This window comes from Dentiradicibacter hellwigii, from assembly GCF_041770905.1.
GTDB lineage: Bacteria > Pseudomonadota > Gammaproteobacteria > Burkholderiales > Rhodocyclaceae > Propionivibrio > Propionivibrio hellwigii.
Window position 1 is genome coordinate 1 of the sequence record NZ_JBEUWX010000001.1, and the last position, 52,678, is coordinate 52,678.

At 60.5% G+C, this 52,678-nt stretch carries 72 protein-coding genes and 2 tRNA genes (1 of these 74 cut by a window edge); 21 read left to right on the plus strand and 53 right to left on the minus strand.

Annotated features, from left to right (window positions below):
* From ABCS64_RS00005 to ABCS64_RS00115, 23 genes are all read right to left on the minus strand, one after another.
* A partial coding sequence (locus ABCS64_RS00005; protein ID WP_418889897.1) for a PBECR2 nuclease fold domain-containing protein occupies positions 1-366 on the minus strand: 366 nt, incomplete at its 3' end.
* Positions 367-522: 156 nt separating this feature from the next.
* Positions 523-1,527 (minus strand): phage head morphogenesis protein, encoded by a 1,005-nt coding sequence (locus tag ABCS64_RS00010; RefSeq protein WP_418889898.1) that lies wholly within the window; start codon positions 1,525-1,527, stop codon positions 523-525.
* A 3-nt stretch (positions 1,528-1,530) separates the two neighbouring features.
* Entirely contained in the window at positions 1,531-3,033 is a 1,503-nt protein-coding gene (locus tag ABCS64_RS00015) for a phage portal protein family protein (RefSeq protein ID WP_418889899.1), read from the minus strand.
* Positions 3,005-3,253 carry a hypothetical protein gene (locus ABCS64_RS00020; RefSeq protein WP_418889900.1) on the minus strand — a complete coding sequence of 83 codons (249 nt, stop codon included), beginning with the start codon at positions 3,251-3,253 and terminating at the stop codon, positions 3,005-3,007. The genes ABCS64_RS00015 and ABCS64_RS00020 overlap by 29 nt, the downstream gene beginning before the upstream one ends.
* Before the next feature lie 29 nt (positions 3,254-3,282).
* Entirely contained in the window at positions 3,283-3,861 is a 579-nt protein-coding gene (gene terL, locus ABCS64_RS00025) for a phage terminase large subunit (RefSeq protein WP_418889901.1), read from the minus strand.
* A gap of 265 nt (positions 3,862-4,126) precedes the next feature.
* Positions 4,127-4,273, minus strand: a complete 147-nt coding sequence (locus ABCS64_RS00030) for a hypothetical protein (RefSeq protein WP_418889902.1) — start codon at positions 4,271-4,273, stop codon at positions 4,127-4,129.
* On the minus strand, positions 4,257-4,799 hold the full coding sequence (locus tag ABCS64_RS00035) for a hypothetical protein (RefSeq protein WP_418889903.1): 543 nt from the start codon (positions 4,797-4,799) through the stop codon (positions 4,257-4,259). The genes ABCS64_RS00030 and ABCS64_RS00035 overlap by 17 nt, the downstream gene beginning before the upstream one ends.
* A gap of 127 nt (positions 4,800-4,926) precedes the next feature.
* Entirely contained in the window at positions 4,927-5,154 is a 228-nt protein-coding gene (locus ABCS64_RS00040) for a hypothetical protein (protein ID WP_418889904.1), read from the minus strand.
* A 33-nt stretch (positions 5,155-5,187) separates the two neighbouring features.
* Positions 5,188-5,379 carry a hypothetical protein gene (locus ABCS64_RS00045; protein ID WP_418889905.1) on the minus strand — a complete coding sequence of 64 codons (192 nt, stop codon included), beginning with the start codon at positions 5,377-5,379 and terminating at the stop codon, positions 5,188-5,190.
* A 37-nt stretch (positions 5,380-5,416) separates the two neighbouring features.
* A complete protein-coding gene (locus ABCS64_RS00050) occupies positions 5,417-5,875 on the minus strand; it encodes a DUF1804 family protein (RefSeq protein WP_418889906.1) in 459 nt (152 codons plus the stop codon).
* 75 nt (positions 5,876-5,950) lie between these two features.
* Positions 5,951-6,130: a hypothetical protein gene (locus ABCS64_RS00055; RefSeq protein WP_418889907.1), complete on the minus strand. Its 180-nt coding sequence runs from the start codon at positions 6,128-6,130 to the stop codon at positions 5,951-5,953.
* Complete coding sequence (locus ABCS64_RS00060; RefSeq protein WP_418889908.1) at positions 6,130-6,339, minus strand: hypothetical protein; 210 nt, start codon at positions 6,337-6,339, stop codon at positions 6,130-6,132. Before ABCS64_RS00060 ends, ABCS64_RS00055 begins: the two co-directional genes overlap by 1 nt.
* A 135-nt stretch (positions 6,340-6,474) precedes the next feature.
* Complete coding sequence (locus tag ABCS64_RS00065; protein WP_418890282.1) at positions 6,475-6,651, minus strand: TraR/DksA C4-type zinc finger protein; 177 nt, start codon at positions 6,649-6,651, stop codon at positions 6,475-6,477.
* Positions 6,569-6,808, minus strand: a complete 240-nt coding sequence (locus ABCS64_RS00070; RefSeq protein ID WP_418890303.1) for a hypothetical protein — start codon at positions 6,806-6,808, stop codon at positions 6,569-6,571. Before ABCS64_RS00070 ends, ABCS64_RS00065 begins: the two co-directional genes overlap by 83 nt.
* The gene (locus tag ABCS64_RS00075) at positions 6,805-7,314 is read right to left on the minus strand and encodes a hypothetical protein (RefSeq protein WP_418889909.1); all 510 of its coding nucleotides are present in this window, start codon (positions 7,312-7,314) and stop codon (positions 6,805-6,807) included. The genes ABCS64_RS00070 and ABCS64_RS00075 overlap by 4 nt, the downstream gene beginning before the upstream one ends.
* Positions 7,311-7,529 carry a hypothetical protein gene (locus ABCS64_RS00080; protein ID WP_418889910.1) on the minus strand — a complete coding sequence of 73 codons (219 nt, stop codon included), beginning with the start codon at positions 7,527-7,529 and terminating at the stop codon, positions 7,311-7,313. Before ABCS64_RS00080 ends, ABCS64_RS00075 begins: the two co-directional genes overlap by 4 nt.
* Positions 7,526-8,041: a glycoside hydrolase family protein gene (locus ABCS64_RS00085; RefSeq protein WP_418889911.1), complete on the minus strand. Its 516-nt coding sequence runs from the start codon at positions 8,039-8,041 to the stop codon at positions 7,526-7,528. The genes ABCS64_RS00080 and ABCS64_RS00085 overlap by 4 nt, the downstream gene beginning before the upstream one ends.
* Positions 8,038-8,232 carry a hypothetical protein gene (locus tag ABCS64_RS00090; RefSeq protein ID WP_418889912.1) on the minus strand — a complete coding sequence of 65 codons (195 nt, stop codon included), beginning with the start codon at positions 8,230-8,232 and terminating at the stop codon, positions 8,038-8,040. Before ABCS64_RS00090 ends, ABCS64_RS00085 begins: the two co-directional genes overlap by 4 nt.
* Before the next feature lie 116 nt (positions 8,233-8,348).
* The gene (locus ABCS64_RS00095) at positions 8,349-8,789 is read right to left on the minus strand and encodes a Mor transcription activator family protein (RefSeq protein ID WP_418889913.1); all 441 of its coding nucleotides are present in this window, start codon (positions 8,787-8,789) and stop codon (positions 8,349-8,351) included.
* Complete coding sequence (locus ABCS64_RS00100) at positions 8,782-9,243, minus strand: phage protein GemA/Gp16 family protein (RefSeq protein WP_418889914.1); 462 nt, start codon at positions 9,241-9,243, stop codon at positions 8,782-8,784. The genes ABCS64_RS00095 and ABCS64_RS00100 overlap by 8 nt, the downstream gene beginning before the upstream one ends.
* Positions 9,244-9,245: 2 nt before the next feature.
* Positions 9,246-9,788 carry a hypothetical protein gene (locus ABCS64_RS00105; RefSeq protein ID WP_418889915.1) on the minus strand — a complete coding sequence of 181 codons (543 nt, stop codon included), beginning with the start codon at positions 9,786-9,788 and terminating at the stop codon, positions 9,246-9,248.
* Positions 9,789-9,792: 4 nt separating this feature from the next.
* Positions 9,793-10,047 (minus strand): hypothetical protein, encoded by a 255-nt coding sequence (locus ABCS64_RS00110; protein WP_418889916.1) that lies wholly within the window; start codon positions 10,045-10,047, stop codon positions 9,793-9,795.
* A gap of 1 nt (position 10,048) precedes the next feature.
* On the minus strand, positions 10,049-10,585 hold the full coding sequence (locus ABCS64_RS00115) for a TRM11 family methyltransferase (RefSeq protein WP_418889917.1): 537 nt from the start codon (positions 10,583-10,585) through the stop codon (positions 10,049-10,051).
* A gap of 129 nt (positions 10,586-10,714) precedes the next feature.
* Between ABCS64_RS00115 and ABCS64_RS00120 the strand changes: the two genes are divergently transcribed.
* Complete coding sequence (locus ABCS64_RS00120) at positions 10,715-10,894, plus strand: hypothetical protein (protein WP_418889918.1); 180 nt, start codon at positions 10,715-10,717, stop codon at positions 10,892-10,894.
* Here ABCS64_RS00120 and ABCS64_RS00125 read toward each other — a convergent pair.
* The 14 genes from ABCS64_RS00125 to ABCS64_RS00190 form a co-directional block, all read right to left on the minus strand.
* Entirely contained in the window at positions 10,888-11,202 is a 315-nt protein-coding gene (locus ABCS64_RS00125; RefSeq protein ID WP_418889919.1) for an HU family DNA-binding protein, read from the minus strand. The two genes, ABCS64_RS00120 and ABCS64_RS00125, sit on opposite strands and share 7 nt — an antisense overlap.
* Positions 11,203-11,232: 30 nt before the next feature.
* Positions 11,233-11,604 (minus strand): hypothetical protein, encoded by a 372-nt coding sequence (locus ABCS64_RS00130; protein WP_418889920.1) that lies wholly within the window; start codon positions 11,602-11,604, stop codon positions 11,233-11,235.
* On the minus strand, positions 11,604-11,819 hold the full coding sequence (locus ABCS64_RS00135) for a hypothetical protein (protein ID WP_418889921.1): 216 nt from the start codon (positions 11,817-11,819) through the stop codon (positions 11,604-11,606). Before ABCS64_RS00135 ends, ABCS64_RS00130 begins: the two co-directional genes overlap by 1 nt.
* Positions 11,820-12,332 carry a host-nuclease inhibitor Gam family protein gene (locus ABCS64_RS00140; RefSeq protein WP_418889922.1) on the minus strand — a complete coding sequence of 171 codons (513 nt, stop codon included), beginning with the start codon at positions 12,330-12,332 and terminating at the stop codon, positions 11,820-11,822.
* A 13-nt stretch (positions 12,333-12,345) separates the two neighbouring features.
* Positions 12,346-12,570: a hypothetical protein gene (locus ABCS64_RS00145; protein WP_418889923.1), complete on the minus strand. Its 225-nt coding sequence runs from the start codon at positions 12,568-12,570 to the stop codon at positions 12,346-12,348.
* A 9-nt stretch (positions 12,571-12,579) separates the two neighbouring features.
* Positions 12,580-12,834, minus strand: a complete 255-nt coding sequence (locus ABCS64_RS00150) for a hypothetical protein (protein ID WP_418889924.1) — start codon at positions 12,832-12,834, stop codon at positions 12,580-12,582.
* Positions 12,831-13,073 carry a hypothetical protein gene (locus tag ABCS64_RS00155; protein WP_418889925.1) on the minus strand — a complete coding sequence of 81 codons (243 nt, stop codon included), beginning with the start codon at positions 13,071-13,073 and terminating at the stop codon, positions 12,831-12,833. The genes ABCS64_RS00150 and ABCS64_RS00155 overlap by 4 nt, the downstream gene beginning before the upstream one ends.
* Positions 13,070-13,414: a hypothetical protein gene (locus ABCS64_RS00160; protein WP_418889926.1), complete on the minus strand. Its 345-nt coding sequence runs from the start codon at positions 13,412-13,414 to the stop codon at positions 13,070-13,072. Before ABCS64_RS00160 ends, ABCS64_RS00155 begins: the two co-directional genes overlap by 4 nt.
* Complete coding sequence (locus tag ABCS64_RS00165; RefSeq protein ID WP_418889927.1) at positions 13,411-13,857, minus strand: hypothetical protein; 447 nt, start codon at positions 13,855-13,857, stop codon at positions 13,411-13,413. The genes ABCS64_RS00160 and ABCS64_RS00165 overlap by 4 nt, the downstream gene beginning before the upstream one ends.
* Positions 13,858-13,859: 2 nt before the next feature.
* On the minus strand, positions 13,860-14,204 hold the full coding sequence (locus ABCS64_RS00170; RefSeq protein ID WP_418889928.1) for a hypothetical protein: 345 nt from the start codon (positions 14,202-14,204) through the stop codon (positions 13,860-13,862).
* The gene (locus ABCS64_RS00175; protein ID WP_418889929.1) at positions 14,197-14,823 is read right to left on the minus strand and encodes a helix-turn-helix domain-containing protein; all 627 of its coding nucleotides are present in this window, start codon (positions 14,821-14,823) and stop codon (positions 14,197-14,199) included. The genes ABCS64_RS00170 and ABCS64_RS00175 overlap by 8 nt, the downstream gene beginning before the upstream one ends.
* A gap of 2 nt (positions 14,824-14,825) precedes the next feature.
* Positions 14,826-15,539: an AAA family ATPase gene (locus ABCS64_RS00180; protein WP_418889930.1), complete on the minus strand. Its 714-nt coding sequence runs from the start codon at positions 15,537-15,539 to the stop codon at positions 14,826-14,828.
* Positions 15,540-15,621: 82 nt separating this feature from the next.
* Complete coding sequence (locus ABCS64_RS00185) at positions 15,622-17,598, minus strand: Mu transposase C-terminal domain-containing protein (protein WP_418889931.1); 1,977 nt, start codon at positions 17,596-17,598, stop codon at positions 15,622-15,624.
* Between the two features lie 134 nt (positions 17,599-17,732).
* Positions 17,733-18,011 carry a helix-turn-helix domain-containing protein gene (locus ABCS64_RS00190; RefSeq protein ID WP_418889932.1) on the minus strand — a complete coding sequence of 93 codons (279 nt, stop codon included), beginning with the start codon at positions 18,009-18,011 and terminating at the stop codon, positions 17,733-17,735.
* Positions 18,012-18,261: 250 nt separating this feature from the next.
* Here ABCS64_RS00190 and ABCS64_RS00195 point away from each other — a divergent pair, with 250 nt between their 5' ends.
* The 4 genes from ABCS64_RS00195 to ABCS64_RS00210 all read left to right on the plus strand — a co-directional run bounded on the left by ABCS64_RS00195 (position 18,262) and on the right by ABCS64_RS00210 (position 23,815).
* A complete protein-coding gene (locus tag ABCS64_RS00195) occupies positions 18,262-18,981 on the plus strand; it encodes a S24 family peptidase (protein WP_418889933.1) in 720 nt (239 codons plus the stop codon).
* A gap of 886 nt (positions 18,982-19,867) precedes the next feature.
* Positions 19,868-20,134 carry a helix-turn-helix domain-containing protein gene (locus ABCS64_RS00200; protein WP_418889934.1) on the plus strand — a complete coding sequence of 89 codons (267 nt, stop codon included), beginning with the start codon at positions 19,868-19,870 and terminating at the stop codon, positions 20,132-20,134.
* A 488-nt stretch (positions 20,135-20,622) separates the two neighbouring features.
* Entirely contained in the window at positions 20,623-21,627 is a 1,005-nt protein-coding gene (locus ABCS64_RS00205) for a lactonase family protein (RefSeq protein WP_418889935.1), read from the plus strand.
* 340 nt (positions 21,628-21,967) lie between these two features.
* The gene (locus ABCS64_RS00210; protein ID WP_418889936.1) at positions 21,968-23,815 is read left to right on the plus strand and encodes a GspE/PulE family protein; all 1,848 of its coding nucleotides are present in this window, start codon (positions 21,968-21,970) and stop codon (positions 23,813-23,815) included.
* Positions 23,816-23,988: 173 nt separating this feature from the next.
* On the opposite strand, the gene ABCS64_RS00215 is transcribed toward ABCS64_RS00210, so the two are convergent.
* From ABCS64_RS00215 to ABCS64_RS00235, 5 genes are all read right to left on the minus strand, one after another.
* Positions 23,989-25,023: an NYN domain-containing protein gene (locus tag ABCS64_RS00215; protein WP_418889937.1), complete on the minus strand. Its 1,035-nt coding sequence runs from the start codon at positions 25,021-25,023 to the stop codon at positions 23,989-23,991.
* A 74-nt stretch (positions 25,024-25,097) separates the two neighbouring features.
* Positions 25,098-25,712, minus strand: a complete 615-nt coding sequence (gene lptA, locus ABCS64_RS00220; RefSeq protein WP_418889938.1) for a lipopolysaccharide transport periplasmic protein LptA — start codon at positions 25,710-25,712, stop codon at positions 25,098-25,100.
* Positions 25,709-26,296: an LPS export ABC transporter periplasmic protein LptC gene (gene lptC / locus ABCS64_RS00225; RefSeq protein ID WP_418889939.1), complete on the minus strand. Its 588-nt coding sequence runs from the start codon at positions 26,294-26,296 to the stop codon at positions 25,709-25,711. Before lptC ends, lptA begins: the two co-directional genes overlap by 4 nt.
* Positions 26,293-26,838, minus strand: a complete 546-nt coding sequence (locus ABCS64_RS00230; protein ID WP_418889940.1) for a KdsC family phosphatase — start codon at positions 26,836-26,838, stop codon at positions 26,293-26,295. The genes lptC and ABCS64_RS00230 overlap by 4 nt, the downstream gene beginning before the upstream one ends.
* Complete coding sequence (locus tag ABCS64_RS00235) at positions 26,835-27,827, minus strand: KpsF/GutQ family sugar-phosphate isomerase (RefSeq protein WP_418889941.1); 993 nt, start codon at positions 27,825-27,827, stop codon at positions 26,835-26,837. Before ABCS64_RS00235 ends, ABCS64_RS00230 begins: the two co-directional genes overlap by 4 nt.
* A gap of 311 nt (positions 27,828-28,138) precedes the next feature.
* On the opposite strand from ABCS64_RS00235, the gene dacB reads away from it, so the two are divergent.
* The 5 genes from dacB (at position 28,139) to ruvB (ending at position 33,336) form a co-directional block, all read left to right on the plus strand.
* Complete coding sequence (gene dacB, locus ABCS64_RS00240; protein ID WP_418889942.1) at positions 28,139-29,593, plus strand: D-alanyl-D-alanine carboxypeptidase/D-alanyl-D-alanine endopeptidase; 1,455 nt, start codon at positions 28,139-28,141, stop codon at positions 29,591-29,593.
* A 369-nt stretch (positions 29,594-29,962) separates the two neighbouring features.
* Positions 29,963-30,583, plus strand: coding sequence for a crossover junction endodeoxyribonuclease RuvC (gene ruvC / locus ABCS64_RS00245; protein ID WP_418890283.1), 621 nt, complete (start codon positions 29,963-29,965; stop codon positions 30,581-30,583).
* 4 nt (positions 30,584-30,587) lie between these two features.
* Positions 30,588-31,163, plus strand: coding sequence for a Holliday junction branch migration protein RuvA (gene ruvA / locus ABCS64_RS00250; protein ID WP_418889943.1), 576 nt, complete (start codon positions 30,588-30,590; stop codon positions 31,161-31,163).
* Positions 31,164-31,165: 2 nt separating this feature from the next.
* Positions 31,166-32,269, plus strand: a complete 1,104-nt coding sequence (locus ABCS64_RS00255; protein WP_418889944.1) for an AI-2E family transporter — start codon at positions 31,166-31,168, stop codon at positions 32,267-32,269.
* A complete protein-coding gene (gene ruvB / locus ABCS64_RS00260; protein WP_418889945.1) occupies positions 32,266-33,336 on the plus strand; it encodes a Holliday junction branch migration DNA helicase RuvB in 1,071 nt (356 codons plus the stop codon). The genes ABCS64_RS00255 and ruvB overlap by 4 nt, the downstream gene beginning before the upstream one ends.
* A 452-nt stretch (positions 33,337-33,788) precedes the next feature.
* Here ruvB and ABCS64_RS00265 read toward each other — a convergent pair whose 3' ends face one another.
* From ABCS64_RS00265 to ABCS64_RS00275, 3 genes are read right to left on the minus strand one after another with little or no spacing between them, the layout of a single operon-like run.
* Positions 33,789-34,583: a gamma-glutamyl-gamma-aminobutyrate hydrolase family protein gene (locus tag ABCS64_RS00265; protein WP_418889946.1), complete on the minus strand. Its 795-nt coding sequence runs from the start codon at positions 34,581-34,583 to the stop codon at positions 33,789-33,791.
* A 2-nt stretch (positions 34,584-34,585) separates the two neighbouring features.
* Positions 34,586-35,722 carry a YbdK family carboxylate-amine ligase gene (locus ABCS64_RS00270; RefSeq protein WP_418889947.1) on the minus strand — a complete coding sequence of 379 codons (1,137 nt, stop codon included), beginning with the start codon at positions 35,720-35,722 and terminating at the stop codon, positions 34,586-34,588.
* Between the two features lies 1 nt (position 35,723).
* Positions 35,724-36,947 (minus strand): cation:proton antiporter, encoded by a 1,224-nt coding sequence (locus ABCS64_RS00275; protein ID WP_418889948.1) that lies wholly within the window; start codon positions 36,945-36,947, stop codon positions 35,724-35,726.
* Between the two features lie 277 nt (positions 36,948-37,224).
* Here ABCS64_RS00275 and ybgC point away from each other — a divergent pair, with 277 nt between their 5' ends.
* From ybgC to ABCS64_RS00330, 11 genes are all read left to right on the plus strand, one after another.
* Entirely contained in the window at positions 37,225-37,662 is a 438-nt protein-coding gene (gene ybgC, locus ABCS64_RS00280; RefSeq protein ID WP_418889949.1) for a tol-pal system-associated acyl-CoA thioesterase, read from the plus strand.
* Entirely contained in the window at positions 37,659-38,336 is a 678-nt protein-coding gene (gene tolQ, locus ABCS64_RS00285) for a protein TolQ (protein ID WP_418889950.1), read from the plus strand. Before ybgC ends, tolQ begins: the two co-directional genes overlap by 4 nt.
* Before the next feature lie 12 nt (positions 38,337-38,348).
* Positions 38,349-38,753, plus strand: coding sequence for a protein TolR (gene tolR, locus ABCS64_RS00290; protein WP_418889951.1), 405 nt, complete (start codon positions 38,349-38,351; stop codon positions 38,751-38,753).
* A 101-nt stretch (positions 38,754-38,854) separates the two neighbouring features.
* Positions 38,855-39,691 carry an energy transducer TonB gene (locus tag ABCS64_RS00295; protein WP_418889952.1) on the plus strand — a complete coding sequence of 279 codons (837 nt, stop codon included), beginning with the start codon at positions 38,855-38,857 and terminating at the stop codon, positions 39,689-39,691.
* A gap of 144 nt (positions 39,692-39,835) precedes the next feature.
* Positions 39,836-41,131, plus strand: coding sequence for a Tol-Pal system beta propeller repeat protein TolB (gene tolB / locus ABCS64_RS00300; RefSeq protein ID WP_418889953.1), 1,296 nt, complete (start codon positions 39,836-39,838; stop codon positions 41,129-41,131).
* 40 nt (positions 41,132-41,171) lie between these two features.
* Positions 41,172-41,690: a peptidoglycan-associated lipoprotein Pal gene (gene pal / locus ABCS64_RS00305; RefSeq protein ID WP_418889954.1), complete on the plus strand. Its 519-nt coding sequence runs from the start codon at positions 41,172-41,174 to the stop codon at positions 41,688-41,690.
* A 46-nt stretch (positions 41,691-41,736) separates the two neighbouring features.
* Complete coding sequence (gene ybgF, locus ABCS64_RS00310; RefSeq protein WP_418889955.1) at positions 41,737-42,540, plus strand: tol-pal system protein YbgF; 804 nt, start codon at positions 41,737-41,739, stop codon at positions 42,538-42,540.
* A gap of 14 nt (positions 42,541-42,554) precedes the next feature.
* A complete protein-coding gene (gene queE, locus ABCS64_RS00315) occupies positions 42,555-43,211 on the plus strand; it encodes a 7-carboxy-7-deazaguanine synthase QueE (RefSeq protein ID WP_418889956.1) in 657 nt (218 codons plus the stop codon).
* Positions 43,212-43,277: 66 nt separating this feature from the next.
* Positions 43,278-43,967, plus strand: coding sequence for a 7-cyano-7-deazaguanine synthase QueC (gene queC, locus ABCS64_RS00320; RefSeq protein ID WP_418889957.1), 690 nt, complete (start codon positions 43,278-43,280; stop codon positions 43,965-43,967).
* A gap of 147 nt (positions 43,968-44,114) precedes the next feature.
* A tRNA-Lys gene (locus ABCS64_RS00325) sits at positions 44,115-44,190 on the plus strand.
* A 57-nt stretch (positions 44,191-44,247) separates the two neighbouring features.
* Positions 44,248-44,323 (plus strand) — tRNA-Lys (locus ABCS64_RS00330).
* 115 nt (positions 44,324-44,438) lie between these two features.
* Here ABCS64_RS00330 and ABCS64_RS00335 read toward each other — a convergent pair.
* The 8 genes from ABCS64_RS00335 to ABCS64_RS00370 form a co-directional block, all read right to left on the minus strand.
* Complete coding sequence (locus ABCS64_RS00335; RefSeq protein WP_418889958.1) at positions 44,439-45,191, minus strand: ABC transporter ATP-binding protein; 753 nt, start codon at positions 45,189-45,191, stop codon at positions 44,439-44,441.
* A complete protein-coding gene (locus ABCS64_RS00340) occupies positions 45,188-46,186 on the minus strand; it encodes a FecCD family ABC transporter permease (protein ID WP_418889959.1) in 999 nt (332 codons plus the stop codon). Before ABCS64_RS00340 ends, ABCS64_RS00335 begins: the two co-directional genes overlap by 4 nt.
* Positions 46,179-47,201 (minus strand): ABC transporter substrate-binding protein, encoded by a 1,023-nt coding sequence (locus ABCS64_RS00345; protein ID WP_418889960.1) that lies wholly within the window; start codon positions 47,199-47,201, stop codon positions 46,179-46,181. The genes ABCS64_RS00340 and ABCS64_RS00345 overlap by 8 nt, the downstream gene beginning before the upstream one ends.
* Positions 47,202-49,364 (minus strand): TonB-dependent receptor, encoded by a 2,163-nt coding sequence (locus ABCS64_RS00350; RefSeq protein ID WP_418889961.1) that lies wholly within the window; start codon positions 49,362-49,364, stop codon positions 47,202-47,204.
* Positions 49,365-49,385: 21 nt separating this feature from the next.
* A complete protein-coding gene (locus ABCS64_RS00355; RefSeq protein ID WP_418889962.1) occupies positions 49,386-50,264 on the minus strand; it encodes a methyltransferase domain-containing protein in 879 nt (292 codons plus the stop codon).
* Positions 50,261-51,217, minus strand: coding sequence for a carbon-nitrogen hydrolase family protein (locus tag ABCS64_RS00360; RefSeq protein ID WP_418889963.1), 957 nt, complete (start codon positions 51,215-51,217; stop codon positions 50,261-50,263). Before ABCS64_RS00360 ends, ABCS64_RS00355 begins: the two co-directional genes overlap by 4 nt.
* A complete protein-coding gene (locus ABCS64_RS00365; protein ID WP_418889964.1) occupies positions 51,214-52,149 on the minus strand; it encodes an adenosylcobinamide amidohydrolase in 936 nt (311 codons plus the stop codon). Before ABCS64_RS00365 ends, ABCS64_RS00360 begins: the two co-directional genes overlap by 4 nt.
* Positions 52,150-52,587: 438 nt before the next feature.
* Positions 52,588-52,678, minus strand: the 3' end of a protein-coding gene (locus tag ABCS64_RS00370) for a TonB-dependent receptor (protein WP_418889965.1). It continues 2,093 nt past the right edge of the window; the window shows 91 of its 2,184 coding nt (coding positions 2,094-2,184); its start codon lies beyond the right edge, outside the window — the gene reads right to left on this strand; the stop codon is at positions 52,588-52,590.

Below are 52,678 nucleotides of genomic sequence, written 5' to 3' on the forward strand. Positions count from 1 at the left end.
GCGGTAACGTAATGGTTGCCAAACGTGGTTTCCTATGCTGTGGTTAAGCTGATTGCGGCCATACAATCGCTCCCGAACCTGCAGCGTCCAAAGGAGCCGCACAGTAAACCCCGGCGAGTCGGCGCTGGGGTTTTTTATTGCCCGGACACTTCTTCCGCTTTCGGGTCGACGCCGATAAAGCAAAAACCCCTCACGCTGATCCTCGATATATTTACGGCGCTGCTCGTGCAATCTATTGGGTTTTACGGCCATTACCGTCGATCCCGACCATTCGCCTTTACCTGCCTCAAACACTGACAGTCCATACTGTGTGTCGTCCCCCTCGCCAATTACCCAGCTTTTGATGTAACGGCGCTTGAGGAGCATTTGCCCGGTTCCATAAAGGACTCTTCCCAGTGCAACCAGATTGTCATTCCGGGGCTTTGATCGCGTCGGCAAGGCAAGCGCATATACGGGCCGCGGGCCGTTTTTACTTGGCCTTCCACTCTCCGGCAAAATTTTGGAACAAATCCTCATTGATCGTTAACGCCCCCTGCGCCACATCCCGATACACCACGCCCTGACCGATGTCGCGCCAAACTCGGCTAAAAACGCCTTGGCATATTCCGGGTCTGTGAGGCCGTCCGGTAACAGGCGCGAGGCCGGAACCGGCGTCGGCGGCAGCACATCGGGCAGCGCCATCCTCGCCGGAAACGTCGTCGGCAGGTTGTCGAGCGGGGTCGGCGTAAATGATTTGACCCAGCGCGCGCCCGGGTTGTAGTCCCAGCCCTGGTCGGGGATAAATGTTAGGCGCTTGCCCGGATTATCCGGATCGGGGATTGAGATGCCGCGCCGGATGAGCTTGTCGCGGTAAATCTCGCCGGTGCGCTTGTCGGTCGCTTTTTTGCTCGGCTCCTCGTACCCGACGATGCGCACATCACGCTCAACGTGCAGCCCTTTTTGGCGGATGTTGTACTCGGAGAGCGCCCGCACGGTGCAGCGGCAGTTAAAGCCGTTAGGCGGCGCGATCAGCCGCCAGGCGGTCGAGTCGACCGGGAAGACCTTGTTATGCAGCGCCGCATGAGCGCGGCGGGTGCGCCCGTCCATGATGGCGACGTATTGCAGGTACGGACGGTCGGCAGCGTTACTCATAAACGCGCGCCAGCGCCCAGCGGCGTAGGCGGTTTGCATGTTGGTCCGAAATATCGTCCGCAGTCGCTGCGGGCTGCCCTCGCGCACGACCTCGGCCTGACCGTCCTCGCCGACGACGATTTTTTTGCCCCACCATCCCTTTTGTTGCAGGACGGGGGTTAGCTGCTTGACAAACCAGTGCTCGCTTTTGCCCTCGGCGAGCGCCTGATCAAGCCCTGCGCGGATGTCCTGCAGGATGTCCAGGCGAGCGAGCTTGGCGACCGTAAATGCGCGGTCGTGAGCCTCGCGCCAGTTGTCAAACCAGTCCCATGTGATCCGGTACCCTTTGCTCCTAAAAAACGCGATAGCCTCCTCTGGCGGCAGGCCAAAGACGGCAGAGAGATCAATGGCGGCCATCGTTTAACGCGCCTCCTGTGGCGCAGGGAGATCATCCTCCTGCGCGGAGAGTTGCCCCCAGATGTCGGCAACAAAGAGGGCGCGGGCAAAGAGCTCCTCAAGCGCTTTGTCATCCATCTCCGGATACCAGCTCGCCATCTCGATGAGCGCCTCCTCCGGCGCCATGCCGTTTTGCAGTGCATCAAGGACGGGTTTGAGCAGCGGATCAACGATAGCATCCCAGTCGATACTCTCATCAATGGCGCGATCAAGCGAGTCGTCCAGACTCGTTTGCGCATTAATGAGGCCGTCAAACTCACCGGATTTGAGGTCGCGCTCAAGCTGCCGAGCGGTGGCCAGCGCCCGGCGATGGCACGATGCCCAGGCTTGATGCCAGTTGTACCAGCCGGGAGCGGACGCCATCTGCGCGGAGAGTTTTGCCGGATTGGCAGGGTCAGCCGATCCGGTCGGTTGCGGCGCGCCATTATCCTCACCCATACCCGTTTGCGCGCGTAAAACGACCTCGTCGTTGTTAGCGCGAGGGATGCGCAGCTTGTCATGCGCCCAGTCGGCCGGGATCTGCATGCCGATATTGACGAGCGCGGGCAATGCCTCGGCGTATTGCTTAATGTCCTCACTGCGGCCTGTGTCAAATACCAGGCGCGGGCAGCGGCGCAGTCCATCGACGCCGCCGCGATTTAACGCGAGCAGCGGATAGAGGAGATCGCGTGTAATTGTTGCTGCAATCTCGCGCGCATCGGCGGCAAGGATGTCCTCGCGCACCTCGCGGTGCAGTTGCGCATTGCCCGAGCCGATGCCGGTGGCCTTGGTCTCGGCGCTCATCGTCTGGCCAAGGATGGCTTTAGATTCGGATCGCTCGGCCCAATCGACCATCGCCATGTGCGGCGTCGCATCGCCGCCGCCTGAGATTTTGGCGATCTCGATCTGCATGTCGGCGGGCATGATCGCGCGCGCATCGTGCCCTAATGCGGTTACGGCGCGCAAGAGGCTCGCCTTGGCCTCCGGATCGGCGCCGGAATAGTATTTGCCGGTAATAATCGGCAGGCCAAAGGTTTCCAGGAGCTCGGCAAAATCCCCGACTGCGTAAGTTTTGTACACAAACGGCCAGGCGAGCACGCGATGCAGCCCCATCCGGGCGAGATACCCGGTTTTGGCTTTGCCGTGCGTGTGCACGATCCAGCCAAACGGGGCAAGCGGTGCGCCGTCGACGGAGAGATCGCACAGGCGCAGCTCGCGCCGCGTGGAGTTAAGGCAAAACCACTCCTGCGGGCGCGGATGCATGGCAGGCAGCCACTCGCCGTGGTCACTGCGCCACTCAAGCTCAACCGGCGCAAAGCCATGTCCCACCGCGTCCATTAACGCGAGTATCAGATCCTCAATCGGATCGACGGCGGACGATACTGTCTCGGTCAGCCATTCGGCGTTGGCTTTTTCCGCGGCGGTCGCGTTGCGCGGCGGCTCAATGCTCCACTCAAGGTCAAGCAGAGCTAATTTGCGCTTGGCCATCTCGGCGGCAAGGTGCGCGTCGCGCTCCTCTCATATCGGCAAAGATGCGGTGCTGGGCAAAGAGGTTGCCGGCATCGGCCTCACGCAATGCATCGGCCAGACGCGCCGGCGTGATACCCTCAAGCATGCCGGTTAAATACTCGTTATCCAGCGTGCTGATGCGGCTGGTCTGCGGCTCGCGCAGCATCCGCATATCAAACCGGGTTGCCGTACTGGTCAAGGATTTTTGTGGTAGTAGCCATCGTTAAATCATCCGTCTTGATGCGCGCGGGTAATCGTCATCAAGGGACGATGCCCGGCGCGGTATGCTGATAAATCCGCTCGTTTGCCCGGCGCCGCTTGAGGCGAGCTCCCAGAGCATGTGCAGCGCATCCGGCCGTCGTCGTGGTCGGCCTTAGGAAAATGCCGTAACTGCTCAATCAGCGTTGTTTGCGAGGGATGCAGGCGGATGAGGCCGTTTTTAATGTGCGGCTGGAGTGACTCGATACGCAGGATTTTGTCGGTGTGGGGCGTAACCGGCCTAGCCGGCACCGGCACGCCAAGAATGGCGGAGCGGCGCACGAGCTCCGAAAACAAAAACGCCTGAAACTGCACAGCCTCAACGGCCCAGACGAGGCAGCGATACTCGCGCTGCAGGGCAATCACATCCTCAATGATGCGGTCGGGCAGGCGCTTTTTAATTTGTGCCTCGACGACATCCAGGATGCCGGTGAGCCGATTAAAGCCGCCGACAAGCAGGGCCGAGGGGTCGCGGCTCGCCCCCGCTTTGCCCAGGGACGGGGTCGCACGCCCCGTAAAAGAGCCAGTCGTTAAGTGCGACTCACCCAAAACTGGATGCAGTTTGCAAAGGGCGCATTGTCGCCGGCGACCGGGTCGTTTTGATACTCGCTGTCAAACGTGTCATGCCCGTCACGGGGCGCGGATTTTCATAAGGACTTCGAGGGGGCGCGCGGCCCAGGAGACTAGAGCCCCCGCGTCCATCGCCTCGCGGTGGAGCGCGTAAAACGCTTCGGCCCCCGCCTCGCCCTCGTTGCGCAATCGCTCCTCCCAGGCGTCCCACAGGGCCATATTGTCCGGCCAGCGGATGAGCGCCTTAAACTTGGCGGTGCGCCACAATCGGATTACTCAGCGTGCGGTTTAGCACCGAGTCGTAGTGCAGGATGGTGCCGATGTAGACCACATCGTATTTGGCATCCGCGCCGCCTAATGGCAGCACGGTTTTTTTAAGCCAGCTCTCCAACTTGTCGCGCTGCTCGGGGTTGCGCACCTGCTCGTCGTTCTCGATTGTCATCAAGTACACAAATGGTCGGGACGATACGGGCCGTGGCGCAGACCGCGCATTTTTTTGCCCGAGCCCAAACACCTGCACCTTGGCATTGCCTGCGCGTGATGATCGTGCCGGCGTTCCAGATGCTCCCTCGACCGGTCGCGTCGGGGAAATCCATCATCAATCGCGGGTTAAACTCAAGCTCGGCCTTGATCGCCTCAAGCATCGGATAGGCCTGATCGATGCTATCCATGACAATGACCGGGTAGCGTTTGCGGCCAGTGACCAGACACCAGAGGACAAATAACTGAGAGACCAGCGTCGATTTAGCCTCTCCGCGTGGCGCGGCGATGGCATCGGCGGCGCTTTTGATTTGTCCCACGATCTCGGGCAGGAGCTTGTAGAGGTATTTGTGCAGCTCCGACTCCGCCGGGCTCCGCACATAATGCGGAAAATAGACGCGCGTAAAAAACCTAAAATCCTCGCGCGCCCTGAGCAATACGCCGCGCGCGCTCGGGCCGGGTCCGGCGAAAAACCCGAAACCTCGGCCTCAATCCGCTGGCGCAGTTGCGCCGCGTAGGCGGCAAGATCGTTGATCGCCTCGCGGGCGGATGTTTTTTGGCCTCTCATGGCCGTTTGCGCCCCCCGGTGCGACGCCATAGGCGACGCTGGCCAGCGCGACGCATCGCCTCGCGCACGTCCATTGAGGTAAGCGTTGCCCAGGCCATGACGTAGCCGCAGGCGCTTAACGCACGCGGGCGTGTGACATGCTCCGCAACATGCCGCGCAGCGCAAAAGATGCCGCGCAAGAGGCGCACAATCGCGCGATACAGGGCGATTAATACCGCGTCCATCTGGTCACACAGGCAAAGCAAAAAAAAAGCTCATCAGCGCGCTCCTTGTGCGTTGTCATCGATAATCTCAACGGTGCGGTAGCGCTTGCCGTAAGCCTTAAAGTACCCCTGACGCAGGGTCTGGTCGACGGCCGACTGCGCGCCACAAAGCACGCCTAAAAGTATCCCCACGCCAAACGCGACCAGGCATAACAGCCCGCTGACAAATCCGACAAACAGCTCCATCGCTCTCTCCTCTTAACGTTGCCCCGCCGCCCACGCTTCAAACCGCCGACAGGGCGGCCTCGGCCTGCGCCGGGTGTAGCCTGATAAACAGATCAACAAACCCCTTGATCGCGCCCGTCTCGACCGCCAGGCGGTCAGCCTCGGGCATCAGGTTTTTGGCGGCCGCACGCAGCTTAGCGATGGCGTCTCCCAAGGTCGCCACGGTCTGCACGACCTCGGCCGGATCGCTGATCTCGTCGATGCGCTCCAGCAGCGCCTCGCAACGGATGAGACCGGCGGAGACCACGCGCCCCATCGCCTGCTCAATGCCGCCGCCGGCGACGATGAGCGATGCCGCCCTAAATTTGTCCCAGTCATCGCCCTCACGCTTTGCCGCGTTAAACCAGTTACGCGCCGTGCCGTAGGGCACGCCGGTTTTATCGGCGGCCACCTCAAGCGGCAGTCCGCCTATGTAGGCGGCGCGCAGCTCCAGTCGTTTTTCCGGGGGGTGGGCCATGCTTACGCCCCCGGAAACTTGGCGCGTAGCGCCGCCACATCGCGCCCGCGCTCGGTAATCTGCGCGAGCTCGCCGTTAAAAACGGACGAGCCCCATCTCGACGAGCCAGTCAATATCCGCACGGATGAGATCCAGACTTGCCGCGATGCCGTGCACCACATCAAGCTCTGCGCGCAGGCGCGTTAAGCCGATGGCCGGCTCAAAAGCGATGGTGGCGAGCAGTGATTTACGGCGTCTTGCCTCGCTCTCGGTCATTACTGCATCCCCTTGGTAGTGATCTGGTTGAGGATGAGGCGCACGTTGTCGCCAACCGCGTGCGACTCGCCGCGCAGCTCGGAGAGGCCCTCGGCCACCTCGTTGATGCGGTCATAGATGTCGGAGAGATCACGCTGGCCGACGCCGTGCTTGACCTCAGACTCCACGCGCGACAAGCGTCCCTCCATCGCCGAGAGCGACTCGCGCATGTCAAACTCCATCTTATCGAGCCGCTCGGTATGCGCGCGCCCCATCGCAAGCTGCTCGTCGAGCGTCTTGCGCAGCCCTGCGATCCCTCAATGCGCGCGCGCTCCTGCGCCTCAAAGCGCGTATCCAAGCGCTTGTCAATCTGGGCAAGCAAGAGCTTGCCAAAGCCCGCCACGCAGCCAAAAAACCCTAAGAGCAGCGAGACGAGCTGCCAAATATCTACCGTAATCATCATTTGACCACCCCCCGTTTTGCGCGCTCTCCAAAATCTCCTGACAACGCACGCAGGTTGTCACGCCCGGCAGCGCACGCAGGCGCGAGCGCGGGATCATCTCCTCGCACAACCGGCAATAGCCCGGCGCGCCCTCGACCATCGTGCCGGTGACGGCATAGCGATCCCTTATGCGCCACCAATGCGGCGCGTCTAAACAACTCCTCGCGCTCGGATGCGCGATCAATGATGTCGCTCACTGCCGTCCCTCCTCGTAGTCAATCAGGGCGTCGAGCCGGGCGCGACAGAGCTCGTATTGCGATCCGACCTCGGCGGCCCACTGAGCGACGTCGGTATCGGAGGCAGCTGCTCCATGCGCTGCATCAGGTGCGCCGGCGGTTTTCGGCAGGGCATCATCTGCGCCGGCGTGACGATTGCCGGCGTTGTTGAGCAGGCGGACAGTGCGAGCATCAAGGCAAGCGCGACCGCGGGTTGAGCGGGTGATCTCATTGCGTAACTCCTCTCGGGTTTTGGTGAGGCGAGATTCGGCGGTGAGCAGCTCTTGCGAGAGTTTCTCGCCGCGCTCAGTCTCGGTTTTTAGCCGTGCGTTAATGGCCTCAAGGGCGGATGCGCGCGCCTCCTGCGCATCGCGCTCAATGCGCAGGATTTGCGCCTTGCACTCTTTTTGGGCCGATGTGTAGCCAGTCACTACGCCGACCACGCAGGAGAGGCAGATGCTCGCCAAGACAAGGACAAAACCGTTCATACAGCACCTCCGGGCCGTGTCTTTAACGCGCGCAGGCGCTCGGCATACTCATCACGCAGGCGATCTCTATCGCGTCCGATGAGATACGGGATGCGATTTTGCGCGGCTTTTCGTAATGCCTCCGGGCTATCGGCCTTGGCGATCTCGCGCGAGAGGCACCCGGCGTGCATGGCCGACAAGGTCGGGTTGCTGGCGATCCGTCTGGCTCCGCTCATCGCGCCGGCTCCTGCCCCAGACAGATGCGCGTCCATTTCAAACGGCTCGTCCAGACGCCGCCGCAAAAATCGTGGTTCCAGGGCAATGAGCAGTCGCGTTTTTGGACAAATCTAAAATCAAGGATGGTCTCGCAGGCGCCCTCATAGTCGCCGGCGGCCAGTTTGCGCGGGATGCTTGAGCGGCAAACTGCGGTCGCCCCCACGTTATACGAGAGATAGACATAGGCGTCATACTCGTACTGATGCAGAGGGACAGTGATGCAGTCTTTGAGGATCGCCTCTTTGACGGCCACATCGCGCACGGCAAGCTCTACCGCTGCCGTCGGCGTGATCGTCTCGCCTGCTTTAACCGGCGTGCCGTCAGCATGCCGCGTGCTGCCAAAACCAACGGTGGCCACATCCCCGGGCACAGGCGATCGCGCTGTGCCGATAAACCCCTCAGTCGCCACCAGCGCGGCAAAGCCAGCAGCCGAGAGCGAGAGCGCGGCCATAACAATGCGGTTGCGGCTCATTGCGCACCTCCTTGTTGTGCGGCGTCATGATGGGCGTGCGTGAGCGTGCAGGGCGTGTCATTGCGCCAGAGACGCGCGCGGGCCTCGCAGTCGGGCGCAACACGGCAATAGCCGTATCCGGCAAGCGTTGAGGCGTCGTAATGGCGGCACGTCCCGCAGCGCCGCCTGGTGTTTGGTGTGGTGGTGTCCATGCGCGAGAGATTACGCGCGCGCGCAAGGCCGGATAAGGCGGGCGGCCGTCAGGGGGATAGTATTATTTGGTGCGGGAGAGCGGGGAGCAGATGCGCCGGCAGACTCACCGGCGCGATCAGAACAAGGCCGCCTGGCGCGGCGCATCCTCGGCCGTGGATTGGGCGAGGATGGTCCAGATGGTGCGCTCGGTCATCTGGTAACGACGAGCGAGTGTACTACACGAGTCGCCGCGCGCGCGGTCGCGGCGGATGGCGCGGTTGCGCAGCTCACGGGTTAAGGATGCGGCCATAGGCACGTCAAAATGCTCCAGCCCCCCGTAATTGTCGATCAGCCGGATGGCGGCCTGGTGTCCCAGCAGTTTGACGAGCGGATGCTCAGGATCGTAACGACGCGGGACATACAGACGCCGCCCGCCATAGACGCGCGAGAGCGTCAATGCCGCCGGCAGGCCGATCAATTCGGCAATCTCGCGCAGCGCGCCGGGCAATAAGCCCAGATCGACGTTATCGACAGGATCGTCGTTGGCCGCAGCGTTAATGCACGCACGCTCAGTCATGGGCGGCACGCTCCTTATAGCGGATGGTGCGCTCAAGCGCGCTTGAGACCTTGCCAAGCTGTGCGAGGCTCAAAAACTCAAAGCGCGAGACCTGCGGATAGATGCGCCGGCCTACTGCGTAGGCATACGGCCAGCCCTGGCCGAGGGTTTTAAGTTGCACGGCGATTTTGGCCTCGATTGCCTCTTTGCTCTGCGCCAGCGGTCGGTGCCGTGTCGGCAGGCGCTTTGCGCCCGGATACGGATCGATGCCTGACGCTTTGAGGCACGAGGCCATATGATCAAGCAATTTTTTACGGCCCAGCGCGTCGAGGCTTGAGGCCGATTTAACGCCGCAGACCGACATGACGAGGTCGCGGTAGGCGGCATCATCCAGCTTAAGCTGTGCCTTGCAGATGTGGATTTTGGCGAGCTCGCTTTTGCGCAGCGCGTCAGCCGTGCGGATAGCAGATGCCATAGTCACACCCTCACAAACTCGATTACAAACACGTGCGGGTTTGCGGCCCACGATCCGGCGCCGTAGAGGGCCTCCCAAAAGCTGCGGTACTCGGCGACCGGGTCGTCGGTTGGCGCTACGCCCTCTGCCAGGCAGTCCGCCGCGCTAATGTCCTGTAGATGCTCGATACGCACGCCGGTGATTTCCAGACTGATCCGGCTAGCCCAGCGCGGCATGTGGATTGATGGCGTCCAGCGCCCCACTTCGTACGTCATAAATTGCGTACGCACCCGCCGATGTTCGCCGTCCGCACGATAAACAACGCGAGGGACATCCCAGTGATAGGAGTGGAACGCCTCACGCACCCATAGCCGGTCGCCTTTGCGACCAAGCGGGCAATTTACAGCACCCGTCCCCGCTTTTATTTCGCCGACAACCTCCTCAACAGATAACCACTCTCCATACGGGTGCTTCATTGGTTTGACTGGTCGCCTCGTCTGCGTCTTATGTCCGCCCAGGATGGCGCGCACCATCGGCGCCGAAAAAAGGATGGGTCGCTCTTGCATGTCATCAATCCTCGCGGGTACGGATGATCGGGGTTTTTAGGGGGGCGCTGACAAACAACGGCCAGGCCGGCTCATAATCCGGGTTGATGCAGCTGCAAAGCCAAAAACAAAGGCCGTAGATTGCATCGCTCACCGTCATCAGCCAGGCGAGCGACCAGTGCCGCGGATCGCAATAAGGCGCGGGAGAGTCAATCTCGGCAAGGTAGATCGGGCACAGCCCAAACCAACCCTTATGTGTGTAGATAATCGATTTACCCATGTCACTCCCCATCTCCATCCGTATCCATATGCCGCATAAATACGAGCCAATGCGTTAATCCCTTACGGCCGCTAATGTGTCCAAACAGCGGCTCAACCGGGCACAGCGCCAGCACATCTTTTACTTTTATCTGCGCCTCGCTCCACTTAAAAATCAGGATGCCGCCGTGCCCGAGCACGCGCAGGCACTCGGCAAACCCCTGTCTGATGTCATCACGCCAGTTATCCGATAGCTTGCCGTATTTGGCGGCCAGCCAGCTTTTTGCGCCGGCGCGGACAAGATGCGGCGGATCAAAAACCACTAGCCTAAATTGCCCGTCCGGATACGGCAGGCTCCTAAAATCCAGCAGTACATCCGGCTCGATCATCAGTATGCGCGTGCCGTCAGGATTGCCATGACTCCTATCCGTGACGGTAATTTTTTGGCGGCGGATGTCACCAAAAATTACCCGCGGATTTTTACGATCAAGCCACATCATGCGGCTGCCGCAACAGGGGTCGAGTATGGGCTGATGCGCACTGACAACCGATTTGTCCACGTTATTACTCCGACATCATCCAGCCGATCAGCGCGATGCACAGCGGCAGCGCGCACCACACCACAAAATCAATCAGATTTGCGTCTGTCATTGTTTGTCCTCCTCGTTAAACAGCCTGCCGGACGGCGCTTGGCGTTAATCCAAGCGCCGTCGAACCGGCTATCTGCCAGCCTGTTGCTCCAGGGCTTTGATGAGCGCCTCGCACTCGTCCTCGCTTACCCCGTGCTGGTTGGCAAAACCGACAAAACGGGACCAGTGCTCGCCCAAAAAATCGGCCAGTACGCCGTATTTAAAATCACCCATCATTGATCCTCCTCTTGCCCTGCGACCATCGCTTTTAACGTGGCGCTTGGCGTAAATTTGGGTTGTTTTTTGGCGGGGATGGTCATGGTTTCGCCCGTTGCGGGGTTGCGCCCGGTGCGCGCTGCACGCTCGCGCACCGAGAATTTGCCGAGCCCCGAAAACGGCACCTCACAGCCCTCACGCAGTGATTGGCTGATAACGTAAGATGCCGCGTTAATGACCTGCTTTGCAGTGACTTTTGAGGTGCTGCTCATCTCGGCAACAGCGCTGATAAAATCGTTTTGCGTCAGTTTTAAGTGTTTCTCATTTTTCATATTGCTCTCCTTTTTTGGGTTAAAAACGGGTTAGTTGAGGGTGTGGGTCTGCGCTGGGTCAGCGCTCTGTACGCCCTTATCACGCAGATAGTCACGTACCCGGTCGGTCTCGGCGTCAGTGAGGCCGAGGGCGCGCGCAGCCTCGGTCACGTTATAAAGCGGCCTGCCGTTGTCATCGCACCGCGTCGGCGCAGGCAGTTGTTTGATGACACGCCCGGCCAGCTCGGTGAGGATGCAAAACATGAGCGGCAGGCTAGTGGGCGAGGTGTCTTGCGTGGAGATAATCACCTCAATCATCGCGCCTGCCAGCGCCGCATCGTCAAGTTCGGGGCGATCTTTGAGCAACGCCCTTTTAACGGCTGTTGTGATAATGCGGCGGCGCATGTCGCGGGTGTCGTCCATCACTCGTCCTCCTTGGGCGCGACGCCAGCGCTGACAATCTTCCCCCCATCTTGATATACGAGATTGACCATGCGTAAGGCTGTCACATGCACCAGATGAGGGTCGTCGGGATCGCAGCGCGGTGTGCAGCGCAAGTTAATCCGGATGATGCCATCTGCGCCCTCAGTGATCGTGATCGTCGCCTTTGGCGCTTGTGTGTTTGGCTGGCTTGTCATTTATGCCTCCTGTATATCGACCTCAAAGGGCGCGATCGTAAAATCCTCAACGCCTGTAACAATGCTGATGCCTGCGATGCCCGCAACCGCGGCCGGCTCGGCCAGCATCGCCTCTTTATTTGGCGTTTCCGCCGTGCGGATAAACCGATGCAGGCCGAGGGCGCGCAGCTTATCCAGCACTTTGTCCGCCGCCCGGATCGACACCGACGGCGGGCGCTGCCGCCACGAGACCTCGCCGGTCACGAGGTTGGCGGTCTTGCCGCCGCCCGGACATAGCGCCGCGCGGTTGGCGGCGCACCAGGTGGCGATACCCTCAGTCAGCCCCTCGATACGTTGTTTGAGCGCGTCGATCTTGTCCTGACGCATGGCCGTAGCCTCGGCCAGCGCGTCGTTGATCTCAGTGTTGAGACGCAGCAGCTCGCGCTGGGCCGCGCCTAACTCGCTGATAGCCTCAATCGTCTGCTCGCGTGACTGGCAGGCATGGACAATCGCGGCGGTTTTGGTCTTTCTCATGTGTTGCCCCTCATCAAGACAAATAAAAAGTATCAAAACGCATCCCCTGGAGCATTCTGCCGAGGCGCGCGGTAACCGATTCGGGGATCGTTAGCACGGCCTCGCCGTCGCAGAAAAATGTTATTCGCATATCGTCGTGCAGGACAAACTTGCACTCGCCCCCAATCTCCTCGGGCGGTATGGCGTCCGGCGAAATCTGGTCGCCAGACGCGGGGATGGTGGTAACTTTTGTAGCCATATCGGCCTCCTATGTGGTTGTGGGTTGTTGGGCGTATTGATACAGACAGTAGTGTTGTCGGGAGTTTTTGCGGGCACAATCAATACGCCCTGCCCGGTATAGACGTTTGATCTCCCGGTCAATCAGCGCACTGTCGTACTGCAACCGCCTCGCAAGCTGGTAGATGCTCAGCGGTTTTGCGGATCGCTCCAGGATGTCGAGGATCTGATCGGCAAGCGAGCGCTCATTTACAAGTTGAGCGAGCTGGATGCTCAACAGACTCATAGCCGACCTCCGCAGGTGACATGCACGCTCTCGCAGCCGATCAGGCGGCGGTGCGGGTTGTGATCGACAACGATCTCGCTGGGGAGATTGGCCTGTCCGACCGCCACGTGCTGGATATGGCACCCCATCGCGCGTAGTTGACGCACGGCCTCGTTAGCCTCACGCAAGCGCCAGATGTAACCATCATTAAGCACACGTGGTGTACGGCGCACGTCGGCAATGTGGGTAATGCTGCTCATGCCGTCACCTCCGTCCAGTTGATGCGCACGCCATTTTTACGGTCGTCCGCCTCAAAATCGGCAACCTCGCCATCGACGGTCCGGCCTACTGAGCGCCGCATGTACTCCCCAGCAAACAAGGCAAACGTTTTTGGGCCGGACTGGACCATAATGTCCGGCGGCTCGCCGATATCCAAAATCACCGAGTAACCCAAAACCCGGATACCGTGTGATCTCAGCCACTCTGTTGATTTTTTAAGACGGCTCAAGGCGTCAAACGCATCGGACACGACAAAACCTTTTGTGGCGGCACGGCGCTGTAGCATGCGTGTCCGGCGGGCGCGTAGAGATGTGTGGGTCATTGCAGCACCTCCGGAGCCAGGTTGATTTCGTACGGCTCAAATCCGTATTGCGTTTTTTTGGCTGCGGCCAGGTGCGCCGCCGCATCAATGCAGTATCCGCCCAGGACAACCGTGCGGCCATTTAGCAGCGCACGCACGGCCGACCAGGTCTTTTTGTAGGCCTGTTTGTTGGCGGGGGTTACCGATAGGCGGAGCGCATCCCTAAAATAGGCATCATCATCAAACCCCTCGACAAAGCAGCCTCCGCGCTGCCAGTCATATAGGTCCAAGCAGACGGCCAGCAGATTTTTACCTGTGGGATGCTCTATGCAGTAGCAGCGCTCATCGCTATACATGCAGCGTATCCAGTTGGTCGGCTCAGCGCCTATGTTTTGCTGGATGTTATGCAACGCGGCAATCTCATTTTTAATGAGGGTTTGTGTATTGGTGTTGGTTTGCATCATGATTACTCCGCATGTTTGTTTGGGCACGTGTGGCAACGCACCCAGATGGTCATTTTGTAGGGGTTGTGGCTGGGGGCAGGCCCCGAGGAGATACGCCGGCAATCGCTGTAGGCAATCGGCTCGCCGGTTGCCGGACACACCGGGATGGTGTGCAGGCAGTCAATTACCCGCTGGATCATCGGCTCGGACAGATCCAGCTTGTCGTTAGGCGAGAGCGTGCGGGAGAGCAGCGACCGGCATACGCCCAGCTGCGCCGCCACCCCTGCTTTGCCGCGCGGATGCGCGCGGACGGCATCGGCGAGCAGTTGCTGCGCAAACGCGCGGCGATCAGTAATGGTCTCAGCCATAGATCGCGTCCTCATCAGAGACCGGCGCTTGCCAGACGATCTTGTCGACGTTGGGGTCGTAGACCGTCCGTGTCTTGCAGATGACCGGCGGCCTCGGCCCGGTGTTGCACGAGGAGATCAGGCGGTAACGCGCGAGCGCGCAACGCTGGGCCGACACGCCCTTGCCAGGCAAAGTCACCTCGAGATAGCCAGCTTTTTTGAGGGTTTTGAGGTACTCGTTAGCAGTGCCAAACGCCACAGGGATGCGCGGCGTGCTGGCGTGCGCTGCAAGCTCGCGGGCATTGGTGTCTCCTCGCATCATGCGCAGCGTCCGCCACATCTGCTCCTGCACAAGTCCTCGCGTGCAGCGCGAGCCGTCTGTGCGTAGGCGCGGGGCCTCGACGCCCTCATCGTTAATGAGTCGATAATGTTTGCGTGCGCCCGGTGTCTGACGCACCATTTTGACGATGCCTGCGTGCTCGAGTGACTGGATGTAACTTGACAATGTGCTGCCGTCGATCCCGGAGAGACCTGCGATCTGCACGCGCGTCCACTCGGCGTCACGCTGGGCGCGGATGGCCTCCCAAACGCGCTGGCGCGGCCCTTTGCCGCCGGCATAGGTAGTTACAGGTTTGCGCACGATTACGCCCCCCTGCGCGGCGCTTCGCCCGTGTAGAGCGGGCGTTCACCCCACTCGGCCATGCCGACCGACTGCCATCCCTCCATCCCCGCCGTCTCTTTGATCTGGTGGAGATTGACGCATACCCGGCGCACCGATCCGTGCGAGATGCTGACCAGATGTTGCAGCAAGTCTGGCTGTACTTTGACCCCCGGGCAGTAGATCGGCACCAGCAGCTGTGCATCTTTTTCGGTGACGCCTCTCGCGGGGATCCACGAGAGGACGCGGCTATGGAACCGCTCCCAGCGCTTGAGCTTTTGTGGCAACATCTCCTCGCCGATAATGAGCAGCGAGCCGCGCGACCCCTCGTAGATGTCGCGCACCAGCTCGATCATGGCATCCGAGTGGGTGGCATAATCAAACTCGTCAATAATGAGCAGGCGGCGCGAGACCGAGAGTTGGTCGGTGATCTGGTCAAGCATTTTTGGCAGCGTGCCAAGCGGTTTGATGCCGATCTCAAGCAGGATTTTTTCAAGGAGCGTCTTGCGCGTCCAAGCCGAGCGCATCTGGACAAAGTAAGCGCGGTGCTCGTTAGCCACCGCCATTGAGGCGGTGGTTTTGCCAAACCCGGCCGGGCCGTAGAGCGCGGCAATGCCGGGTAGGCCCGCCGTGCGGTCAGCCGTCCGGGCAAACTGCCGGACAATGCTCAGGTTGTGTAGATTTGCTGTTTGCGTCATAATTTAATAACTCCGTTTGTCGTAGTAATTGCAGGTTGTTGGTCCCAGCCTGCGCCCTAAACCGGCCGTTGCGTATCTGGCATTACGCAGCGGCCTGTTTTTTTGGGATGAGGTGCCTCAATCCCAGATAATCCAGATGCGATGATCCCTGCATCGTTGTCGGCCACGTCTCGATAAACCGGGCATCCACATCCCGCAGGATTTCGCCGTTTTGTTGGCGTTGTCGCAGCTCGCACCACTCCGCATAGTTGTCCTCGGCCGATCGCTCAGAGCGCGGCGGTTTTGCGGCCGGTTGCTCAGTCTCAAGAGGCATCGCCGCGTTAATCATCGCCGGCGCATCGTGCAGATTGAGCGGTTCGGCGGGCGCGTCGATCAGCATTTGGTCGATCTCGGCAGCCTCAATAACGCGACCGCCAATGACAAGGGTTTGCGCCGGCGCTACCTCAATTGCCGCCGCGCCGTGCAGCTCGTCGAGGATGTCGTCACGCTTAACGTCGATGCGCGCCAAACGCGCTTTGGCGCGTTGGTCGCGGGCCTGCTCGATAACGGCAACGGGGTAGTAATTGCGACGGTTGCCGTTAACCTCGGCCGTACCGATAAACCGACCATCCGGCAGATAGACCCACACATAGCGGGGGTCGTGGATGTCAAAGGCGACATGCACCAGCGACCCGTTAAGCTCCTCAAATTCGCGGCAAAAGTAGAGGTTATTAAATATTTGTATTTCGCCTCGGCGCAGGGTACGAGCAACGCGCGGCCTAAACAGCGTGATGACCTCGTCGCCCTCGACCCTTATCGGCGACCAGCCGCGCGCCTCATGATTGCGCCAGCACAGATCGGGCGAGACGCCGCCGAGAGAGCGGTGCGGCGCGGCGTTGTAAGCGGCAACGGCCTCCTCGCAAAACTCGACAAAGAGCTGCCAAGGCATGAGCGGCATAGCGCCACCGTGTTTTATCGCCGCCCGCGTTAATTTGTAGTGAGCAAGGCGCGCCTGGCGATCCATGACATGCCCCATGTAGGACGGCAGCCGTTTTGCCGAGCGCACCCAGATTGTCTGGTGCGCGCGCTCAATGACGCCGCGCGCCTGGCTGTTATAAGGGATTGAGTGACGTACCGTAATGCCCAGGCGGCCAAGCAAGCCAAGCGCTGTATCCTCAAGGTAGGCATTTTTGTACCCCGATCCGTTGTCCGAGTAGATCATGGCCGGGATGCCGTGTTTTTGGACAGCGGAGCGCAGGGCATCCGCGACGGCCATGCTCGACTCGGCCAAATCTACCGACCAACCGACCGCCCGGCGGGTAGCAATATCGATATATGTTGTGATCTCCGGCCGAAACGCTTTGCCCGTAAATGGATGCTGCACCTCTGCGTCAAACGTGTGTCCATCAGGCGACCAGATGTCATTGGGCAAGAGGGCTGCAAAATCACGGCGGACAAATGGCTGGATGTTGCGCAGCTCGCGCTCTCCCATGCGTCCGCGCTCGCGGGTTACTGCCCCTAATTTGCCCACAAACCGGCGCACCTGCCACTCGCTCGGCAGATCGCCCGCATACTCGGCAGCAAACTGGCGGTAGGCATCGGACAGGCTTGGTTTTTGTGGCTGTTGATAGTGAGCCAAAAATGCCCGCGCCCAGACCGGCACGACAAAATCCTTTTGCGGCATGCCCGGTGCCAGATCGTCGGCATCCAGCCAGCGGCGCAGGGTGCGCGGCGTCGGCAAGTCACCGCGTGAGCTGCCACGGCGATCACGTGCGATATGCAGCATCCGCGTCAATATGGGGTCAAGCGTGCCGCGCTGGGCGTCACAAATCAGGCTGACCGATGCCTCATGCAGGCTGCATCCCAGATTGGCCATTGTTTTATGGATCGCCGCGCGGATACCCGACCGTGCGTCGCGGATCGCGCGCTGATCGTGCGTTAATGACAGCTCGTTACATTGCGCCACGGGCGGAGCAGTAATCTCAGAGACCAAGGCGGGCAGCACATCCGTCTGCATTTTGTGCTGTTTGATCGCATTACGGACGGCCTTGGGCAGTTTGTCGATCTCGTAGAGGCGCATGCGACCGCCGCGGACAGGGGCCTCATGATACGGCCACGAGTCATTGATAGCCCGACGCTCGGCGGATCGTTTAGAGATGGTTAGGGCCTGGGCAATGTCGCTAATTGAGCATGTGCTCATTTTTTAGTCCTTTGCTATGCATGAGCACCAAGGCGTGATGCCCGCGCGCCGCGCAGGCCGCGAGGGCGTTTTGTGCCGTCAGCAAAGTAACGGGACGGCCAGATTTCCTGCACAGGTACGCCTAGCGCATCGGCAATGCGCCGTTCGTTTAACGGATAGCTATTACTGAGGGCAAACGAGAACGAGGATGAGCTTTTGATCCCGTAATGCGCGGCTAGCCCGATAAGCGTCCATCCACGCTTCTCTAGGGCGGCTTTTATATCTGCTGGGTGCCAATCTTTTTTGCATACCATTTTGTATCGTTTCCTATAATGGTTAAACTAACCATATTGCTGGTTGATGTTTTATATTACACAGCACAATTTTTCGTATGTCAAGAGTTTTTTCAGTATTTTTTTACGTGTCGCGCTTTCAAGATACGACAAAAAGTGCGTATATAAATTTACCGCTTAATAATCAAAGCGCTACGAAGTGCGACATACATTGCAAAGTGCGGCGTGATGTGTCGCACTTTCGCCCAGGAAGCGCGACATGAACATATCTATGCGACTTAAAGAGGCAAGGGCTAGACTTGGATTGAGCCAAAAAGACGCCGCAGAACAATCTGGCGTATCAGCAAGAGGGTATCAAGGCTACGAAGACGGCAGGAGTATCCCAGGAGGAGACGCTATAGCAGGATTAGTGCGCTTAGGTATTAACGCTAACTGGTTGCTGACTGGTGAGGGCGAGATGTTTAACGCTCCGCGACACCAGCCCGCGCCAAAAATACAGGCCGATACGCCATATCAAGCCGGGGCAGCAACGGTACTATCGGTGCAAGAGGCGACAGCATCGGGACGTTACATAGCGCTGCCGCTGCATAATGACGTTCGCGCAGCCGCAGGGCACGGCGCAGTTGTCGGTAGTGAGGAGGCCGACGACTCGTTAATGTTCCGTGAGGATTGGATCAAACACGAGCTGCGGATGCAGCCTAAAGATTTGGTGCTGATTCGTGTGGCGGGCGAGTCAATGTTGCCTACATTGCGCGATGGAGACGTTATTCTGATTAATCAGAGTCTCACCCAGCCGGACACAGATGGCATATATATTATGCGGATGGGTGATATGCTCCTCGTTAAGCGGCTTCAATTATTGCCCGGCGGGCAAATAAGCGTTATCAGTGATAACCCGACATATAGACCCTGGACGCTGGACATAAGCAAGATGGCTGAGGGAGACGTGGCAATTATTGGCCGGGTAGTGTGGGCAGGGACGCGGTTTTAATTTCTGTTTATTCCCGGCGCATTTTTGGACAAAAAATGCGCAAAATTTTTTAAAAAGTGCCCGTTTTTTTGCAAAATTAATGTGCGGCAAATTTTCTGGCGGATCGCCCTGAGTTCCGCATCAAATGGGCGTTTCCGCTGACTCGCCCTGATTAATCCTGTTGGACAAAACGATCACCACCCCACATGTATGCGACATGGGCACGATGGCAGGGTAACGGACCAGGGAATGCGCCGGAGGTACGGCGTGCCTGGGTTACATGGGCGTCGATGTGCTAAGCCCCTGCTGATCCGGCGCGTACTCGTCTGTTTCCACTTAATTTGCTTGCCGATCATCGGGAACAAGTATTCCAGCATGCACGTGTATCCGGTGTGCTGAATATATTGCCCGGAGCGGTTTGGCGTGCCGCAGCTTGGGCGCAGTCCAAACTGAATATCCCACAGACTGCGCAAAGGCTATAACTGCTCGCAGGCCGCGGGTTGGCTGCGGATCGGTTGCAGATTGATTGTGAAATGCGCGGCGGCGCGGCATCTTAATATGGGCGGCGGAAGTCTGTCCGTATGGGGACGGCGTTGTCTGGATAACGGCGCCCTCGCATCCCAATAGCGCCTTCGCTGTGGCGGGGATTAGATTTTTGTTAAAAGCATGTAAAAAATATCGAAAATCCAGAACTATTCTGACGCTTCATGTTCATACTTCGGCCCGAACAGGGCAAATTGGTTTTAAGTGATTGATTTAGTTCATGATAAATATTTTTGTAACGACATGTTTATAGGATGATTATGTCAGAAGAAACCTTTGCTATTATGCAATCTACAACTAAAAACAAAAACGGCGATGACCGCTCTTGCAACGCAAGAGATTTTTATTGATCAGGAGACCAGGCATGATGACACAACCCAAAGCCAGCAAAGTTTCCAAGGCGCCGCAATTACTGATTCAATCTGGAGAACAGGCGGCTGCCTTACGTAAAAAACTGGGCATTAACCAATCTGTTTTCTGGAGCCGCATCCGTGTCACGCAGTCCGGCGGCTCGCGTTACGAATCCGGACGCAAACTGCCGCATACGGTGCAATTGCTGCTCCATCTGGCGTACGCTTCAGAAGCGCAGGCACACACACTGCTCGATGCGCTGCGCAAAAACGACGCGTAAACGCGTAACAGTTGCGGGTGCTTTTCTTTGCCTGTTTGCCGTGCGCATGGGTGGTTTTACTGTGGGCGCATGGCGACGAGTTTGTGTGTGGCGCGACGCATGGCCTTGTGCATCGAACGGCGGGGTGATTTTAAGAGAACAAACCAAACGGTACGCGCATTTAAATAAAGCGTGCGTGCTGCATGGTGTTTGGCGGCACGGTTGGCAGTGTTGTTTGCAGCGCCATGCCGTATTTTCCGGGTAATGCGCCATTTTCTACGGGCGGCTGCGATAAGTTAGTGAGTGATCCCGATCACAATGCCCTGATAATAAGCATCGACGGTCATTGCCGCGCCGTTTCTCTCCGTTCATAATGCGTATGATCGGTCGATTGATTTTTCTTGTGGGAAAACCGAAGTCGTATGAAAGGCCGGGTTTCCCGGCGTTGGCTTCCATAAAATTGCGCAGGCCACCACGCCGGTCAGCTATCAAGGGAAAGGGGGATCACGATGGGCCAGACCGTCATCTATGTTTCCTGTCAGGACAGCCGGGAAATCGATGTGTTTGCGCTGGACGGTCAGTCCGGTGAACTCGCCGTCCGTCAACACCTGATTACCGATGGCGCGCCTTCGCCGATGCGCGTGCGGCCTGATGCCGCCCGCCTTTATGTCGGACTGCGTCATGAACATGCCGTGCAGGCATTTGCCATTGCCCCCGGTTCGGGAGAATTAAGCCCTTTGGACAGGGTGCGCGTCCCTGGTGCACCGGTGTATCTGCATGGCGATCCGGTGCTGCGCGTTTTGTTTTCCCCTTCATATGCCGATGATAATTTGTCGGTTATTCCGCTTGATGCGCATGGCGAGCCACAAAACGTCAGTCAGCGCATCCAAGATTTACCGCGCGCCCATTCGGCGCGGCTTGACCAGACGGGACGCTGGCTGCTGGTGTCAACGCTGACGACCGACGCCATCCATATTTTCCGCCTGACCGACGATTTGTGCTTGGTGCCGAACGACCTGCCCAGCATGCTGATGCAGCCGGGGCGTGGTCCGCGCCATGTGCTTTTTTCTGCGGATAACCATTTTGTCTACTGCCTCAATGAACTGGACGGCAGTATCGATGTGCTCGCTTTCGATGCGCAGAATGGCGGACTGACCTTTCTTCAGACCGTCAGCCTGATGCCGGCGGGTTTCGTTGGCAAGCCGTGGGCCGCCGAACTGCGGCTATCGCCGGATGGCCGCTTTTTGTACGCGACGGAACGGCGTAGCAGCACAATCTCCACATTTGCCGTAAATGACGTGAGCGGTTTGCTGTCACACAGAGACTGCATACTGACGGAACAGCAGCCACGCGGTATGGACATTGCCCCCTCGGGACGCTGGCTGGCGGCGGCGGGTGAAATTTCCAATCACCTGACCGTATATGCTGTTGATCTGGACAGCGGCCGCCTGACGGCAAGCCAGCGCTGCGCTACGGGCGAACGCCCGATCTGTGTTGAAATCGCCGAAGTCTAACTAGAATCAGAACGCTGCTTCTTCCTCTGAAATTGATCGGTAACGATAGGCAGGAGAAGAAACACAGCCATGTGCCGGGTGAGCTTGCTCGATATCTGTGGTGTTGGGCGGGGCTTGCCCTGGGCTTGGGCGGCCTTTTGGTCTGGCAATGAATGCCCGTAGATATTGCGGAATAGATAAAATCTATAGAACCGGTTGGGACGCCGCCCAAATGGTTTTATGACGGGCGGCCATTATGGCAGCATGACGGATTGAACCCCGCTTGACGTAACGTGAGGCTGCGGTTGCAGCGTTTGTCCGGCTGGCGGGGCAGGATGTTTTTGGAAAAAAGGATTGTGTAATGCAGATGCGTGAGGCAGAAGGCGGGAAGAGAATACAGCGGGCGGCAATATTGCCTCAAGTGCCGGTGCCCGTGGGGGCAGCGCTGGGCGTTGACACAGATCAGCGCCTGCTGGGTGAATTATTGCTGGAAAAAGGGGCGATTGAGCCGCAGGGACTGGAAATGGCGCTGGCGCGTCAGGCGGCCATGCCGGGTGAGCGTTTGGGTGCGATTTTGGTGCGCCTGGGGCTGATTTCCGAACAAACGCTGCTGGCGGCGCTGTCCGCTCAACTGGGGGTGACCGTGTTGGATGATGCGGACATTACTGCGCGAATGGCGTCCATCATCCAGTTTCATGCCGAACATTCGATTACACCGGCACTGTCGGCGAAGTTCAATTTTTTCGCCTTCCGCGAATCGCCGGAAACGGAGAGGCAGGGAATGCCGGATGTGCCCGATGCGGAAATCTCGGCGGATGGCGCAGGTGCGGCGAAAGCGAAGCCGGTAGCCATCGTTGCCCGCGATGTGCTCGATTCCGGCCTGTTGGAATATGTCCAGCAGACGCTGTGTCCTGGTCAGCCTTATACGATGTACTTGGCTGCTGCGCGCGACATCGAGCGCGTACACGCACAAATCAACAAACCGCGCCAGGGCGGCGATCTGCACGAGGATCTGCGCAAACTGGCGGAAGATGCGCCGGTCGTCGAGCTGGTGAATGGCGTCATGGCGCGGGCAACAGATACGCGGGCGTCCGACGTGCATATCGAGCCGGAAGAGGTGGGCTTTTTCATCCGCTATCGCATCGACGGCCGTCTGCAGTCGATCGAGCAGTATCCGCGCGAGCGTTTTGATGCGGTGGTCAGCCGGATCAAACTCATCTCCGGACTGGATATTTCTGAACGGCGTTTACCGCAGGATGGCCGCTTTTCCATCCGTTCGTCGGGGGTGGATACCGATGTGCGCGTTTCTGTCATTCCCGGTGTGCTTGGTGAGTCGCTGGTTCTCCGGTTATTGCCGAATACGCAGAACACGCGCTTTGACCTCGAAACGCTCGGCATCGAAGCCGACCACCTGGCACTCTATCGGCAATGGATGGCGCAGCCGGACGGCATCGTACTGGTGACCGGACCGACCGGTTCCGGCAAAAGCACGACGCTGTATGCGACGCTGGTCGCCTGCGATACGCGGCACGAGCGTGTGCTCACCGTCGAGGATCCTGTGGAGTATCACATCCCTGGCGTCACGCAGTTTCAGGTACATCCCGATATTGGTTTTACCTTCCCCGCCGCGCTGCGTTCGATTCTTCGTCACGACCCGGATACGATCATGATCGGCGAAATACGCGATGTCGAAACGGCGCGTATTGCCGTGCAGGCGTCGCTGACGGGGCACCGTGTGTTTTCGACCTTGCACACTAACGATACGGCAACGGCATTTTTGCGTCTGTCCGATATGGGGGTGGAATCTTTCCTCGTCGGAGCGACGGTGCGCGGCGTTGTCGCCCAGCGTCTGGTACGGCGTTTATGCGAACACTGCGCCCGTCCGTTGGCCAATCGCGATGCGATTCCCCGGCATGTGCGTGATGCTTTCGCCAAACTGGGCGTTGCGCTTGATGCGGCGAACCTGCGTGAACCGGTTGGTTGCGCCAGTTGCGCCCATACCGGTTACCGCGGGCGGATCGCTATTTACGAACTCCTGCCTTCGACGGATCGCTTACGCAGCGCGCTTGCCCAGCCGTCGCCGTCATTGGGCAGCCTGATGGCCGCGGTGGGTGATGAGTTCCGCACGCTTAAGGAAGATGGGCTGCTGAAGGCCGCACGCGGCGTGACCAGCATTGAGGAAGCGCTAGGCGTGACCGGAGGCCTTTGAAAGAGTTAACAGCTTTGGCAGCCAGTGTATCGCAGTATTGCCGGGCGTCGATTTCGGCGTACTGATGGATGCGCGCTGTGCCGCCGAGGCTGACCGCAAGCGGCGGTGATGATGCGTCCGCTCGCCGGGATGCAGGAATTTTTGGAAAATGTTGTGCCGGAGCCGAACCGACCTTACGCTGCCGGTGATGCGGCGGGCATCTGCAGGCTGTCGTCGTTCACCTCGACGCCGTGCACGGTGTCGAGCAGGTCGGCAAAGCTATCGAAGCCGTATTCTGCAAATGACCAGCGCGGAGTGACATATTTTTCGACCGCGTGGATTTTCGCCCACCCCTGTTTGTTCTGGAATTTTGGCAGCGCTTCATTGGCCAGCAGCTTGATCAGTTCGCCGTAGGGAATTTTGCGGCAGAACATGCGGCTGGCTTCGTCGTGGCGGAATTGCAGCCCGCCGAGCGCCTTGAGCATTTTGGAAAGCTGGCTGTAACCGTAGGTGCGGGTGTCGAAGTCGGGTAAGGTCTGGCTGAGGTAAGTGCCGATTTGCCCAACGAAGGCCCAGCCGGTCGCTTCGTCGGTGCAGTTCTTGACGGCCTTGTTGAGCGTATTGCGGATGCCGGCATCCAGCGCCTGGCGCGTTGTCGGGGCGGTCGGCTTGTCCTTGTTGTCCGCTTCCTTGCCGGTGTCGCGGCCGTTTTCCGGCGCGTGCCCGTCGGGAGCGTCGGGCGTGTCGGGTGTATTGAGTGCGGTATTGCCGTTATCGGTGTCCGCCGGAGTCTTGAGGTTTTCCACGTAGAAAAAGCGGTCGCAGGCCTGGCGGAAGGCTTCCGGCGTTTTCTGCCGCCCGAAGCCATACACGGTCAGCCCGGCGGCACGAATGCGCGCGGCCAGCGGCGTGAAGTCGCTGTCGCTGGAAACCAGGCAGAAACCGTCGAAGGTGCCGCTGTAGAGCAAATCCATGGCGTCGATGATCAGCCCCATGTCGGTGGCGTCCTTGCCCTTGGTGTAGGCGAATTGCTGCACCGGTACCAGCGCGTGCCTGAGCAGGATTTTCTGCCATGCCCTGAGGGTCGGACTGCTCCAGTCGCCGTAAATCCGCTTGACGCTGGCGATGCCGTATTTGGCGATTTCCGCAAACAGCTCTCGCGCCACCGTGGCGGAGGTGTTGTCCGCGTCGATCAGCACCGCCAGCCGGTTTTGTCGTTCATTCCCCATCGTTTTTCCCGAATGTCGAGCTTGATGTTTTGCCGGTAGGCTGCCGGTACGGCGGCGCCGTGGCGCGGCGCCGATTACTGCTCCGGCGCGTTGACGTTTGCCGCAGGTTGCAGCGTCAGAGGTGCGCTGCTGTCGGGCGCGGGGGCGCTGTCCTTTTTCTTGGGCTGGATGATGGCGCGTACGCGCGCTTGTTTTTCACCGACCGCCGTCTTGGTTTCGCCTGCGCTATTGGTGGCGAGATACTGCTCGGTCAGCGCGTTATAGGATATGTACTGGCCGCGGACTTCGTCCGCGCCGCTCTTGACCCAGGCGCGGGAGAACAGCTCGGTTTTTTCCTCGCGCGCGTGATAGACGATACGTTCACCCTGCCCTTCAAAATACTCGTCTTTGCCTTCGCGTTTTTGCCGGAAGTAGGACAGCCCTTTTTCACCGCCCGTTGCCACGCCGGTCTGGAAGCCGTCAGCGTCCTGCGTGACGACTAGTTTGCCTGTGCGCAACATGATGGTGCCTTGTGTCAGCACAACGTTGCCCTCGAAAATCTGAACTTTGTTGATCTCGTCGGCGCTGGCGCGGTCGGCAATGATGTTGATCGGCTTCTCGCGATCGCCTTTTTCCGCTTGCGCTGTGCAGGTCAGGACAACCAGCAGGCTGGCGGTCAACAAGCGGATTGGCTGTGCAGGCAGTTTCATGGTGTTTTCTTTCTGGCGCGCGGGCTTTCCAGCATCGCGCGTACCCGTGATTCGATGCGGTAGGTTTCGGCGCGCATGTCCATTTGCAGGCCAATCCCCTTGGCCCAGGACGTACCCTGGGTTACCAGCACCGGCGATTTTGTAAAGGCCTTGTCGGCATCGGGAAGCACGGTCAGCGCCGGTGTTGCGCCGGTCAGTGCCTTGTGTTTTGGGGACGCGGCGCGCCGGATGATGACATTACCGTTAAGGTCGATGCGTTCGTTATCCTCACTGACGTGCGCCGTATCGGCCGTCACCGTTACCTGCGCCCCTCTGCCAGCATGGACGAGGTTCGGTTTGCTCACGTCCAGCGTATCGTTGTCCGGATAGTGCGTGACGGTGTCAGCCTTGAGCGTATATTCCAGACGGCCGCTCTCGCCGATCTTGCGCAGCGTGGCGTCATACATGATGTAGTCCGGGTCGTGCCGGTTCTTGCCGTCGTTGCGCGTCTCCGGCTGGTCGGTAACGTAGCGCAGCCAGTAAGTCAGGCTGGTCAGCGTCAGCAACAACACCAGGGGAAAGAGGGCGCTGGACCAGTGCTTCATTGCCCGTCTGCCGGCAGGTAAGGCGCCAGCGCTGCACCCAACTTGCCTTGCGCATCGAGAATCAGCTCGCAGACTTCACGTACTGCCCCCTTGCCGCCCGGCTTGCTCGCAACGAAGCGGGCGTACTTCTTTGCCAGAAAATGCGCATCGGCCGGCGCGGCGGAAAAACCACAGGCATTCATGATGCGGATATCGACGATGTCATCGCCCATATAACCGGCGTCCTCCGGGCGGAGATTGAGTTTGGCCAGCAGTTCGTGCAGGGCCGCCAGTTTGTCGCCAATGCCCTGATAGAGCAGGTCGATGCCCAGGTTTTGCATACGCAGCTCGACGCAGCGCGCCTTGCGGCCGGTGATGACGGCGACGGTCAGTCCCGCGCGTTGCAGCATGTTCATGCCTAACCCGTCGAGACTGTTAAAGGCCTTCATTTCAACGCCTTCATCGGTGTAGAACAGCGAGCCTTCAGAAAGTACGCCGTCAACATCGAAAGCCATCAGCTTCAGGCATCCCGCACGCACGCGGGCGTCATCGGAATAATTCATATCGCCTTGGTTCGGAAAAGATCGTGCATGTTCAGCGCACCGACGAGGCAACCGTGCTCGTCCGCCACCGGCAGCTGATTGATACGGTGACGCTCCATCATCTCGACAGCCTCATCGACCAGTTTCTCGGGCCGGATTGTGCGCGGGTGGAGCGTCATCACATCACTGACGCGCAGGTGTGTCAGGTCGTCATGCTTGAGCAGGGCGCGGCGCAGGTCGCCGTCAGTAAAAATGCCGAGGATCTGACGTTGTGGCGAGACAATGACCGTCATGCCGATCGTACCGCGCGCAATTTCGCGGATCGCCTCGGTGAGGCTGGCCTCCGGCACGCTGGTCGGCATGGCTTCGCCTGTGCGCATAACTTCGCGCACCCGCATCAGCGGGCGGCGGCGGCCAAGCGCGCCACCGGGGTGTGAACGGGCAAAATCCTCGGCGCTGAAGCCGCGCGCATCAAGCAGGGCTATGGCCAGCGCATCGCCGAGCGCCAGGGCCGCCGTCGTGCTGGCGGTAGGCGCCAGATTAAGCGGGCAGGCTTCCTGTGCGACGCCGGCATTGAGATGCACGTCGGCATCGCGCGCCAGCGTCGACGCGGGATTGCCGGTCATGGCGATCAAACGCGCGCCCTGGCGTTTGATCCAGGGCAGCAGATTGAGCAGCTCCTCGCTTTCGCCGGAGTTGGAAATGGCGAGCACGACATCGGCGGCAGTAATCATCCCCAAGTCACCATGCCCCGCCTCGGCGGGGTGGACAAAGAACGCCGGCGTACCCGTGCTGGCCAGCGTCGCCGCGATCTTGCGGCCGATGTGGCCCGACTTGCCCATACCGCTGACGATGACCCGTCCCGCACTGGTGAAAATCAGGTCGAGTGCGCGCCGAAAAGAATCATCCAGCCGGTCGATCAGTGCGAGCACGGCTTCACCTTCGATGCGCAGCACGCGCTCGGCGAGCTTGAGCGCCGGGTCAGAAAAAGGGGGAGGTGTCTGAGTCATGAAATTTGGCCAAAAATAATCGGCAAAGTATAGCAGAAGCCCGCAGCCGCCCAATGCGTTCGGCCGGTGTGAATAGAAAACTGCCGGTGCCTGACCACGCTGTATTTTGCGAGCATCGTGCGCTTGATGAAAAACCGTCGGCAAATGGCAAATGACGGTTGCTGCGAGCGGCGGTGCCCATTGCGTGCAAGGAGGGGAAGGGCGTCGTATTGTCTGATTCCATGTCAGGTAGGCAGGTAGGTAGGGGAAAGCCATGCCTTAAAATCCGTTTTTTAGGTTGAGCTTCACAAGGAGCCGCGATGGGAGACGCGATGTTTTTTTTGTTTGCATTTCAGCGCCGCAGCGGGCGTGGCGCCGGCGTGCCGGTTTTTTTCCGTTTGCGGGCGGCGTTTGGATGCGCGCTGTGCCTGCTGGCGCTGATGCTCGCGCCACCACTGCGCGCCGCAGAGTCACCGACGTTGCCAGCGGAAGTGCTCGCCGCCCTCAAGAGCGCCGGCATTTCGCCGCGTCATGTAGGCGTCGTCGTGCAGCGCGTCGATAGCGCCCAGCCGCTGATTCGCCACAATGCCGACCAGGCGATGAACCCAGCCTCGGTGATGAAGCTGGTCACGACGTATGCGGCGCTCGAGCTGCTGGGGCCGTCGTATGTCTGGAAAACGGAAGCGCTGGAGGATGCCGCCGGCAATCTCTACCTGCGCGGTAGCGGTGATCCGCGTTTGGCGCTCGAACAGTTCTGGCTGCTCCTGCGGCAGTTGCGCGCACGCGGGGTCGGCGAAATTACCGGGGATCTGGTCCTCGACCGCAGCGCGTTTGCCCTGCCGCCGCACGATCCGGCGGCCTTCGACGGCGAGCCGCTGCGTCCTTACAATGTCGGCCCCGATGCGCTGCTCATCAATTTCAGGAGCTTGCACCTGACGCTGCGGCCGGATACGGGCGGGGGCGGGGTGCTCGTCCTGCCCGAGACGCCGAGCGCAGGTCTTCAGATCGTCAATCACCTGCGCCTTGCCGAGGGTGCGTGCGGTGACTGGCGTGAAAATCTCCAAATCTCGCTTGATGCGCCTGCGACAATCGGCCTGGCCGGGCGTTATGCCGCATCCTGTGGCGACAAGGCGCTGTTTCTCGCGCCCTGGACGGCGGATGTGCAGGCAGAAGGGCTGTTCCGCGCGCTCTGGCGCGAGCTGGGCGGCACGTTGCGCGGCAGGGTGCGCGCCGCGGCCACGCCGTCGTCGGCGGTGCTGATTGCCGCGCATGAGTCGCCTTCGCTCGCCGAAATCGTCCGTGACGTCAATAAATACAGCAACAACGTGATGGCGCGACAGGTTTTTTTGACGCTGGATGCGGTGCGCCCGGCGACACCGGAGGGCGCGCGGCAGCAGGTGATGCGCTGGCTGGGCGGCAAGGGGTTGAACGTATCCGGCATCATGCTTGATAACGGCTCCGGGCTGTCACGCGACGAGCGGATTTCCGCCGATGCGCTGGGCCAGCTACTGCGGGCGGCCTGGCAGAGTCCGGTGATGCCGGAACTGATGGCGTCCCTGCCGATCCTGGGCGTCGATGGTACGCTGAAAAAGCGTATGAACGGCAGTGAACAAAGCGGTCGCGGTCACCTGAAAACCGGCTATCTGGAAGGGGTGCGCGCATTGGCGGGTTATGTGCTCGACAGCCAGAATCGCCGCTGGATTCTGGTTTTCCTCATCAACGATGCGAAATCCATGGCCGGCAAACCGGCCATGGACGCGATGCTGCGCTGGATTGCGGCGCAATGAACGGACGCGGCCCCGGCCGGGCGATGCGGGATGGCCGCTGCCCAGCGGGCGTGGTATGTCGGCGCACGGTCAGGGGCGCGGGAATCGTAGGCGGAGTGGCGGCCCGGGTGGCCGACCCGGATAATGACCGGATCGGGCGCTCGACCAAGGCTGGGCCGGGGTGCATTGCGCGCCGGACGGAAAGCTGCGCGGCGCGTTTGGCGATATACTGATCGCCGCGCCGGTTCCCGCCATTTTCACCATTTCCACCATTCCCACTGCCTCTGCCGCACGCGCTATTCCCATTACTCTCCCTATTTTCCTGACGATCATTCCGCCGCCTTGAATCCGAGCCACCAGAATATCGCCGCCGATTTTTCCGCCCCGGCGATGCCCGTTGCCGATGTCCCTCAAGCCGCCAAGCCCGTGCGCGCCTTGCGCATTCTGGGGATCGATCCGGGCCTGCGCGCAACCGGCTTCGGCGTGATCGAAAAGGCCGGCAGCCGGCTGGCGTATGTGGCCAGCGGCTGTATCCGTACAGATGCCGGCGCTTCGCTGCCCGAACGTCTGGGAACGATTCACGCCGGCGTGCGTGAATTGGTGGCGCTGTACCGGCCGGATCAGTCGGTGGTTGAAATTGTCTTCGTCAACGCCAACCCGCAATCGACGCTGCTGCTCGGGCAGGCGCGCGGTGCGGCAATTTCCGCCTTGGTGGCGGGCGGCGTCGAGGTGAGTGAGTACACGGCTTTGCAGGTCAAGCAGGCCGTGGTTGGGCACGGCAAGGCGGCCAAGGAACAGGTGCAGCATATGGTGCGCCGGTTGCTCGCTTTGTCCGGCGCCCCCGGCGCGGATGCCGCCGACGCGCTGGCGTGCGCGGTGGCCCATGCGCATGGCGGGCAGGGGCTGGGGACTTCGGGGGCGCTGGCAGGCAGAAAACTGCACGTGCGCAATGGGCGTATCGCGCCTGCGGACTCGCATCGTGAAATAGGGAAACAGGGAAACCGGAGGTGAAACGATGATCGGCCGTCTGACGGGCATCCTGATCGAAAAAAATCCGCCGCAATTATTGATTGAGGTGCAAGGCGTCGGTTATGAGGTCGATGTGCCGATGAGCACTTTCTACAATCTGCCGGCGATTGGTGAGCGGACGACGCTCCTGACGCATTTTGCCGTGCGCGAGGACGGGCATTTCCTCTACGGCTTTGCCAGTGAGGGCGAGCGTTTCGCCTTCCGGCAGCTGATCCGGATTTCCGGCGTCGGCGCGCGTACGGCGCTCGCCGTGCTGTCCGGCCTGTCTGTTGCCGATCTGGCGCAGGCTGTGGCGCATCAGGAAAGCGGCCGCCTGGTCAAGGTGCCGGGGATCGGCAAAAAAACCGCCGAACGTTTGCTGCTCGAACTCAAGGGCAAGCTGGCCGACGCCCTGCCCGTGACCTCGCGCGCGGTGGGCGACAGCCGCAGCGACATCCTCAATGCCCTGCTGGCGCTGGGGTACAATGAACGCGAGGCGCTGGCGGCGATGAAACAGTTGCCTGCGGAAACCGGCACGTCGGATGGTATCCGGCAGGCACTCAAATTACTCTCGAAGGTGTAGCGTTGCTCTCGAATCACAAACATACCTTGCAGTTGGCCATCATCGCATTGTTGCTGGGTGGCTGCGTCGCTGTACTGATGCCGTTTATCGGCACGCTGCTGTCGGCCATCGTCATCTGCATCGCCAGCGCGCCGCTGCGCACGCGGCTGCTGCGCGTGTGCCGGGGACGCCGCACGGTAACCGCAACCGTGCTCTGCCTGCTGCTGGTCGTGCTGTTCGTGCTGCCGGTGGCGCTGTTATCCGGATCGCTGGCCAATGTGGTGGACATGGTCATCGGTTATGTCAAGCCGCATCTTGAATCCGGCCTGCCCGCCGATCTGCCGGGATGGCTGCGTAATTTGCCGATGGTCGGCGCCAGCTTGGATGAATACTGGCACCAGCTGCTCGCCAGCCGCGAGGAAATGAATGAGCTGCTGCGCCAGCTGATTGCGCCGGCGCGCAAATTCGCCTTGGCGGCCGTGTCCGTTTTCGGCCAGGGACTGTTTCAGTTGGTGCTGGTGATTTTCTTTGCTTTTTTCATTTTCCGTGACGCTGAAGCCTATGCGAACGCCGTGCGCCTGGCCAGCCGGAAACTGGCTGGTGATCTGGGCGAGCGCATGTTCCAGATGACCGGCAACACTGTCACCGGCGTCATGGTCGGCATTGTCGGCACGGCGGCGGCGCAGGCGCTGGTTGCCATCATCGGCTTTTTCATCGCCGGCGTTCCCACTGTCATTCTGCTCGGCGTCGCCACATTCTTTTTCTCGATGGTGCCGGTCGTCGGCGCCACCATCGTCTGGCTGCCGGCTGCTGCCTGGCTGTACGATACCGGGCAGACGGGATGGGCGATTTTCCTGCTGTTCTGGGGCATGTTCGGCATCAGCGGCGTCGATAATTTCATCAAGCCTATTCTGATTTCGCGCACAGCCAGTCTGCCGCTTCTGCTGATCGTCGTCGGCGTCTTTGGCGGCGTGCTCGTCTTCGGGTTTATCGGCCTGTTTCTCGGCCCAACCTTGCTGGCGCTTGGGCAGATGCTGATCCGTGAGTGGCTGGAATATCCGGGTGATGGTACGTCGCCAGCGCCGGATGAGCGTGCACCCGCCCAGCCCGAAGGCAGCGCGCCATGATCGAGACCGACCGCCTGACGGCAGCGGGCGATGCTTCCGACCGGCTGATTTCCGCCGCCACGCAGTCCGCGCAGGAAGAGGCGATCGAGCGCGCCTTGCGCCCGAAACGCCTGGCGGAGTACGTCGGGCAGGCGAAAATCCGCGAGCAGCTGTCCATTTTCATCGAAGCGGCGCGCCGCCGCCGCGATGCGCTCGACCACGTGCTGCTGTTCGGGCCGCCGGGGCTGGGCAAAACGACGCTGGCGCACATCATTGCCGCCGAAATGGGCGTCGGCCTGCGCCAGACCTCCGGGCCGGTGCTGGAGCGCGCCGGCGATCTGGCCGCCATGCTGACCAACCTTGAGCCGCACGATGTGCTGTTCATTGATGAAATTCACCGGCTCTCGCCGGTGGTCGAGGAGATTCTTTATCCGGCGCTCGAAGACTTTCAGATCGACATCATGATTGGCGAAGGGCCGGCCGCCCGTTCGGTCAAACTCGATTTGCCGCCGTTTACGCTGGTCGGCGCAACGACGCGCGCCGGTATGCTGACCAACCCGCTGCGCGACCGTTTTGGCATCGTTGCCCGGTTGGAGTTTTATACGCCGGAGGATCTGACGCATATCGTCACGCGCTCGGCGCAATTGCTGGGCGTACAGGCCGGCCATGAAGGCGCGCTGGAAATCGCGCGCCGTTCGCGCGGCACGCCGCGTATTGCGAACCGCTTGCTGCGCCGCGTGCGTGATTTTGCCGAGGTCAAGGCGGCCGGCCACATTGATCGGGAGGTGGCGGATCAGGCCTTGCGCATGCTCGATGTCGATCACGGCGGCCTGGATCTCATGGACCGCAAGCTGCTCTCCGCCGTCATCGATAAATTTGGCGGCGGGCCGGTTGGTGTCGACAATCTGGCCGCTGCCATCGGGGAGGCGCGCGACACGATCGAGGATGTTCTCGAACCCTATCTCATCCAGCAAGGCTTTCTGCAACGCACGCCGCGCGGCCGTATTGCGACGCCCTCGGTTTACCGTCACCTTGGCCTCGACGCGCCGGCATCCGGCGGGCAGCAGGCGCTGTGGCAAACGCCCTGAGCAGTTGCCCGGAGATCCTTATCCGCGGGCATTTCAGAGGGTGTCCGCCAGCCCGCGCCAGTCAGGCATCGCCAGGCCACAGCCCGGTAGCCCTTGTCAATTGGGCGTCTCCAGAGGGGGTGCCTGGGAATCCTTTATCTACGCGGGTTTCCAGGGTGTGTGCCCGGAAACGCCCTATTTACGCGGGCTTCAGAGGGGCGGGAAATGTCCGGTGTCGATTCAGCCGCCCTGAACAGTTACCCGGAGATCTTTTATCCCCGGGCGTTTCAGAGGGTGTCCGCCAGCCCGCGCCAGTCGGGCATCGCCAGGCCACTGCCCGGTAGCCCTTGTCAATCGGGCATTTCCAGAGGGGGTGCCCGGAAATCCTTTATCCACGCAGGTTTCCAGGGTGGGTGCCCGGAAACGCCCTATTTACGCGGGCTTCAGAGGAGGCGGAAATACTTGGCGTCGATTCAGCCGCCCTGTTCCTGTAGCCGCGCTCTGGCGGCGACGAGGAATTCTTCGACGATCGGCCCGCTGTCGAGCAGGCCACCGCCTGGCACATGAAACTCCGGGTGCCATTGCACGCCGGCCAGGTAATAGCGGCCGACGTGACGGATTGCCTCGACGATGCCGTCCTGCGGTGAGATGGCTTCGACGACGAGGTCACTGCCCAGTTTGTCCACGCACTGGTGGTGGATGCTGTTGACGAGCGCTTCTTCCTGCGCCGGATAAATGGCCGCCAGGCCGCTGCCGGGAAGGATGCGGATGCTGTGGCGATGCGCATCGTAGAGCGCCTCGTTGCGGTGCGCGATGGCGTTGGGAATATGTGCGGCGATGTCCTGGCAGAGCGTGCCGCCCATGGCGACATTAATCAGCTGGCAACCGCGGCAGACGCCGAGCACCGGCTTGCCCTGCATCATGAATTCCCGGATGAGTTCGATTTCGTACAGGTCGCGGACACGGTCGCCTGCCCAGTCTGGACGTTCGGCGGCCGCGCCATAGCTTTCCGGGCTGACGTCGGCGCCGCCTTGCAGGATCAGACCGTCGAGGGTGTCGACGAAGTCGCGTGCTGAAACGGCCCGCCGCGAGACTTCCGCCTGCTCGCCGAGCGTCGGAATCATGTAGGCCAGCGCATCGTGCGATAGCACCCAGTGCGCGATCGACTGTTCCAGATATTGCAGCGTTTTCCCCGGAAAGCCCAGTTCCGGCGGTGGGTCGTACAGCAGGCGCGCGGAGAGGCCGATGCGTAGCCGACGTTCCGGCACATTCAGTCTCCGCGCCAGCGCAGGCACTGTAGCCGCACGACTTCAGGCAGCAGCGATTCGCGCGCCTGCATTGCGCGGATCCAGTCGGCATCGCCGCCCTGCTGGGCGACGCGGCGCAGGCTGCGAATCATTTCTTCGGCGCGCAGTTCGCCAGCATGATGCTCGATCCGCGCCAGCGTGCCGAGGATTTCATCCTGCAGGGTTCGGCGCTCGTGCGTCTGCGGGTCGACATAGACGCCGTGCAGGCCGAAACGCGCCGCCTGAAAGCGGTTGAAGGTATAGACCATGTAGTCGTCTTCGTCCGGACGGAATGGCCGCTCGGTCAGAAACCAGCGCGAAACGGCCTGGATGAAGGCGGCCAGTTCGGCGGCGCGGGTGATCGTCAACGGGGTATCCATGACGCGCACTTCAATCGTGCCGAATTCCGGTTTCGGCCGGATATCCCAGTAAAAATCCTTCATGCTTTTGACGACGCCGGTATCGGTCATTTTGTCGAAAAACCGTTCAAACTCCACCCAGGTTTCGACGAACGGGATATGCCCGCTCATCGGAAAGGCGGCGACGGAGTTGATGCGCGCCGAACAAAAACCGGTGTCGAATCCCTGCACGTAGGGCGAGGCGGCGGCCAGCACGATGCAATGCGGCACGTAGCGCGATAGGCAATGGCTTAGGCTTAACGCTTCGTCGGGGCCGGCGCAGCCGATGTGCACATGCTGCCCAAAGACGGTGAATTGTTTGGCGAGATAGCCGTAGATTTCGGAGAGGTACTGATAGCGCGGCGCATCCGAAATACGCTGGTTCGCCCAGTGCTGAAAAGGGTGCGTGCCGCCGCCGCAGAGCGCGACGTTGAGACGGTCGGCAGCGGTAACCAGCGCGTCGCGCAAGGTGTGCAGCTGATCGAGCACTTCCGGGTAATCGGTGCATACGCCGGTCGACAGCTCGATCATGCTGGCGGTAATTTCCGGCTTGATGTCGCCGGGCAGCGTTTGCCCTTCAAGGCTGCGCAGCAGGTCGGGCGAAGCGTCGATCAGGTCGTAATCGTGCGTGCTGACGATTTGTAGTTCCAGTTCGACGCCCAGCGTCAGCGAGCGCGAATTGGCGAACGCTTCGAGTCGTTTTTTGGATTCGGCAGGCTCCATATCATCCTCCGGGTTTCCAAGGTTGCCGCGTACTTTGCGCCTCGTCGATCCAGCGCAGGCTGCGTTGCATGAGGATCGGCCCCAGAATTTCCAGGATAAAGATCATGCCCATGACGACAGGTTCGAGTTCGTCGTTGAGCGCGGGAAAAATCTGCCCGATGTCGGCCGCGAGGACGAAAGCCACGCCCGACATCGGCGCCAGGCTGATCCCCAATGCCAGCGACTGGCGCAGCGACAGCCCGCTGGGTTTGCCCGTCAGCAGCACGCCGATTAACTGGGCGCCGCCGCGTGCGGCAATCAGCAGCAGCGCGATCCATACGCCTGTTTGAAGGGAACGCCAGTTGAGCGATGCGCCGATGATGACGAACAGCAAAATGACCATGACCCCGCCGACCGAGCCGAAATGCTGCGGCCAGAGATGCGGCCGCGGGTCGCTGTGCTTAACGATGATGCCGGCCAGCAGCGGCGCTAGCAGCGCGGGCAGCTTGAGGGCTTGCAGCAATGTCATGGCGAGTGCGAGAAAAATGAACAGCATCAGTGCCGACTGCTCGCGCGCCGGGTCGAAACAACGGCGCAGCCAGTAAAAACTTTTGGCGAGCAGGTAGGCGACCAGCAGCGAGCCGGAAAACTGGTAGAGCGGGTGGCAGATGGCGGTGATCCAGTCGTTGCCATAACTGTGGTGGATGAAACCAAGCACGGCGTGGGCCGTCAGCACGGTCAGCGTGACATTGAGGGCGGTCAGCATCAGCAGGCGATTCGTTACCTGGCCGCGCGCCTTGATCTGTCCGATCATCGCCATCACCACGGCGGGCGAGGTCGCCATCCCGACAGTTGCGGCAACCAGGCCGGTTTCCAGGGTGTAGCCGAGATAATGGACGACGAAAAACACGGCGACAAAAGCAAGCAGGGATTCGAGCAGTCCGCTGACCAGCACCAGCGGGTTATGGCGCAGCCAGCGCAGATTGACGCGGATGCCGATTTCGAACAGCAACATGGCGAGCACAAGGTCAATCAGCAGGCGCAGACCGGCGAGTTCGTGCACGCTGATCCAGCCGAGCAGGGCAGGGCCGCAGACGAGGCCGGTCAAGGAATAACCGGTGATGCGCGGCAACGACAGGAAGCGGGCGAACAGTTCCCCGATGATAATGGCGCCCAGAAGCGAGAGCGCGGCGACGGCGAGCGGGTCGATTGCCGGCGGCCAGGCGGGAAATATCTGTGACGGCACAAGATCCCCCTTTCTGTTCTGCGGCAGTCTTGCAGCGAATCCGCAGGATGCGTAAACGATGGCGCAAGCCTAACACAAATCAACAATCGGTCTGTGGCGTATTGCTGCGGCATGAACCACACAGGCGGCAAACAGCAGGACGCTGCGGTGTACGATAAAATCCGCTCCCATGATGTTGTCTGCAGGTGAGAAGCTATTGTCCACACCGCTTCCCGGGCCGCTTTCCCGCTCATGTTCCGCGCCATCTTCTGGTCTGCCCGCTCCGGAGAGGTTCTCCGTGGCGGTTCGTGTGTATTACGAGGATACTGATGCCGGTGGCGTCGTCTATTACGCGAACTACCTGAAGTTTCTTGAGCGTTGCCGTACCGAGTGGCTGCGCGCACTCGGCTACGATCAGAGCGCGCTGCTGCGCGCGCCGGGCATTGCCTTCGTCGTGCGCAGCGTCAGCCTGGATTATCTGAAGCCGGCGCGGCTCGACGATATCCTGTCGGTCGACCTCGCGCTGGAAAAGGTCACGCGCGCCCAGCTGTTCTTGCGCCAGCGCATTCGCCGTATCGACCCGCAGCGTAACCCGGACGATCTGGCCGAAGATTCAAGTGCGTCCGAGGCGTTGTTACTCACCGCCAGAACCCAAGTTGTCTGTGTCAATGCCGCAAAGATGAAGATCATCTCTATCCCCGCGCCGATGCGCGCTCAGTTGGAAGCCTGCCAATGAACGTTTCGCAAGACCTCTCGATTCTCCACCTGATCCTCAATGCCAGTGCCGTCGTTCAGGCGGTTATGCTACTGCTGGCGGGGGTGTCCTTTATTTCCTGGTACTACATTTTCCGCAAATGGTTCGCTGTTAAAAAAGCGCGCGTGCAGACCGAGGAGTTTGAGCGCGATTTCTGGAGCGGCGGCGACCTCAATACCCTGTATCAGAGCGCCATCAATCACCGGCATGACATCGGCAGTATGGAACGCATCTTTGAAGCGGGCTTCCGCGAATTCACCAAGCTCCGGAGTCAGAAAAATCTCGACCCGAAAGATGTGATCGACGGTTCGCGCCGCGCCATGCGCGCCACGTACCAGCGCGAGGTCGACGCGATCGACGCGCATCTGGCTTTTCTCGCTTCGGCGGGGTCGGTCAGCCCTTACGTCGGCCTGTTCGGGACGGTGTGGGGCATCATGCATGCTTTCCGTGGTCTTTCCAATGTCGGACAGGCCACGCTGTCGGCGGTTGCGCCTGGCATTGCCGAAGCGCTTGTGGCGACGGCGATCGGTCTGTTTGCCGCGATTCCGGCCGTGGTCGCTTATAACCGCTTTTCACACGAGATCGATCGCCTGGCGACGCGCTTCGAATCGTTTATGGAAGAGTTTTCCAATATTCTGCAACGGCAGATGCGCTAAGGAGTACACGCGATGCGCGAACGCCGCCTGAAAAATGAAATCAACGTCGTCCCGTATATCGACGTGATGCTTGTATTGCTCGTCATTTTTATGGTGACGGCGCCGATGATGACGACCGCCAGCATCGACGTGCCTTCGGTGGGCAAGGCCGCACAGGCGCCGGATAAAGCCGTGCAGGTAAATATCCGCGAGGATGGCGCCTTGTCGCTGACGTTGCCGGGCAAATCCGAGCAGGCGATGAGCCGCCAGGAGCTGACGCAGGCCATCGTCGCTGTGCAGCGCGATAATCCGGAACAGCCGGTGCTGATCGTCGGTGACAAGCGCGTCAAATACGAAGCCGTGCTCAGCGTGATGGACGAACTGCAACGCCAGCAGGTCAAGCGTGTCGGCCTGCTCGTGCAGCCGACGGGTCAATGATTTTGGCGGGCTACCGCATCGGGTGAAACGCCGTGGATATGTATTTCTCCCGCCCCGAAGAAGAACGTTTCAGCCCGGCAGCGCTGGCGCTGGCCGCGCTTGTGCATCTTCTGCTGGCGGGCGCCCTGTTTTTTGGCGTGCAATGGAAGCGGCAGGCGCCGTCAGCCGTGGCCGTCGAATTGTGGGGCGGTTCTCTGCCGGCCGCTACGTCGGGATCCCGGTCGTCGGTGCCACCTGCGCCAAAACCTGAACCCGTCTCCGAACCGAAGCCGGAACCCAAACCGACGCCGAAGCCGGAACCTAAACCCGAGCCCAGGGTCGAGCCGGTGAAGCCGGATATTGCTGTCAAGGATGAGAAAAAGCCTGTTCCGGAACCGAAGAAACCCGATCCGAAGCCGGAACCCAAGCCAGAACCGAAACCGGAGCCTAAGCCAGAGCCTAAAAAACCTGAGCCGCTGCTGAAACCCCGTAATTTCTCCGATGAACTTGGTCGCGAGCTTAAACAGTCCCAGCAACGGTCGCGGCAGCGTGCTGCCCAGGATGCGCGCGCGGCGGCCAGTGACCGCATTGCGGCTCAGCTTGGCGCTGAGTCGGGCGCTCATGATGGTTCGCCCTCAGGCGGTGCGGCAGGAGGGGCTGCCGGCGGGCGCGGTAACGCACGCGGGATGGCGAGCTATATTGACAAGGTTCGTATTAAAGTCCGCGGCAACATCGTGCTGCCGCCGAATATTTCGGGTAATCCGGAGGCCATTTTTATCGTCAGGCAGTTGCCGAGCGGCGATATTGTTGGTGAGCCGCGCATGGTTCGTTCCAGCGGCCACCGGGCCTACGATGAAGCCATTGTGCGTGCGATCAAAAAATCCTCGCCGCTGCCCAAGCCCGATGATCCAAGCCTGTTCCAGCGCGAACTGGAGCTCAGATTCCGGCCGCTCGATTAGGCTTTGGTCGGCCGTCATGGCTTTGGATCAGGGAGTGTGCGCAAAGATTACGCTTCGTTACGGACATTTGTCATACCAGAAAGCTATAATCGGCCATCTTTTAGTTTTTTTGCACATTATTTCGTATCCTTGACTATGCTTTTGATGCAAAGATTTGGTGCGCGTCTCCGGCGTGCTGCGGCAATGGCGTGTTATGCCGCCGTGTTGTCTTTTCATGTACCGGCTTCGGCGCAGTTAAGTATTGAAATTACCGGCGGCGGCGCCAATAAAATTCCCGTTGCCATTGCCGATTTTGGTGGTGACGCGCGGGCATCGCAAACGCTCACGGGGGTTGTGAGAGCTGATCTGGAACGTTGCGGGTTATTCCAGATGATTAATGCGAGCGGCGTTTCAATGACTGAAACGACACCGCCCAATTTTGCCGACTGGAAAGGCCGTGGTGCGGACGCTTTGGCGGCGGGTAGCATCGGCGGCAGTGCGGATGGCCGTCAGGAGGCGCGCTTCCGCTTGTATGACATCAATAAGGAATCGGCGCTGACCGGCGCAGCGTTTGTCGCTTCGCCATCAATGCTGCGGGCGACCGGCCACCGTATTGCTGATGCCATTTATGAGGCGCTGACGGGCGAACCGGGGTTTTTTGCTACGCGTATTGCTTATGTGGTTAGGAGCGGCAAGCATCGCTACGAGCTGTTCATCGCTGATGTTGACGGGCAGAATGCCCAGGTCGCTCTACGTTCGCGCGAACCGATCATTTCGCCGGTCTGGTCGCCTGATGGTTCACGCTTGGCTTATGTTTCGTTTGAAAATAAGAAGCCGATTATCTACGTGCACTCGCTGGCCAGCGGCCAACGCACAGTCGTTGCCAATTTTAAGGGGTCGAATTCAGCGCCCGCCTGGTCGCCTGACGGTTCGCGTCTGGCGGTCGTGCTTTCCAAGGATGGCGGCTCGCAAATCTTTATGGTCAATGCCAATGGTTCCGGTGTGCGGCGCGTGACTTCCGGGGCCAGCATCAATACCGAGCCGGTATTTTCACCGGATGGGCAGTCGATTTACTTTACCTCCGACCGTGGAGGCAGTCCGCAGATTTACCGTTCCGGCGTCAATGGTGGCGATGCCCAGCGCGTGACTTTTGAAGGCAGTTATAACGTGTCGCCGCGTATTTCGCCGGATGGCAAGACATTGGCCTTTATTTCGCGACGCGATGGCGGCTTCCGTCTTGCCGTCATGGATCTTGCTAGTCGTCAGGTTCAGGTTCTAACCGATTCGCGCAAGGACGAATCGCCGTCTTTTGCGCCCAATAGCCGGATGATTCTAATAGCAACCGAAATGGGAGGACGCGGTGTGTTGTCTGCGGTTTCCATTGATGGTCGGGTCAAACAGCGGCTGTCGATTTCGGCGGGCGATGTGCGTGAACCGGCCTGGGGGCCATTCAATAAATAGGCCTGGATTTGTTTTTTTGACGCAAAGGGAGTACCTCATTATGAAACAACTCGTTATTCCTGCGCTGCTGGCGCTGCTCATTGCTGGTTGCTCATCGACACCTGATGCGGATCAGGCCAATGCGCCGGTCGAAGATGGTCGCGGTAAGGTGGCGACAGTCGAAGCGGGTAATGTCAATGGCTCCAAACTGCCGCGCGAACTGACCGACCCGAAAAGTATTTTGTCGCGACGCAGCATTTTCTTCGACTATGACAGATTCGATGTCAAGGATGAGTACCGTGAATTGGTGACTGCGCATGCTCGCTTCCTGTCCAACAACCGCCAGTTTAAGATGCTCATTCAAGGCAATACCGACGAGCGGGGCAGCCGTGAATACAATCTGGCGCTCGGTCAGAAGCGTGCCGATGCCGTCAAACGGATGCTGGTGATGCTCGGCGTTCGTGAAGATCAAGTCGAATCGGTCAGCCTGGGCGAGGAAAAACCGAGAAGTGAAGGGCACGACGAAGCGGCATGGGCAGAAAACCGCCGTAGCGACATGCTTTATAGCGGTGAGTTCTGAGATGCCGATGCGCCTGCCTCATCCTGATTTGCAGGCAAGACGGCGCATGCGCTCCAGTTTGGCAGGCTGCCTGATGGTGGCCGCCATGCTGGCGCAGCCCGCGTATGCTGGCCTGTTTGATGATGACGAAGCGCGTCGCCAAGTTAAGGATCTGTCAATTCAGACCAATGAGCGCGTCGAAGTCTTGTCCAAGGCACAGATTGAGCTGGCCAACCAGATCCAGATGCTGCGCGAAGAAAACGCTGCTTTGCGCGGGGAAATTGAAACGCTGACGTATGAACTGGATGCGACCAAGAAGCGTCAGCAGGATTTCTATGTCGATCTGGATGGGCGCCTGCGCAAGTTCGAGGGCACGAGTGACGGCGGCGACGCTGGCGCTGTTCCGGGGGCTCCGGGAGAAGAAGAAATTCCTCCTGCGCCGCGTGCCGGTACGCCTGCGGGCGGCGAACGAACAAGAGCGCAGTCTGGGGGGGGCGATCCTATAGCCGAGTCGCGCGAATATGAAGCCGCGCTGAATCATTTCCGTGCCAATAAGGTTAAGGAAGCCGCCAACGCTTTTGAAGCGTTTGGTAAAAAATATCCAGATAGCACCTTAGCGCCGAGCGCGCGTTACTGGCTCGGCAATGCCTACTACACGCTGCATAATTGCCGGAAAGCGATTGAGGTGCATAAGCAGGTTGCCACGAAATGGCCAAAACATGCAAAGGCACCGGATTCATTGCTCGGCGTAGCGACCTGCCAGCAGGAATTGGGTGATACCAAAAGTGCCAGGGCAACGCTTGAAAGCCTCGTTGCCAGATATCCGAGCAGCGCGGCAGCGGGTACGGCCAGACAAAGCCTGAAAAAATAGCCTGGTGCTTTGTAGTGCGGCACAACAAGGCGTTGACGCTGAGGATCAGCGAGATCTTCTATTCTCTGCAAGGGGAAACGACGCGTGTCGGGTTGCCGACAGTTTTTGTGCGTCTGACCGGTTGCCCGCTGCGCTGTTCTTGGTGTGATACCACGTACGCATTTACTGGCGGCAGAACACTCTCGTTGGAAGAAATTCTGGCACAAGTTGCCGCTTATACACCGCGCTACGTGTGCGTGACGGGCGGCGAACCCCTGGCACAAAAGAATTGCCTGAAGCTTCTCACCGCTTTGTGCGATGCCGGTTACGATGTTTCATTAGAAACTTCCGGGGCGTTGCCTGTGGGTGAAGTTGATGCGCGCGTTTCCCGCATCGTCGATCTTAAGCCGCCTTCTTCCGGAGAAAGCACAAAAAATTATTGGGAAAATTTGCGCCTGCTCAGGCAGGACGATGAGCTTAAATTTGTCATTGCCGATCGGGCAGATTACGACTGGATGCGCCGTATCATCGTTGAACACCAGCTTGCCGGCTGTTGCCCCATCCTGCTTTCTCCGGTACAGAATATGCTGTCACCACAAACCCTGGCAGAGTGGATTCTTGCCGACCGGCTACCCGTGCGTTTGCAGGTTCAGCTTCATCGCCTGCTGTGGGGTGAGGCGCCGGGTAAGTAAGAAAATCGCCTGACTCATCACCATACATCGTTACACTTCCCAACCCATTGTCTATTACCAAAACCCATGAATCCATCCATTTCGCCGCCGGCCGTCATCTTGCTTTCCGGCGGCCTTGATTCCGCGACGTCTCTGGCCATTGCCCGAAATCAAGGCTACGACTGTTATTGCCTGTCGCTTGATTATGGTCAGCGGCATCGCGCTGAACTGGAAGCTGCCGGGCGGGTAGCCAAGTATTTTGGCGCACGCGAGCATCGTACCTTGCGGCTCGATCTGGCCAGTTTTGGTGGGTCAGCGCTGACCGACGATGCTATTGCCGTGCCGACGGATGGCGTGCAAGCCGGTATCCCGGTGACTTACGTACCCGCGCGCAACACCATCATGCTCTCGCTGGCGCTGGCCTGGGCCGAAGTGTTGGGTAGCCGGGATATTTTCATTGGGGTCAATGCCGTTGATTATTCCGGCTATCCTGATTGTCGGCCAGAGTTTGTCGAAGCGTTTGAACGCATGGCCAATCTGGCGACCAAGGCCGCCATTGAAGGCGCCAAATTGCATATTCATGCGCCGCTGGTCAATCTTTCAAAGGCGGAAATTATTCGCCGTGGCATCGATCTTGGCGTCGATTATGCGTTGACGGTTTCCTGCTACCAGGCCGATGACGCTGGTCGTGCCTGTGGCCGCTGTGATGCCTGCTGTTTGCGTCATGAGGGTTTTATCGCGGCAGGCGTGGCTGATCCGACAGTCTATCGGGTCTGACGAATCTCTCGGTACAGACCTGTGCCAAAGTGGAAAAAGCATGCCGTTTACCGTGAGTACGCTGGCGAAGTGCTTGGCAGCCGGTACCAATGGCGGCTATCCGTTGACAGAGATAGGCGGAGTCTCTACAATTCCACGCTTGTTTTTGGGTCGGTAGCTCAGGTGGTAGAGCAGCGGACTTTTAATCCGTTGGTCGGGAGTTCGAATCTCCCCCGACCTACCATTAGCCGTCTTTGCGATCCTTCTAAGGATTCTGTCGGTGTAAAATGGCGCAAACAGTGGGGCGTTAGCTCAGTTGGTAGAGCAGCGGACTCTTAATCCGTTTGTCATAGGTTCGATCCCTATACGCCCTACCAGAATTTTTTGTAAAGAATACATAGTTGATTCATTGATCAAAGCTCGCTCCGGCGAGCTTTTTCTTGGGCAGAACCTTTTTGCCTGACAAAGTGGTCCCGGTCAATCAGGTAAAAATCAGGGGCAAGCGATGTCGTCGCGCACCGTGTAGAACGTCCAACCATCGACGTGTGCCTGGATGGTTGAGACGCCATATACCGGATCAAGTATTTCTGGCGTCAGGACGCGTGCTGGCGTGTCGCTGGCAACGAGCTTACCGCCAGCGAACAGGGCGAGGCGATCACAATAACGGCTGGCCAGATGTAAATCATGCAGGACGATGAGCACAGTCTGCGTTCTTGCATATTCGCGCAACAGGCGCAAAACCAGGTGTTGATGCGGCATATCCAGATGTGCGGCCGGTTCATCGGCAAAAACGATGCGCGGCCGGTGCGCCAAGGCACGGGCGATGGCGACACGTGCCTGTTCGCCGCCGGAAAGCGTCGTGAAACGCCGTTCGAGCAGGTGGCCGATCTGGCAATGCTCGATCAAATCGCCAGGAATTTGGGCAACGCGCAGATGCAGCATTTCGGCCACGCTCAGGTTCCAGTAACTGAGGATCTGTTGCGGCACATAGCCGATGTGGGCGGCCAGCGCGTGTGCCGGCCAGGAGGACAGCGGATGCCCGCCTAAAACGACCTCACCGGAGGTCGTCTTGAGCAGCCCGATGGCCGTGCGCACCAGGCTTGATTTGCCGGCCCCGTTGGGGCCGATGATGCCGTACAGTCCCTGCCCGGGAATATCCAGATCAATACCGTCGAGCAGCAGTTTTTTCCGCTCTGTGCGTACCGACACATTGCGGAAAACCAGCATGGGCGATGAGGTACTCATGATTTTTGTCTCAGCAGCAGGAACAGGAAGAATGGGCCGCCGATCAGCGAAGTCATCAGACCGACCGGAATTTCGCTGGGTGGGATGGCGCTGCGCGCGACGGTATCGACGAGCACCAGCAGAATGCCGCCGCCCAGTGCGACAGCCGGCGCCAGGCGGGTGTGCAGCGGGCCGACCCACCAGCGCAGTACATGCGGCGCAATCAAGCCGACGAAGCCAATCAAGCCACCGAAAGCCACCGCCAGCGCCGTAGCCAGCGCCGCCAGCGCGATCGCCTGCATCGAAAAACGACGCACGCGCACGCCCATGCTGTGCGCCGTTTCCTCGCCCAGTCCAAGCGCATCCAGACCGGGCGCCAGTCGTATCGCCGCGGCGAGCGCCGCCAGCGTCCCCAGAAACAGCAGCGCCCATTCCTCCCAGGCGGGTGACTGGATGCCGCCCAGTTGCCAGGAAATCACCGCGCGCAGGTTGCTCGACTCGTCGCCGAAGACCATCAGGATCAGGCTGCGCAGCGCCGACAAGATTGCCGCCAGCGCCACGCCGGCAAGCAGCAGGCGCCCGGTCTGCGCACTATGACCGCCACCGCCGCCGAGGAGCAACACCAACAGGCTGCTGCCCCAGGCGCCGAGGAAAGCCATCAGCGGCAAGCCCACGCCACGCGGCAGCAGTTCCGGCAGCAGCAGCGCACAGGCGGCGCCTAGGCTGGCGCCGGCGGCGCTGCCCAGCAGATACGGTTCGGCCAGCGGGTTGCGGAAAACGCCCTGGAAAATCAGGCCGGAGAGGCCGAGGCAGGCGCCGACGACGAATGCCGTGGCAACGCGCGGTGCGCGCCAGACGAAGACCAGCGCGGCCTGTTGGCTACCGTCGAACCACTGCGTCGGCCAGACGGTATCGGCGCCAAAGATCAGTCCGGCGAGAATCGCCAGGCACAGCGCGCCTGTCAACGCGATGAACGGCCATGCGCGCGAATGTGAGGAAGATGGATGACTATGCATTGAAGCGCTCCGGATGGATGGCACGTGCGTAATCGGCAACGGCTTCGATCTGGCGCGGGCCGGGAATCAGCTTGTGGTTGCGTTGCAGGACGACGATGCGCCCTTCGCGCGCGGCGCGTAACGCCGACCAGCCCGGACGCCGCACAATCTGGCGGACCGCCTCCGGCGCGGCGCTGACATCCGGAATCCGTTGCAGGGAAATGATTACGTCCGGGTCGCGCAGAAAGATCGCTTCGCCGCTAACCTGCTGCGAACCGACCAGGTCGCCAAATACGTTCTCGCCACCCGCCCAGGCCAGCGCATCGTTGGCGTAGTGCCCTTGCCCGACGGTCTGGAAGCCGGCGTTGCCGGCGGCGCTGGTTTCTAAAAACACGCGGCGACGCGGCGCGCCGTGCAAACGATCGCCAATACGGTCGAGCTGCGCCCGCATCTGGCCGAGCACGGCCTCGGCCTGCGCCTCGTGCCCGGTCGCCCAGCCGACCAAGCGGATATTGCGCAGGATGGCGGGCAGGTCGGGGTGTTGCAGCACCAGTACCGGCACGCCGATGCGGCCGAAGGGGGCGATCAGCGCCAGGGCGCTGTGCTGCGCCGGGGTGACGACGATGAGGTCGGGCTGGTGTGCGGCGACGGCCTCGGCGGAAAAGCCCAGCGATCTACCGACCGAAGGTTTTGCCAGCGCGGCGGCCGGCCAGCCGACCAGGCCGCCGACGGCGGCGACGCGTGCTTCCAGCCCAAGCGCGAAGACGATTTCGACATTGCTCGGGAAAATGACGACGATGCGCTGCGGCGGGCGGGCAATGCTCAACGTCCGACCCAGCGTATCGACGACCCGGCGCGGAAAGGCGGCGGAGGTCTGACAAAGCGCGGGGCCGTCCGGAGCCGAGAATGCCGGCATCCCCGGCGTTCCCGCAGACAGCGCCCCTGCCGGCAGCGCGCCCGCGCCCGCCAGCGCCAACAGGCGCCTGAGCAGCGCCCGCCTTGACAGCGATTTCACCATCGTGTCGTCGTCGCCCACTCAGAACTCCTGACGCACGCGGGCGAAGAAATTGCGCGGCGCACCGGCATTGCCGGCTTCCTGCGAAGACATATCGTCGTTGATGTAATAGACATTACCCAGGTTATTGACGCCGGCCTGTATCGTCAGCTTCGGTGTCACACGGTAGCTGATGGACGTGTTGACCAGCGTATAGGCGGGCAGTTTTTGCGGGTGGGCAACGTTGTCGCGCAGATAGCGCGTGCCGACGTAGCTGGCCGAAGCGTTCCACAACCAGGGCCCACGCTCGAACGTCACGCCGAGGCCGGCGATGTGCCGCGCCGACATGCGCACGCGCTTGCCGCCGAAGTTCTGTGTCGGCACGCCGGCATTGCTGTAGGTCTGGAAGTCACGCAGGCGCGCATTCTGCCAGGTGTAATGCGCGTAACCGCTCCATTCGCGGGCCAGCCGCCAGTGCAGAAGCGATTCGACCCCTTCGGTACGCGAAGTGGCGTTGCTGAAAATGAAGCTGTCCGGACCGTTGCGGAATGAACGCTGTCCGTCGATTTTGTCCGCACGGAAAAGACTGAGCTGGTAAAACCAGCGTTCATTATCCAGTTGCCCTTTGACGCCGAACTCAATGCTGCGGGTTCGCTCCGGGCGCAGAATCGACGGCACGACGACGCCGTTGCGCGTATTCAGCGCTACGGCCTGCGGGCGAAAGCCTTCGGACCAGTTGGCGAACAGCGAATGCGCACTGTCGTCGCGGCGGGCATACACCCAGTCGGCGCCAAAACGCGGGCTCAGACGCGACGCACTCTGGGTTGACTGCACCGGCGTATTGGAGCGCTTCAGATGCTGTTTAAAGCTGTCGTGCCGCAGGCCAGCAACGAATCCGAAATCACCGATTTCGAGGCGATCCTGCACGTAGAGACTGCGCACCGTCTGGTCAAAGCGCGAGTAGGTCGCCTTGCCGCGAATGCCGCGTGGGTCATTTCTCACATTGCTCACCGGCGTGTTGTAATGGGGGCCGCGATACGTCGGCGCGTTGGTGTATGACGGCGATTCCTGATTCTGCCAGTCGTCTTCAAAACTGGCACCCGCCTGAAACGTGTTGTTCCAGCCCTTGCCGGCGTGGCGATGGATTAGCGCCAGGTCGTGGAAAACGCCGCGGTCGCGCGTATCGGTTTGCGAAAACCCCTTGCTGACGGCGGCCGGTCCCGGCACGATGGTCACGCCGCCCTGAAACTGGCGGTTATACGCGGCGAAGCTGCTCAGATGCTTTAGCGACCAGCCATTGGTCAGGCGCACGTTGTTTTTCCAGGATATCGACTGATAATTGCCCTCGATCGCGACGCCGGGGATCGCATAATTGTCGCGCTGCGTGATGCCATACATCGGCCGGCCGTTTTGCAGGGGAACGATCGAACCGCGCTTGGCCTTGACGCGCGTTGCCAGGTACTGCAGGCCGGTTGTCCAGTTTGAAGTCATTGCATGATCGATGCCGAACACCCCGCTGGGCTGATCGCGATCGGTGCCGTTCTGGAAACCGTCGCTGTGGCTGTATGCCAAGCCGACGAAAAAATTGCCGCGGTCGTAGTCGAAGCGTTGCCGGTAAGCGCCGCCGATCCGGCCGAAACTGCCGGCGGTCAGGCTGGCGCTCCCGCCTTCTTTTTCCGGCTTCATGAAAAACTGGGCGACGCCGCCGATTGCGTTTTTGCCGTAGAGCGCCGAGGCCGGCCCCTTGATAAATTCGACGCGCTCGACGAGATCCGGCGCAATCAGCGTGACATCGGCATTGCCCTGCAAAACGCGCAGCGGTACGCCATCGATCAGCACCAGCACGTCCTGGGTATCGCGCAGCCCGCGCGTTTCAAAGCGCGAATAGTAATTGCCCTGCGTCCCATGCTGCAGGCCGGGTACGCTGCGCAGGCTGTCTTCCAGCGTGATGGCGCCGGCCGCATCCAGCTCGCGGCGCTCGACGGTGGCGGCCGAAAACGGTAGCCGCAAGGGATCTTCGTCGAGCCGCGTCGCGGTCGAGATGATGCGCTTGCCGGTCACGGCGACCGGCCTCAAGGCCGTTTCTTCCACCGCCATAGCGTGCGTGGCGGCCAGCAGCGCCAACGGAATTGCCGATAATGCCGGCAGGGCGCGCGGGCAGCGTAGCGGCGGGTGAAGAGAAAATAGAAAACGGTTCAAAGGCATGATGAAAATCTCCCTGAAGGGTTATGAAAAAAACCAGCGAACGACCGCGCTGCGCTTGGCGCAGGCCGCCAGCCAGCCATTCCCGCCATTTTGGCAATTTCTGGCGGCAAACCTGGTGGCATTTCCGGCAAAATCTCCGGCAGCTTGCAGCGCGTGGTCGAGATAAGCCCGCAGCGCGCGGCCCTGCGTGCTGTCGGCGGAACAATCGAGACGTTCGAGAAAATGCCGTGCGGCCTCCTGCCGGGTGGCGAAATTGAAACGGCATTGCCAGTCGATATAGTCGATTTGCGCCGGCTGGCGCGATTGCCCCAGCTGTTCGAGCGTTCGCTCGACCGCTGGCTGCCGGTTCACGGCGTTGTCACTATAAAAATCAGCAGGTAAAAAACCAGCCAGGCAGAACGAAGCCGGCGCGGCCTGCGCCGGGACGATCCAGACCATCTCACGCCGTGCGCGCGGTGCCAGCGCATCGAACAACGCATCGGCAGCGTGGTGGCTATCACCGATGTTGAAGGCGAACACGGCATCGGCATGGACTGACTTCGGCAAATCCTGCCAGCGCGCGGCGATATGTTCGAGACGGATGCCACGCGCCGCCAATGCGGGCGCTTGCGCGGCCAGCGCCTCACCCATCGCCGGATTCGGCTCGACGGCGCACCAGCGCGCGCCGTCGGCCAGGCAATGGCGCGTCACGCTGCCGCCGCCAGCGCCGATGTCGAGCACGTCGACGTAATTCTTGCCGACGGCCGGCGCCAGGCGTACGGCATAGTCGGACTGCGCCATCATGCGCAGGTAGAGGCGCGCGTGCGCGCTAACGTCACCGGCCTTGCGCGCGGCGGGCGAATCCCAGCGCCAGCCGCTTGGCGCGGGCGCGGTCATTGTGCTGTCCGGCGCCTGCGTCATTGCGCTTCGGGGCGCGCGATAGCCGTGGTTTGCGCGGGTAACGTGGGTATCGGCCGCTGTGTGGGCAGCGGCATGTCTCCCGCTGCAGTAAAGCCACGCGCACCGTCCCAGTCGAGAAAAATCAGCCGCGTTTCCGGAAAAGTGAAGGAAAAGAGGCGCTTGCCATCCTGTGCGACAACGCTTTCGCCAAGGCGGAAATCCAGGTCGGGTTCGTTGCCGGTGCGGTTGTTAACGATCAGCGGCACGCCGGTTTCGGCCGTGCGCGCTTCCCAGTAACCCTCCGGCCCCATGCCGGGCACAGGCGGCCAGTTGGCGGGAGAAATCAGGATTTGCGCGCCCAGCGCCCGCAGGCGTCCCGACAGTTCCGGACGGTAGGCGTCGGCGCAGACGAGTACGCCGACGGAAATCCCGTCTAATGTGAAAGGCGTATTGCGCACGCCCGGCGTAGCCCAGCGTTCGATTTGCCCGCCGACGACCTGGTATTTGCGGTGCGTACCAAGAATTTTGCCCTGGCGGTCGATGACCGCGACGCTGTTGTGCAGCATGTTGCCGGCCAGGTTCTTTTCCGGCAGCCCGATGAACAAGGCCATACGGTGATGGCGCGCGCGTCGCGCAAGTCTTTGCAACCAGGCGCTGGGAAAGGCTTCGATCCACTCCAGGCCGATGCGCTTGGCGAATCCATAACCGCTTTCAGCCAGTTCCGGCGTGGCCAGCCAATCAGCCTGCGCGGCGGCGGCGTGTTCGACGGCGTGCTCGATGAGGCGGCGGTTATGGGCGACTTCGCCCGGACGGGCATCCATGTGCAGCAGCGCAATCCGGATCGTGCCGGGCGGCTTGGCGGCAATGTCGACTGGGGTCGGCGCAGGCGCGGCGGGCGCACTGCCGCTAGCCGGCGCTGCCAGGCAAAGCGCAGCGACGCCCAAAACAACGCGGCGGCGTTTCATGACCTTCATTGCGCCTGCTTCTGCGGCAGGAAGAAGCCGTTCTGTTTGCCCAGCGCATCGACGACGGCGACATACGCCGCCTTGCCGATCAGGCTGCCCAGCATGCTGTGGCCGCCGACATACGTGGCGTGCGGGGCACTCTGGTCGCTGGCTCCGGAAACAACGATGATGCTGTCGGTGCCGGTGCCCGTCGCCTGTGCGTTTTTCGTATAGCTGCTCGGCACCTTGAGGTCTTCGAGCGCGGCCGTTTTGCCTTCGGTCAGTACGACCATCGCCTGCGCCATGGCGCCGACGCTCAGGCGTGCATTGGTCAACAGGATGATGTTGATCGTACCGCGCGGTTCTTGTCCTTCGACGTAATCGCTCATATCCGTGCCGGCGCGCAGGGCATTGGTTTTGGCGCCGGCCGTGACCAGCGCAGCAACCATAAATGGCCCTTGTTTCAAGGTGACGAAGGACAGATTGTCCATGTCAGCGGCGGTGCCCGTTTTCACCACGTCGTCCGTACGCACGCCCAAGCGTGTGGCCATGCGCGCCTGCACGCGATCGAGATAGGTGCGCCCTTCGTCGCCCGGCAGGCTGGCCCAAAGCGCCGGTGAGGCCGCATGGTTGGCGACTGCCGCGGCATTGACCAGGCCGTCGGAGGTGGATAGGGTCGTTCGGCGTTGGGGAAAGCGGACGAGCAGGGTTTTTTCCCAATGCCCATCGCGTTCGCTACGTACGATTTCGGCTTCGGCATGCAGTATGGCGGGTAGGGGCGGCGCGGTGATTGGGCTTGGTGCGGCGGCTTCCGTAAGCTGCGACGCAGGCGGCTGGTCCGTGCCGTTGTATGTGCCGATGGGGGCGCAGGCCGGCAGTAACAAAGCCAGGCTGGCGAACAGCCCGATGGACAAACGCGTCAGTCCGGTTCGGGAAAAATGCGCGTGATTAATGGTTCTCATCAGTTCATTACTCCTTGCAGATTGGCAGGCATGTGGCCGGGTCATCGATTTGGCCCGGCGATACAACGCGGCAGCCCCGGCGAAAGAGATGGGGCAGCGCACGATAATATAGGGCACATTGCCTGGCAATATCCGCGACGGCCTGGCATCCCTTGCCAGGAATATTGCTTACCGGGCAGTCAGCGCGGGCGTTCAGTCCGCCGCGCGCAGCCGCTACTGCGCTGCGTACGGTGAGACGCCGGTTGCGATGGCGGGCAGGCCGGGAACCCGCGTGGAATAAGGGTTTCCAGGGTGCCTGCCTGGAAACGCCCAATTGGCGCGGGTTCTGGCGATGCCCTCCCTGAAACGCCCAAGGGACGCGGGCTTCCGGCCGCCTGTCCGGAGAGTCGGTCGGCTTTCTGGTCACCGGATACATGCCCCGGAATTTCCGCTAAACCCTCAGAACAGTGCGCGCACGCCGACGCGGAACATCCGGCCCGGCATCGAGGTGCCGTAGCCGCCGTTGGCCAGCGCGGCGTTGAGCTTGTAC

What these genes read in the sequence shown, in the direction of transcription:
- ABCS64_RS00010 (WP_418889898.1), bottom strand. Translation starts at nt 1,527, where the DNA reads ATGGCCGCCATTGATCTCTCTGCCGTCTTTGGCCTGCCGCCAGAGGAG.
- ABCS64_RS00015 (WP_418889899.1), bottom strand. Translation starts at nt 3,033, where the DNA reads ATGGCCAAGCGCAAATTAGCTCTGCTTGACCTTGAGTGGAGCATTGAG.
- ABCS64_RS00040 (WP_418889904.1), bottom strand. Translation starts at nt 5,154, where the DNA reads ATGGACGCGGTATTAATCGCCCTGTATCGCGCGATTGTGCGCCTCTTG.
- ABCS64_RS00045 (WP_418889905.1), bottom strand. Translation starts at nt 5,379, where the DNA reads ATGGAGCTGTTTGTCGGATTTGTCAGCGGGCTGTTATGCCTGGTCGCG.
- ABCS64_RS00050 (WP_418889906.1), bottom strand. Translation starts at nt 5,875, where the DNA reads ATGGCCCACCCCCCGGAAAAACGACTGGAGCTGCGCGCCGCCTACATA.
- ABCS64_RS00055 (WP_418889907.1), bottom strand. Translation starts at nt 6,130, where the DNA reads ATGACCGAGAGCGAGGCAAGACGCCGTAAATCACTGCTCGCCACCATC.
- ABCS64_RS00060 (WP_418889908.1), bottom strand. Translation starts at nt 6,339, where the DNA reads ATGCGCGAGTCGCTCTCGGCGATGGAGGGACGCTTGTCGCGCGTGGAG.
- ABCS64_RS00075 (WP_418889909.1), bottom strand. Translation starts at nt 7,314, where the DNA reads ATGAACGGTTTTGTCCTTGTCTTGGCGAGCATCTGCCTCTCCTGCGTG.
- ABCS64_RS00080 (WP_418889910.1), bottom strand. Translation starts at nt 7,529, where the DNA reads ATGAGCGGAGCCAGACGGATCGCCAGCAACCCGACCTTGTCGGCCATG.
- ABCS64_RS00085 (WP_418889911.1), bottom strand. Translation starts at nt 8,041, where the DNA reads ATGAGCCGCAACCGCATTGTTATGGCCGCGCTCTCGCTCTCGGCTGCT.
- ABCS64_RS00090 (WP_418889912.1), bottom strand. Translation starts at nt 8,232, where the DNA reads ATGGACACCACCACACCAAACACCAGGCGGCGCTGCGGGACGTGCCGC.
- ABCS64_RS00095 (WP_418889913.1), bottom strand. Translation starts at nt 8,789, where the DNA reads ATGACTGAGCGTGCGTGCATTAACGCTGCGGCCAACGACGATCCTGTC.
- ABCS64_RS00100 (WP_418889914.1), bottom strand. Translation starts at nt 9,243, where the DNA reads ATGGCATCTGCTATCCGCACGGCTGACGCGCTGCGCAAAAGCGAGCTC.
- ABCS64_RS00105 (WP_418889915.1), bottom strand. Translation starts at nt 9,788, where the DNA reads ATGCAAGAGCGACCCATCCTTTTTTCGGCGCCGATGGTGCGCGCCATC.
- ABCS64_RS00110 (WP_418889916.1), bottom strand. Translation starts at nt 10,047, where the DNA reads ATGGGTAAATCGATTATCTACACACATAAGGGTTGGTTTGGGCTGTGC.
- ABCS64_RS00125 (WP_418889919.1), bottom strand. Translation starts at nt 11,202, where the DNA reads ATGAAAAATGAGAAACACTTAAAACTGACGCAAAACGATTTTATCAGC.
- ABCS64_RS00130 (WP_418889920.1), bottom strand. Translation starts at nt 11,604, where the DNA reads ATGGACGACACCCGCGACATGCGCCGCCGCATTATCACAACAGCCGTT.
- ABCS64_RS00135 (WP_418889921.1), bottom strand. Translation starts at nt 11,819, where the DNA reads ATGACAAGCCAGCCAAACACACAAGCGCCAAAGGCGACGATCACGATC.
- ABCS64_RS00140 (WP_418889922.1), bottom strand. Translation starts at nt 12,332, where the DNA reads ATGAGAAAGACCAAAACCGCCGCGATTGTCCATGCCTGCCAGTCACGC.
- ABCS64_RS00145 (WP_418889923.1), bottom strand. Translation starts at nt 12,570, where the DNA reads ATGGCTACAAAAGTTACCACCATCCCCGCGTCTGGCGACCAGATTTCG.
- ABCS64_RS00150 (WP_418889924.1), bottom strand. Translation starts at nt 12,834, where the DNA reads ATGAGTCTGTTGAGCATCCAGCTCGCTCAACTTGTAAATGAGCGCTCG.
- ABCS64_RS00155 (WP_418889925.1), bottom strand. Translation starts at nt 13,073, where the DNA reads ATGAGCAGCATTACCCACATTGCCGACGTGCGCCGTACACCACGTGTG.
- ABCS64_RS00160 (WP_418889926.1), bottom strand. Translation starts at nt 13,414, where the DNA reads ATGACCCACACATCTCTACGCGCCCGCCGGACACGCATGCTACAGCGC.
- ABCS64_RS00165 (WP_418889927.1), bottom strand. Translation starts at nt 13,857, where the DNA reads ATGATGCAAACCAACACCAATACACAAACCCTCATTAAAAATGAGATT.
- ABCS64_RS00170 (WP_418889928.1), bottom strand. Translation starts at nt 14,204, where the DNA reads ATGGCTGAGACCATTACTGATCGCCGCGCGTTTGCGCAGCAACTGCTC.
- ABCS64_RS00180 (WP_418889930.1), bottom strand. Translation starts at nt 15,539, where the DNA reads ATGACGCAAACAGCAAATCTACACAACCTGAGCATTGTCCGGCAGTTT.
- ABCS64_RS00185 (WP_418889931.1), bottom strand. Translation starts at nt 17,598, where the DNA reads ATGCGCCTCTACGAGATCGACAAACTGCCCAAGGCCGTCCGTAATGCG.
- ABCS64_RS00190 (WP_418889932.1), bottom strand. Translation starts at nt 18,011, where the DNA reads ATGGTATGCAAAAAAGATTGGCACCCAGCAGATATAAAAGCCGCCCTA.
- ABCS64_RS00195 (WP_418889933.1), top strand. Translation starts at nt 18,262, where the DNA reads ATGCGACTTAAAGAGGCAAGGGCTAGACTTGGATTGAGCCAAAAAGAC.
- ABCS64_RS00200 (WP_418889934.1), top strand. Translation starts at nt 19,868, where the DNA reads ATGATGACACAACCCAAAGCCAGCAAAGTTTCCAAGGCGCCGCAATTA.
- ABCS64_RS00205 (WP_418889935.1), top strand. Translation starts at nt 20,623, where the DNA reads ATGGGCCAGACCGTCATCTATGTTTCCTGTCAGGACAGCCGGGAAATC.
- ABCS64_RS00210 (WP_418889936.1), top strand. Translation starts at nt 21,968, where the DNA reads ATGCAGATGCGTGAGGCAGAAGGCGGGAAGAGAATACAGCGGGCGGCA.
- ABCS64_RS00215 (WP_418889937.1), bottom strand. Translation starts at nt 25,023, where the DNA reads ATGGGGAATGAACGACAAAACCGGCTGGCGGTGCTGATCGACGCGGAC.
- lptA (WP_418889938.1), bottom strand. Translation starts at nt 25,712, where the DNA reads ATGAAACTGCCTGCACAGCCAATCCGCTTGTTGACCGCCAGCCTGCTG.
- lptC (WP_418889939.1), bottom strand. Translation starts at nt 26,296, where the DNA reads ATGAAGCACTGGTCCAGCGCCCTCTTTCCCCTGGTGTTGTTGCTGACG.
- ABCS64_RS00230 (WP_418889940.1), bottom strand. Translation starts at nt 26,838, where the DNA reads ATGAATTATTCCGATGACGCCCGCGTGCGTGCGGGATGCCTGAAGCTG.
- ABCS64_RS00235 (WP_418889941.1), bottom strand. Translation starts at nt 27,827, where the DNA reads ATGACTCAGACACCTCCCCCTTTTTCTGACCCGGCGCTCAAGCTCGCC.
- dacB (WP_418889942.1), top strand. Translation starts at nt 28,139, where the DNA reads ATGTTTTTTTTGTTTGCATTTCAGCGCCGCAGCGGGCGTGGCGCCGGC.
- ruvC (WP_418890283.1), top strand. Translation starts at nt 29,963, where the DNA reads ATGCCCGTTGCCGATGTCCCTCAAGCCGCCAAGCCCGTGCGCGCCTTG.
- ruvA (WP_418889943.1), top strand. Translation starts at nt 30,588, where the DNA reads ATGATCGGCCGTCTGACGGGCATCCTGATCGAAAAAAATCCGCCGCAA.
- ruvB (WP_418889945.1), top strand. Translation starts at nt 32,266, where the DNA reads ATGATCGAGACCGACCGCCTGACGGCAGCGGGCGATGCTTCCGACCGG.
- ABCS64_RS00270 (WP_418889947.1), bottom strand. Translation starts at nt 35,722, where the DNA reads ATGGAGCCTGCCGAATCCAAAAAACGACTCGAAGCGTTCGCCAATTCG.
- tolQ (WP_418889950.1), top strand. Translation starts at nt 37,659, where the DNA reads ATGAACGTTTCGCAAGACCTCTCGATTCTCCACCTGATCCTCAATGCC.
- tolR (WP_418889951.1), top strand. Translation starts at nt 38,349, where the DNA reads ATGCGCGAACGCCGCCTGAAAAATGAAATCAACGTCGTCCCGTATATC.
- tolB (WP_418889953.1), top strand. Translation starts at nt 39,836, where the DNA reads ATGCAAAGATTTGGTGCGCGTCTCCGGCGTGCTGCGGCAATGGCGTGT.
- pal (WP_418889954.1), top strand. Translation starts at nt 41,172, where the DNA reads ATGAAACAACTCGTTATTCCTGCGCTGCTGGCGCTGCTCATTGCTGGT.
- ybgF (WP_418889955.1), top strand. Translation starts at nt 41,737, where the DNA reads ATGCGCTCCAGTTTGGCAGGCTGCCTGATGGTGGCCGCCATGCTGGCG.
- queC (WP_418889957.1), top strand. Translation starts at nt 43,278, where the DNA reads ATGAATCCATCCATTTCGCCGCCGGCCGTCATCTTGCTTTCCGGCGGC.
- ABCS64_RS00335 (WP_418889958.1), bottom strand. Translation starts at nt 45,191, where the DNA reads ATGAGTACCTCATCGCCCATGCTGGTTTTCCGCAATGTGTCGGTACGC.
- ABCS64_RS00340 (WP_418889959.1), bottom strand. Translation starts at nt 46,186, where the DNA reads ATGCATAGTCATCCATCTTCCTCACATTCGCGCGCATGGCCGTTCATC.
- ABCS64_RS00350 (WP_418889961.1), bottom strand. Translation starts at nt 49,364, where the DNA reads ATGCCTTTGAACCGTTTTCTATTTTCTCTTCACCCGCCGCTACGCTGC.
- ABCS64_RS00355 (WP_418889962.1), bottom strand. Translation starts at nt 50,264, where the DNA reads ATGACGCAGGCGCCGGACAGCACAATGACCGCGCCCGCGCCAAGCGGC.
- ABCS64_RS00360 (WP_418889963.1), bottom strand. Translation starts at nt 51,217, where the DNA reads ATGAAGGTCATGAAACGCCGCCGCGTTGTTTTGGGCGTCGCTGCGCTT.
- ABCS64_RS00365 (WP_418889964.1), bottom strand. Translation starts at nt 52,149, where the DNA reads ATGAGAACCATTAATCACGCGCATTTTTCCCGAACCGGACTGACGCGT.